Source organism: Alistipes sp. HGB5 (assembly GCF_000183485.2).
GTDB classification, from domain to species: Bacteria; Bacteroidota; Bacteroidia; order Bacteroidales; family Rikenellaceae; genus Alistipes; species Alistipes finegoldii.
This window is the reverse complement of the sequence record NZ_AENZ01000052.1, coordinates 1-57671: the sequence shown is the minus strand read 5'-3', so window position 1 is coordinate 57671 and position 57671 is coordinate 1. Positions and strand designations below refer to the sequence as shown.

44 protein-coding genes and 1 tRNA gene (1 of these 45 running past the window's edge) are annotated in these 57671 nt (G+C 60.0%); 22 read left to right on the top strand and 23 right to left on the bottom strand.

From position 1 onward, the window contains the following. The 11 genes from HMPREF9720_RS08905 to HMPREF9720_RS08855 form a co-directional block, all read right to left on the bottom strand. Window positions 1-670 carry the 5' portion of a lysophospholipid acyltransferase family protein gene (locus HMPREF9720_RS08905; protein WP_009597948.1) on the bottom strand. 251 nt of this gene lie to the left of the window's left edge, so the window shows 670 of its 921 coding nt (coding positions 1-670); it begins with the start codon at window positions 668-670; its stop codon lies off the left edge, out of view. An 11-nt stretch (window positions 671-681) separates the two neighbouring features. Beyond that, window positions 682-2061, bottom strand: coding sequence for a DUF389 domain-containing protein (locus HMPREF9720_RS08900; protein WP_039940287.1), 1380 nt, complete (start codon window positions 2059-2061; stop codon window positions 682-684). Window positions 2062-2083: 22 nt separating this feature from the next. Then, window positions 2084-2791, bottom strand: a complete 708-nt coding sequence (gene rsmI, locus HMPREF9720_RS08895) for a 16S rRNA (cytidine(1402)-2'-O)-methyltransferase (RefSeq protein ID WP_009598062.1) — start codon at window positions 2789-2791, stop codon at window positions 2084-2086. Window positions 2792-2795: 4 nt separating this feature from the next. Beyond that, window positions 2796-4808, bottom strand: a complete 2013-nt coding sequence (locus HMPREF9720_RS08890) for a hypothetical protein (RefSeq protein ID WP_009598000.1) — start codon at window positions 4806-4808, stop codon at window positions 2796-2798. Between the two features lie 155 nt (window positions 4809-4963). Further along, a complete protein-coding gene (locus HMPREF9720_RS08885) occupies window positions 4964-6607 on the bottom strand; it encodes a beta-N-acetylhexosaminidase (protein ID WP_009597998.1) in 1644 nt (547 codons plus the stop codon). Between the two features lie 82 nt (window positions 6608-6689). After that, entirely contained in the window at window positions 6690-7511 is an 822-nt protein-coding gene (locus tag HMPREF9720_RS08880) for an ROK family protein (protein ID WP_009598085.1), read from the bottom strand. 10 nt (window positions 7512-7521) lie between these two features. Beyond that, on the bottom strand, window positions 7522-8526 hold the full coding sequence (locus HMPREF9720_RS08875) for a metallophosphoesterase family protein (protein WP_039940285.1): 1005 nt from the start codon (window positions 8524-8526) through the stop codon (window positions 7522-7524). A gap of 16 nt (window positions 8527-8542) precedes the next feature. Next, the gene (locus HMPREF9720_RS08870) at window positions 8543-10156 is read right to left on the bottom strand and encodes an MGH1-like glycoside hydrolase domain-containing protein (protein ID WP_009597899.1); all 1614 of its coding nucleotides are present in this window, start codon (window positions 10154-10156) and stop codon (window positions 8543-8545) included. 10 nt (window positions 10157-10166) lie between these two features. Further along, window positions 10167-12098: an alkaline phosphatase gene (locus HMPREF9720_RS08865; RefSeq protein WP_039940337.1), complete on the bottom strand. Its 1932-nt coding sequence runs from the start codon at window positions 12096-12098 to the stop codon at window positions 10167-10169. An 8-nt stretch (window positions 12099-12106) separates the two neighbouring features. Further along, a complete protein-coding gene (locus tag HMPREF9720_RS08860) occupies window positions 12107-12946 on the bottom strand; it encodes an endonuclease/exonuclease/phosphatase family protein (RefSeq protein ID WP_009598084.1) in 840 nt (279 codons plus the stop codon). 36 nt (window positions 12947-12982) lie between these two features. Then, window positions 12983-15874, bottom strand: coding sequence for a GH92 family glycosyl hydrolase (locus HMPREF9720_RS08855; RefSeq protein ID WP_009598099.1), 2892 nt, complete (start codon window positions 15872-15874; stop codon window positions 12983-12985). Between the two features lie 305 nt (window positions 15875-16179). On the opposite strand from HMPREF9720_RS08855, the gene HMPREF9720_RS08850 reads away from it, so the two are divergent. Together HMPREF9720_RS08850 and HMPREF9720_RS15890 are read left to right on the top strand one after the other, a co-directional pair. Then, window positions 16180-16956: a substrate-binding domain-containing protein gene (locus tag HMPREF9720_RS08850; RefSeq protein WP_009597901.1), complete on the top strand. Its 777-nt coding sequence runs from the start codon at window positions 16180-16182 to the stop codon at window positions 16954-16956. After that, the gene (locus tag HMPREF9720_RS15890; protein WP_254654381.1) at window positions 16853-17359 is read left to right on the top strand and encodes a helix-turn-helix domain-containing protein; all 507 of its coding nucleotides are present in this window, start codon (window positions 16853-16855) and stop codon (window positions 17357-17359) included. The genes HMPREF9720_RS08850 and HMPREF9720_RS15890 overlap by 104 nt, the downstream gene beginning before the upstream one ends. A gap of 188 nt (window positions 17360-17547) precedes the next feature. Here HMPREF9720_RS15890 and HMPREF9720_RS08845 read toward each other — a convergent pair whose 3' ends face one another. Next, window positions 17548-20022: a beta-glucosidase gene (locus HMPREF9720_RS08845; protein WP_009598036.1), complete on the bottom strand. Its 2475-nt coding sequence runs from the start codon at window positions 20020-20022 to the stop codon at window positions 17548-17550. A gap of 466 nt (window positions 20023-20488) precedes the next feature. Here HMPREF9720_RS08845 and ychF point away from each other — a divergent pair, with 466 nt between their 5' ends. The 9 genes from ychF (at window position 20489) to pnuC (ending at window position 33435) form a co-directional block, all read left to right on the top strand. Further along, window positions 20489-21589 carry a redox-regulated ATPase YchF gene (gene ychF, locus HMPREF9720_RS08840; RefSeq protein ID WP_009598048.1) on the top strand — a complete coding sequence of 367 codons (1101 nt, stop codon included), beginning with the start codon at window positions 20489-20491 and terminating at the stop codon, window positions 21587-21589. A 47-nt stretch (window positions 21590-21636) separates the two neighbouring features. Further along, on the top strand, window positions 21637-23169 hold the full coding sequence (gltX, locus tag HMPREF9720_RS08835; RefSeq protein WP_009597959.1) for a glutamate--tRNA ligase: 1533 nt from the start codon (window positions 21637-21639) through the stop codon (window positions 23167-23169). Beyond that, on the top strand, window positions 23169-24227 hold the full coding sequence (locus HMPREF9720_RS08830; protein WP_009598103.1) for an aldose epimerase family protein: 1059 nt from the start codon (window positions 23169-23171) through the stop codon (window positions 24225-24227). The genes gltX and HMPREF9720_RS08830 overlap by 1 nt, the downstream gene beginning before the upstream one ends. 311 nt (window positions 24228-24538) lie before the next feature. Further along, window positions 24539-25285, top strand: a complete 747-nt coding sequence (locus tag HMPREF9720_RS08825) for an NUDIX hydrolase (protein ID WP_009597979.1) — start codon at window positions 24539-24541, stop codon at window positions 25283-25285. Between the two features lie 20 nt (window positions 25286-25305). Further along, on the top strand, window positions 25306-26790 hold the full coding sequence (locus HMPREF9720_RS08820) for a xylulokinase (protein WP_009598067.1): 1485 nt from the start codon (window positions 25306-25308) through the stop codon (window positions 26788-26790). 23 nt (window positions 26791-26813) lie between these two features. Then, entirely contained in the window at window positions 26814-28127 is a 1314-nt protein-coding gene (gene xylA, locus HMPREF9720_RS08815) for a xylose isomerase (protein WP_009598042.1), read from the top strand. Between the two features lie 4 nt (window positions 28128-28131). Further along, window positions 28132-29556: a D-xylose transporter XylE gene (gene xylE / locus HMPREF9720_RS08810; RefSeq protein ID WP_009597936.1), complete on the top strand. Its 1425-nt coding sequence runs from the start codon at window positions 28132-28134 to the stop codon at window positions 29554-29556. A gap of 567 nt (window positions 29557-30123) precedes the next feature. Continuing rightward, window positions 30124-32622, top strand: coding sequence for a TonB-dependent receptor domain-containing protein (locus tag HMPREF9720_RS08805; protein ID WP_009598093.1), 2499 nt, complete (start codon window positions 30124-30126; stop codon window positions 32620-32622). Window positions 32623-32679: 57 nt separating this feature from the next. Beyond that, a complete protein-coding gene (gene pnuC, locus HMPREF9720_RS08800; protein ID WP_009598054.1) occupies window positions 32680-33435 on the top strand; it encodes a nicotinamide riboside transporter PnuC in 756 nt (251 codons plus the stop codon). A 273-nt stretch (window positions 33436-33708) separates the two neighbouring features. Here pnuC and HMPREF9720_RS08795 read toward each other — a convergent pair whose 3' ends face one another. Then, entirely contained in the window at window positions 33709-34092 is a 384-nt protein-coding gene (locus HMPREF9720_RS08795) for an MmcQ/YjbR family DNA-binding protein (protein WP_009598023.1), read from the bottom strand. A gap of 150 nt (window positions 34093-34242) precedes the next feature. On the opposite strand from HMPREF9720_RS08795, the gene HMPREF9720_RS08790 reads away from it, so the two are divergent. Then, a complete protein-coding gene (locus HMPREF9720_RS08790) occupies window positions 34243-34818 on the top strand; it encodes a hypothetical protein (protein WP_009597926.1) in 576 nt (191 codons plus the stop codon). A 170-nt stretch (window positions 34819-34988) separates the two neighbouring features. Here HMPREF9720_RS08790 and HMPREF9720_RS08785 read toward each other — a convergent pair whose 3' ends face one another. From HMPREF9720_RS08785 to HMPREF9720_RS08760, 6 genes are all read right to left on the bottom strand, one after another. Further along, window positions 34989-35342 (bottom strand): nuclear transport factor 2 family protein, encoded by a 354-nt coding sequence (locus tag HMPREF9720_RS08785; protein ID WP_022044100.1) that lies wholly within the window; start codon window positions 35340-35342, stop codon window positions 34989-34991. Between the two features lie 166 nt (window positions 35343-35508). Then, window positions 35509-36495, bottom strand: a complete 987-nt coding sequence (locus HMPREF9720_RS08780; RefSeq protein ID WP_009597971.1) for a diacylglycerol/lipid kinase family protein — start codon at window positions 36493-36495, stop codon at window positions 35509-35511. A 6-nt stretch (window positions 36496-36501) separates the two neighbouring features. Continuing rightward, a complete protein-coding gene (locus HMPREF9720_RS08775) occupies window positions 36502-37971 on the bottom strand; it encodes an aminoacyl-histidine dipeptidase (protein WP_009597900.1) in 1470 nt (489 codons plus the stop codon). 200 nt (window positions 37972-38171) lie between these two features. Then, window positions 38172-39143: a PhoH family protein gene (locus HMPREF9720_RS08770; RefSeq protein WP_009597905.1), complete on the bottom strand. Its 972-nt coding sequence runs from the start codon at window positions 39141-39143 to the stop codon at window positions 38172-38174. A gap of 3 nt (window positions 39144-39146) precedes the next feature. Next, window positions 39147-39743 carry a porin family protein gene (locus HMPREF9720_RS08765; protein WP_009598037.1) on the bottom strand — a complete coding sequence of 199 codons (597 nt, stop codon included), beginning with the start codon at window positions 39741-39743 and terminating at the stop codon, window positions 39147-39149. Window positions 39744-39755: 12 nt separating this feature from the next. Next, window positions 39756-40907, bottom strand: a complete 1152-nt coding sequence (locus HMPREF9720_RS08760) for an MFS transporter (protein WP_014776126.1) — start codon at window positions 40905-40907, stop codon at window positions 39756-39758. A gap of 119 nt (window positions 40908-41026) precedes the next feature. On the opposite strand from HMPREF9720_RS08760, the gene HMPREF9720_RS08755 reads away from it, so the two are divergent. The 3 genes from HMPREF9720_RS08755 (at window position 41027) to der (ending at window position 45476) form a co-directional block, all read left to right on the top strand. Next, window positions 41027-41872 (top strand): hypothetical protein, encoded by an 846-nt coding sequence (locus HMPREF9720_RS08755; RefSeq protein ID WP_009598031.1) that lies wholly within the window; start codon window positions 41027-41029, stop codon window positions 41870-41872. A gap of 44 nt (window positions 41873-41916) precedes the next feature. Continuing rightward, window positions 41917-43980, top strand: a complete 2064-nt coding sequence (locus tag HMPREF9720_RS08750; RefSeq protein WP_039940332.1) for a cation:proton antiporter — start codon at window positions 41917-41919, stop codon at window positions 43978-43980. Between the two features lie 191 nt (window positions 43981-44171). Then, window positions 44172-45476, top strand: coding sequence for a ribosome biogenesis GTPase Der (gene der, locus HMPREF9720_RS08745; RefSeq protein WP_009598014.1), 1305 nt, complete (start codon window positions 44172-44174; stop codon window positions 45474-45476). A gap of 220 nt (window positions 45477-45696) precedes the next feature. Here der and HMPREF9720_RS08740 read toward each other — a convergent pair whose 3' ends face one another. From HMPREF9720_RS08740 to HMPREF9720_RS08730, 3 genes are read right to left on the bottom strand one after another with little or no spacing between them, the layout of a single operon-like run. Then, window positions 45697-47205, bottom strand: a complete 1509-nt coding sequence (locus HMPREF9720_RS08740; protein ID WP_009597902.1) for a DEAD/DEAH box helicase — start codon at window positions 47203-47205, stop codon at window positions 45697-45699. Between the two features lie 16 nt (window positions 47206-47221). Continuing rightward, window positions 47222-48610, bottom strand: a complete 1389-nt coding sequence (gene miaB, locus HMPREF9720_RS08735) for a tRNA (N6-isopentenyl adenosine(37)-C2)-methylthiotransferase MiaB (RefSeq protein ID WP_175282406.1) — start codon at window positions 48608-48610, stop codon at window positions 47222-47224. After that, window positions 48600-49589: a YitT family protein gene (locus HMPREF9720_RS08730; RefSeq protein ID WP_039940282.1), complete on the bottom strand. Its 990-nt coding sequence runs from the start codon at window positions 49587-49589 to the stop codon at window positions 48600-48602. The genes miaB and HMPREF9720_RS08730 overlap by 11 nt, the downstream gene beginning before the upstream one ends. Window positions 49590-49724: 135 nt before the next feature. Here HMPREF9720_RS08730 and plsY point away from each other — a divergent pair, with 135 nt between their 5' ends. The 4 genes from plsY (at window position 49725) to HMPREF9720_RS08710 (ending at window position 54233) form a co-directional block, all read left to right on the top strand. Beyond that, window positions 49725-50423, top strand: a complete 699-nt coding sequence (gene plsY, locus HMPREF9720_RS08725; protein WP_009598022.1) for a glycerol-3-phosphate 1-O-acyltransferase PlsY — start codon at window positions 49725-49727, stop codon at window positions 50421-50423. 129 nt (window positions 50424-50552) lie between these two features. Continuing rightward, window positions 50553-52253: an AMP-binding protein gene (locus tag HMPREF9720_RS08720; RefSeq protein ID WP_009597970.1), complete on the top strand. Its 1701-nt coding sequence runs from the start codon at window positions 50553-50555 to the stop codon at window positions 52251-52253. Window positions 52254-52420: 167 nt separating this feature from the next. After that, the gene (locus tag HMPREF9720_RS08715; protein WP_009597939.1) at window positions 52421-53494 is read left to right on the top strand and encodes a sensor histidine kinase; all 1074 of its coding nucleotides are present in this window, start codon (window positions 52421-52423) and stop codon (window positions 53492-53494) included. Further along, entirely contained in the window at window positions 53487-54233 is a 747-nt protein-coding gene (locus HMPREF9720_RS08710; protein WP_009597974.1) for a LytR/AlgR family response regulator transcription factor, read from the top strand. Before HMPREF9720_RS08715 ends, HMPREF9720_RS08710 begins: the two co-directional genes overlap by 8 nt. Here HMPREF9720_RS08710 and HMPREF9720_RS08705 read toward each other — a convergent pair. Next, window positions 54228-54680 (bottom strand): type I restriction enzyme HsdR N-terminal domain-containing protein, encoded by a 453-nt coding sequence (locus HMPREF9720_RS08705; RefSeq protein WP_009598102.1) that lies wholly within the window; start codon window positions 54678-54680, stop codon window positions 54228-54230. The two genes, HMPREF9720_RS08710 and HMPREF9720_RS08705, sit on opposite strands and share 6 nt — an antisense overlap. A gap of 125 nt (window positions 54681-54805) precedes the next feature. Here HMPREF9720_RS08705 and HMPREF9720_RS08700 point away from each other — a divergent pair, with 125 nt between their 5' ends. The 3 genes from HMPREF9720_RS08700 to HMPREF9720_RS08690 form a co-directional block, all read left to right on the top strand. Beyond that, entirely contained in the window at window positions 54806-56110 is a 1305-nt protein-coding gene (locus HMPREF9720_RS08700) for a glycoside hydrolase family 2 TIM barrel-domain containing protein (RefSeq protein WP_009598025.1), read from the top strand. Window positions 56111-56248: 138 nt separating this feature from the next. After that, window positions 56249-56321: transfer RNA gene (locus tag HMPREF9720_RS08695), tRNA-Lys, on the top strand. Window positions 56322-56489: 168 nt separating this feature from the next. Beyond that, the coding region (locus HMPREF9720_RS08690; RefSeq protein WP_009597908.1) for a site-specific integrase at window positions 56490-57671 on the top strand (1182 nt) is incomplete at its 3' end.

Below are 57671 nucleotides of genomic sequence, written 5' to 3'. Positions count from 1 at the left end.
AAATCGTATCCTGATTGAGGAAGCGGAACCAGTGGCTGTCGGGACGGCGCGGCGGATTCTGGTCGGCGATAAGCCCCATGACGAGGTTTTTGCCGTCCACGCCGCATTCCCGGTTGCGCAGGTAGAAGCGCAGCGAATCCTTCATGGCCACGGTCATCGAATTTTCGTAGTTGCGCAAACGCTGGTAAAGCCGCTCCATGACCTTGCTGCGCAGGGGATGATACACCGCCACCAACATCTGCGAGCGTTCGTAAAGCCCCCAGTAGGAACAATACTCCCAACAGCCGAAATGGGCCGTCATAGCGATCCAGTCGCGGCCGTGCACGGCCTTGTAATGTTCGTCGAATCCCTTCACTGTCAGCACCGTGCGGGCCTTTTCTTCGCCCATATGGGCCATATTGACCGTATCGACGAATATCTCGGCCAGCGTCCGGTAGAAATTGCGGCGGATGACGGCCAGCTCCCCGACGCTCTTTTCCGGGAACGAATTGCGCAGGTTTTCGTTCACGACCTTCATGCGGTAACGCAGGCAGTAGTAGAGTATGAAAAAGAGCAGGTTCTCGACGACGTAATATTTGAACCAGTACGGCAGCACGGCAAAGAAACGGGCGCCGAGCCACAAAGACTCCAGCCATACCTTCTGCGCAAAATTCAGCTCAGCTCGTTTCATCCGGCAAGGCGTTAGGGTTCGACAAAAAGTTTCACGTTATCCACCTTGGTGCGTATCCTCAGCCAACTGGCCAGCGTCGTCCGGTCGATCGAATCGGCGGGCGCCTTGGGCGTAACGACGCAAACGAGGGTCGTATCGAGCGGCGTGCCCGCGACATCGAACGTAATGCCCTTCATCAGCGATATGGCCTTGATATTCTCCATCATGACGCCCACTTCGCGCGAAATGTCGTCCACTTCGACGTTCGTAACCCGGTAGCGTTTCAGCTGAGCCGTCATTTCGCCGATGCGCCGGTTCTTCTCCTCCAGCAGTTCGAGGTAGCTCTGCTGCAGCGACGCCACGTTTATCTCGTCGGTCTTGTTGGCCTGACGCACCACCAGTTCGGCCTTCTCCAGTCCGAAGTTGCGCATCTGCGCACGGGCATTCTCGATAATTTCGTCGCCGATGGGTTCTCCCACCAGCAGCAACTCGATCTGCGACGGGTCTTTGCCGTGCGCATAATGCTTGTTGCACTCGATCACGCGCGTATGCGGAAACCTGAAGACCTGCGCGACGTATTTGTCGGCCACGGCTTCGAACAGCGAGACGCGGACCATATGGAAACCGATGACGACGCTCGGAATGAAAGTCACGAGCGTAATAACCATCATCAGCCGCTTGACGTTGCGTTCGCGCACCTTGTCGATGAAGGCGTTCTTCTCGTACTTCAGGAAACGGACCATGAGGTAAGTCGCCAGCGCGATGAAGACCGAGTTGATGAAAAAGAGGTAAAAGGCCCCGACGAAGAATTTTATCTGCCCCGTCGCCAGACCGAAGCCCGCCGTGCAGAGGGGCGGTATCAGCGCCGTGGCGATCGCCACACCGGGGATAACGGTCGAGGTGCGGTCCTGCCGCGTCTGCGCCACGATACCGGCCAGACCGCCGAACAGGGCGATCAGCACATCGTAGGTCGTCGGCACCGTGCGGGCCAGCAACTCGCTGCTGTTCGACGAGAGGGGCGACACGAGGAAATAGACCGTCGAGGTGATAATCGCCACGATGAACATCAGCGCATAGTTGCGCAGCGCCTTTTTGAGCAGCTCGAAATCGTTGATGCCCAGCGAAAGGCCGATGCCCATAATAGGACCCATGATCGGCGAAATGAGCATGGCGCCGATAATTACGGCCGCCGAATTGACGTTCAGACCGAGCGACGCGATCATCGTCGCAAAAATCAGCACCCAAAGGTTCACCCCGCGGAACACCACGCCCTTGCTGATGGCCGCCACGACCTCGTCGCGCTGCGCCTTGTCTTCGTCGAGGCTGAAGTGCCCCCGCAGGAATTCACGCATCTCCCCCACCCAGAGCGAGAAAGAGCGTTTTACATTATGCGTATCGTTCGTATTTTCCATTTCAACATGCACTATCTTTCATTTATTCCTCTTCGTCCGCCGCCGTCTCCCGCTTCGGTTTGGGTTTTCCGGCCAGCACGATCACGAACTCCCCCTTGGGGTCCGTAGTGCGGAAGTGTTCCAGCACCTCGGCGACCGTACCGCGAACGGTCTGTTCGAATTTCTTGGTCAGCTCGCGCGACACCGAAACCCTGCGTTCCGGCCCGAACACCCCGGCGAACTGTTCGAGACACTTCACCACGCGGTAGGGAGACTCGTAGAATATCATCGTGCGCTCCTCCGCGGCAAGCGACTGCAACTGTTTGGCCCGACCCTTCTTCTGGGGCAGGAAACCCTCGAAACAGAACCGGTCGCACGGAAATCCGCTCTGCACCAGCGCCGGAATCAGCGCCGTGGCTCCGGGCAGGGTCTCGACCTCGATCCCCGCTTCGACGCAGGTCCGCACCAGCAGAAAACCGGGATCGGAGATGCCGGGCGTACCCGCATCCGACACCAGCGCCGCATTGCGTCCGGCCGCGATCGACTCGGCGACCATCTTCACCGTGGCGTGTTCGTTGAATTTATGATGGGAATAGAGTTTCTTCTCGATGCCGAGATGTTTCAGCAGAAACGAGGTCGTCCGCGTATCCTCGGCGAGTATGAAATCCACGTCGCGCAGGACATTGACCGCACGCAGCGTAATGTCGTCGAGATTGCCGATCGGGGTGGGAACGATATAAAGCTTTGCCATGCAGCTATGCGAATTTACGTTCCAGCAGTTCCATCAGGAATTTGGCCCCGTCGGAATTGGCGTTCCACGCATAATTCTCGGCGATATAAATCATGCACTCGTCGAAATCGTCGAAACCGTTGAGCGTTCCGATCGCCGCCTCGTAAGCCGCTGCATCGCCGCCGAACAAGTCGCGGATCATCAGGAACTTGTCGTTGATGCCGATGGCGCGGCGCAGGTCGGTAACGTGTTCGCTGCGACGCAGTTCGGACGCCACGTCGCGCGGCGGCGCGATCGTGTCGGCCAGTGTCTGCACATTGTGGTTGATCACCTCGCCCAATACGGCGCCGGAGGTGTTTTTCGCTTCGAGCGTGATCTCTTCGAAATCAGGCTCGTCGTCATCCCCGGCATTGTCGGGCGCAGTCGTTTCGGCCGCTTTCGGCTGCGGAGCGGCAACCGGAGTCCGCGATGCCAAAGCGTCCGGTCCGGATGCAGAGCTTGTCGCGGAGCCGACGGAAGTTGTCGCGGATGCTGCGGGTTCCGTCACGGGCGCCGTAAATGGAGTTGCAGAAAGGGCGGACCCGGCAGTTGCATCGGCGGAAACGGAGACTCCGGCGGCGGCAGTTCCGGCCGATACAGAATCGGACGCTGCGGAACCGGATGACGCGGAACCGGGCACCGCCGGTTGTGCGAACGGCGCTTCGGCCGCAGGGTTCCCTCCCGCAACAGGTTTTGCGGTAGGCTCAGGGGCCGGAACGGATGCAGGCTTCGGGGCAGGCGCAGGCTTCGGGGCAGGCGCCGCAGGCTCCGTATTATATAGCGACATGATGACGCGCTGTTTATGGCGGTGACGGACAGTCTCATCTTCCAGTTCGAACAGTGTCGGAGCTATGGGTTGAGTTCCCGGCGCGGAATGCGCTTCGGCTTTGGCAGGAGCTTCCTGCGCCGGAGCCTGTTCCGCATCGACGGACGGCGCAGGTGCGGCGGCTGATTCGGCGGCAGGCTCTGCAACCGATTCGGAATGCGACCCGAAGACGGACTCGGCAGCGGATTCTGAGACGGGGTCGGCTGGAAACTCGACGACGGACTCCGCAACGGACTCGACAACCGACTCGGCAGCGGGTTCTGAGACGGACTCCGCAACGGATTCGGAAAGCGACTCTGCGAAAGATTCGGTCGCGGATTCGACGACGGGTTCAGCAATGAATTCGGGCTTTTCGGACGCTCCCTCCGATTCTCGGACAGTTTCCGCCAGCGGCACTGACTGCTCGGCGGCAGGTTCCGCGGCATTTCCGGCAACGGGCTCTGCCGGAGCCGTCTCCTCAATGGAAAACTCGGATTCAGGCTCAGAAGCGACCGGTCCGGATTCGGTCACGGGTTCAGCGGCAGAGATTTCCGGTTCTGAAATCGGGTTCGTCCCGCCGTCGGAATCGGACTGCGAAACAAATGCTTCGGCAGAATCGGCAACAACTTCAGGTTCGGCAGCTAGTTCTTCGGCAGGTTCGGAATGCCCTGCGAAATTTACGCCCGGTTCGACGGCCTGTTCGGACCCGAACTCAGGCTTCGATTCCGGCACCGTCTCCGGTTCCGGCTCGGAAACAGATTCCGGCTCGGAAACGGATTCCGACTCGGAGACCGCACCAGCTTCGGCGACTGACTCCGACTCAAAGGACGCCCCCACCTCGGCAAAAGATTCGGACTCAAAAGCCGCACCCGCTTCGCCAACAGCGTCCCGTTTGGCGGCAGCATCCGGTTCGGCCTGCGCCTCAACCGCGAACGGGTCGAGCGGAAGTATTTCGCCGAGGTCGATGCTGACCGGAATTTCGGTCGGAGCCGTCTCAGATGCGGCCTCTTCCGCCGCATTTCCACTGCCCGCCGCAAGATCCGCATCCGCGCCGAAACGCACGGCATCGTATAACTTCCGCAGTTTTTCGAGCACCAGATCCCGTTCGAGGGTCGCAGTCTCCTGCGGGGTGTTCCAATTGTCTATGATTTCAGAGAGCTTCTGCAATTCGCTCCGCACGTATTTCAAATCCATGATCCGTACACTTTTTGCCCTCAAAGATAGGAAAAATTTACGAACTGCCCAGCGGAATCGCCCATATAATATCGCAGCCCCTCCCCGTTGCCGCCGGGAAACGGAAAAGGGGACGGCATACGCATCGTCCCCCTATTCCGTCTGCGGAAAACATGTCACTTCCCGAAGATATGTTTCGCATAATTATATCCGCAGGCGTCGTAAATCTTCGCCAGCCGGCGTACGCGGCGCAGGTAGTCGCCGTAATCCTTCCGGTCGAGACTCCACCCCACTTCGGCCAGCGCGCTCAGGCGCGGCAGCAGCATGTATTCGGCATGGGGCCACGTGGCGATGTACTCGGTCCAGAGGTTGGCCTGCACGCCCAGTATACAGCGCTGTTCGTCAGCCGTCAGCATCTCGAAAGGATCGAGCGAATAGACCTTCTCCACAGGCAGATAACCGCCGATGGCGAGCGGTTCCCCAGCCGTATCGCGCGTCTGGTAATAGTCCAGATAGCAGTGCGTCGTCGGAGCCATGATGGCGTGGTTGCCCATCTTCGCAGCCTTGATGCCGCCTTCGGCGCCCCGCCACGACATGATCGTGGCCGTCGGCGTCACTTCGCCCTCCAGTATCTCGTCCCAACCGATCAGCCTGCGTCCGTGGGCGTTGAGGAATTTCTCGACGCGGGCCGTGGCATAGTTCTGCAACCGGCGCGGCCGCTTCAGCCGCTCGGCCTTCATGCGCGCTTTGCAATGCGGGCATTTCTTCCACATCACCGTCGGGCACTCGTCGCCGCCGATATGGATATACTCCGAAGGAAACAGCTCCAACACCTCTTCGAGCACCCCCTCGATGAATTCGAACGTCGTCTCCTTGCCGATGCAGAAAACCCGGTCGTCGATGTCCCACGTCTGGCGCACTTCGTACTGCTCGCCCGTACAGCCCAGCCACGGATAGGAGGCCAGCGCCCCGACGGCATGCCCCGGAAATTCGATTTCGGGAATCACCGTGATGAAACGCTCCGCAGCGTAATTCACCACGTCGCGGATCTCATCCTGCGTATAGTAACCGCCGTAAGGCGTTTCGTCGAATTTGCAGTTCTCGTCGTACGTGCCGCCCGGATCGCGGCCGATCAGCGTACGGCTGCGTACGGAACCTATTTCGGTGAGTTTCGGATATTTCCTGATTTCGATGCGCCACCCCTGATCGTCGGTCAGATGCCAGTGGAAGACGTTGAGTTTGTGCAGGGCCATGATGTCGAGCGCCTCCTTCACCTCATCGACCGTGAAGAAGTGACGGCCGACATCGAGCATCATGCCCCGGTAACCCAGACACGGTTTGTCCTCGATCGTGACGACGGGCAGTTCGACGGCCCGCACGTCGTCGGCTTCGTACGCTGCCGCCGGAAGCAGCTGGCGCAGCGTCTGCACGGCATAGAACGCCCCCTGCGCTCCTCCGGCGACGATGTCGATCCGGCAGGGAGTTACGAAAAGGCGGTAGGCCTCCGCAGGCATCGTCTCGTCGCGGGTGACGTTCACCGCATGGTCCGCGGCCTTGTCGGCATGCCTTACCCGCGGGCCGCGGCCGAACAGCGGCATCAGCACCTTGTTCAGCGCGGCAGTCACGCCGGACAGACGCTCGTCGTCGAACAGCAGGACCACCTCGGCGTCGGAGGTCAGGCGGAAGGTGCCCTGCCCCTCCACGATATGCTCCGGGAGCGGCACGACAGCCACTTCGCCGTCGGTCGGAATCACCCTGCCGCAACTGCAACAGCCGCACAATACGGCGAACAATGCCAAAACAGGTAAAAGTCTCTTCATATCGGATCGTTTTCGTGGGTTTCGGTGCAACTTACCCGGTAAATATAACAAAAAAACGGATTTCGCCAAAGCACCGCGTCATTTATTCGCAGGCCGAAGCTCCCAGCAGTCCTACGTGGTCGATATTCGAACAGCAGATATGCAGTCCCTCGACGGTCTTGGCATAGGGGAACCGTTTCAGCTGTTCGTACATCGCTTCACGGAAAAAGCCGAATGCATGGGCGATGCTGCCGCCGAAGACGATCGCTTCGGGGTCGTACGTATAGAGCACCAGCATCACCAGCTGGCCGACATGCCCCCCGAACTCGCGCCAGAGCGCCAACGCTTCGGGATCGCCCGCCGCGGCGCGCTCGTAAGCCTCCTTGCCCGTCGTGCCGCGGCCCACGAAGAAGCGGCTGCTGCAATAGTATTCGTAATCCCGGTCCAGATACGGGATGCTTCCGATCTCCCCCGCCCCGGTGTCCCGGCCGCAGTAGAGTTTCCCGCCGATCACGACTCCCGCGCCGACGCCCGTGCCGAGCGCCACGCACACCACGTCGCTGAACGCGCTCGCCTCGCCGAAGCGGCAGACGCCCAGCGCAAAACAGTTGCAGTCGTTGTTGACATGCACCGGCACGCTGAAACGCTTTTCGAGCAGGTCTTTGAGGTAAACCTCGCGCCACGAAGGGATGCCCACCACATTATATACGATTCCCCGCGCGGCGTCCACCACCGACGGCACGCCGATACCGATCCGCGACACCTCAGGTCGCATAAGCTCCCCGATAAGCGATGCGATATGATCCACCACCTCCCCTTCGGGACGGTCGGCTTTGCAGGGTTCGGAAAGCAGCCGCACGATATGTCCGTCTTTCACAAGGCCGGCGCGCACGTTCGTGCCGCCCAAATCCACGCCTATTCTCATCTCTTGTCTGTTAATTGCTGTTCTTGACTTTGCTGATCCTGCCGTCGCGGAACTCCACGTGATCGACGATCCGTCCGTCGCGCTCGTGAATCCACGTCTCGAAGCCCCGTTCGCCTTCGGTCAGCACCAGCAGACGCACGCCGGGGCGCAAGTTGTTGTAGGTCGTATCGTCGCCCGAAAAACGTCCGTATCCGAGCGCTATACCCTTCTCGGCAACGACGTAGTCGATGTCGTGGTCATGCCCCACGAACACCCCCGTCACGTCGCCGCTCTCGACCATTGCCGCGAACATGCCGGGATTCAGCTCGCCCGGACACTCGTCCTCGGCGGCGCGGCCGATATGCGTATTGTCGGGATTGCGCCACGCCGCGACGTATTCGGGCAGGGCGATATGGAAAAAGGCCAGCGCCGGCAACGGTTTCCCGCCGTTGGCCCCGGTATAGGCGGCGCTCCGGTCGCGGTACCAGCGTATCTGATCCTGCGTGAACCAGCCGTAACCGTCGATACCCTCGACAGTCGAATAGTCGTGCGAATCGAGGCAGTAAAGCAACGCCGCAGGCGATTTCTTCCCGGCGATCTCCAGCACCACGTCGGCCAGTTCGCCGTCGGCGTTCAGCGTGTTGAGCGTCCCGGCATACGAAGTGACGATGCGGCCGATTCCGGCGCGCGGAATATCCTGTTCGGCGTCGTGGTTGCCCAGCACCACGCAGAACGGCAGGTTACGCTCCGCAACGGGCGCCAGCACGCGCTTCCACCCTTCGGCGGCAGGTTTTCCCGTCACCACGTCGCCCGTGAAGACGACCAGATCGGGCCGCTCCGCATCGAGGATATAACGCATCTGAGCGATCGTCTTCTCCGCCTGCGCCTGCCGGTAGGGATTCCCCAGATCGAGGTGCACGTCGGTGAACTGCGCGATCTTGAATTTCCCCTCCCCGTTGAATTCCAGAGCGGGCCTCTGCGCCTGCGCCGAACACCACAAGGCAACGGCGCACATAAGTGTCGTTATCTTTTTCATAAGCAGGTTGGGTTGCTCAGTTCAGTTTCACGCTGCCGCTCTTCTCCACGCGGACCGTACGGCTCCGGCCGTCGCCCCACGTCACCGTCAGGTCGAAGGGCACGTTGGTCTCAACGCTCACGGAGGGCGTCTCGCCGGCCGAAGCGCGCCGTTTGACCTTCAGCCCCACGACGCCGTCCGGCCCGTAGGGATAGCGTTCGATGCCGTGGGCCTCGGTATGCTCGATGTCCCACACGATGCGGCCTTCGGAGTAATCCGACTTCACGCCGAGGATATACTCGATGAAGACGGCGATGGGCGGAAGTCCGGTCCAGCCCACGAAGTCCTTGCGTGCCATGAATCCGGGTTCGATCTTCTCCGGGGCGTAGTACTCCCAGAAGGTGCCGGTATTCTTCCACACCTCGAAGACTGCGGCGTAATGGTTCGCGGCGATCTCCCGCGCAAGGTCGTGATAGCCCTTACGGTAAAGGCCGTCGATGGTCATGTAATTCGTACCGGGCCATACGCCGCCCTGCCAGTAGCGGCCCAGCGGATTGTATTTCGGATGGTCGGCCGAGAGCGACGGCACGCGGTGCGGACGGTCGAACTCGGTCGTATCGCTCAGATGCGCCACCATGCGGTCGAGCCGCTCCTTGTCCAGCGCATCGGCCTGCAAAGCCCAGAATGCGCCGATTCCCTTGGTCGTGCAGAGCATTCCGTCGCCGTAGCGGTCGTACAGGAAAGCCGTCCGCTCGTCCCAGAGATGTTCGTTCACATAGGCGCGCAACCGCTTCATCTCGTCCTCCATATCCTCGATCTCCTGCCAGCGCTCGATATAAAAACCGATGTTCAGCAGCGATTCGTCTACCAGCATCTGCTGCAGGTTGGTATCGAGCCAGACCATATGTCCGTGCGAAAAGATCGGGTTGTATTCGGGCTTCACGCGGGGCATGTTGTCCATGCCCGTTCCCCAGCCGCTCGACCAGTAGGTGCCGTCGGGCCACGTGCGGTTGAGCCGCCACCATTTGGCGTAGGCGCACAGCGCGGGGAAGACCTTGTGCAGGCGGTCGATATCGCCGAACTGGCGGTAGTACATCAGCTCGACCCACGGCAGCAGGTTCGGGCCGGTCGAAGTCGGATCGTAACGCTCGAAACAGTCGGAACCGTCGGCCCGGATTTCGCGGCAGATGAAGCCGTCGGGATGCTGCTTCGCATAGAAATTGTCCAGCGAACGCTGGAACGGGAAGAAGCGGTAGCCATAGCGGGCGAACATCATCATGAACGAGGCGTCCCACATGAAAATATTGCCGTTGTAGGCGATATCCAGATACGGCGAGACGAATCCCGATCCCTCCTGCGGCTGGCGGATGTTGCCCACGGCGATCCGCCAAGCATGCCAGTACATCTCGATCTCTTTGTCGTGCCCCTCCCACACGGGTGCGGGCAGGATCTTGCGGGCCTCGGCGAACGAACGGGGCTTGATGGTTTCGGGCTTGGCGGTCCGGAATTCGTTTTCGGCCACGAAGACCTCTTTTACATAGGTATTCTTGTAAGGCAGCTCGTAAGGACCCGATTTAAGGCCCTGCGCTCCGGCCGCTCCCGCTGCGAAGACCAGCGGCAGAAGCGCCGCGATTTGTTTGCGTAGCGTCATAATATGCGGTTTATTTTATCAGCGATTTGATCCTGCGGGCGATCTCCGTATTCATATACGTACCGCAGAACTTGTCGGCTCCGGGACCGTATGCGAATACGGGAAGCATCGCGGGGGTATGGTCGTCGGAGACATAGACGCCCATCACGCGGCCCGTCCGCTCGTCGCCGTCCACCAGCACCAGTCCGCCCGTCTCGTGGTCGGCGGTGACCACGACGAGCGTCTCGCCGTTTCGGTCGGCGAATTTCAGCGCTTCGGCCACGGCGAGGTCGAAGCTCAGCATCTCGATAATCGAGCCGGGCAGGCAGCGCGAATGGCCGGCATAGTCGATCTTGGCGCCCTCGACCATCAGGAAGAAGCCTTTGCCGCCCCGCTCCTGCAGTTTGGCGATCGAAGCCCTCGTGGCGTCGGCCAGCAAGGTGAGGTTGGCCTGCTCGGCGGCATCGTCCATCGTCTCGTCGATGCAGATCACCTTGCCTTTCCGGGCGGTGATCTCATCAACCGAACGCACGAAGTCATACTGTTTTTCCAGCTCGGAGATCAGCTCCACGCCGTCGCTGCGGCGGGTGAATTCGCGGATGCCGCTGCCGCAGAGCAGGTCCACGCGGCCGTCCATCAGGCAGCGGGTCAGCTCGTCGGCGTTGTCGCGTTCGACCGAATGTCCGTAAAAGGCCGTCGGCGTAGCGTCGGCGACATTGCCGAGCGTCAGCACGCCCACCGGCATCCCCTTGTCATGGAAAAAGTCGCTCAGCGAAGGATACGGCTCACCTTCGGAACTCATCGAAATATGGCGGTTGTCGTGACGTTCGCCCGTCGCCAGCGCACTGCCGCCCGCAGCCGAGTCGGTCGTGAAGGCATCCAGCGCATTGTTCTGCTGCAGGCCCATATACTTCATCTGCAGCGTCGTAAGGCCCTTGTTGGCATAAAACGCTGCCACGATCTGCGAAAGGCCCATGCCGTCGCCGATCAGGTAGATTACGTTTCTGACTTTTCCCTTGCCGCCGTCGTTTCGATAGGTCGGCGTGTAAACGTCGATACCCTCGGTGAGCTGCAGTTTATCGTTCTGAAATCCCCTGAAATCGCGCGTGGTCTTGTCCAGACGCTTCGTGCCGGTCACGCCACCGACGGACGTACGGCGCTGGCCGATCTGGAAATTCTTGTTGCCGAAATCGTCGAAGAATCCGGCGCAGACCTCCGGACGGTCGGTGTTGATGTAGTCGATCCCCATGTCGTAGAACGTATAATAGACCGTCGTTCCTTCGGGAGCGCCCCAGAAACGCACGGGCTTGCCCCAGCCGTGGGCGCGGTCGATGATCTTTTCCAACTTCACACGCTCGGCGGGAATGATCGAACCTTTGCCGTTCCACTGCGAATAGTTCCTGAAGTTTACGCTTACGAGGGCGATGCGCTCCAGCTGGTCCGGGGTATAATCGGTCTCCCAATTACCGTCGAAACGGACATAGGCGGGATATTTGCCGAAATCCTCAGGCGCGGGAACCCGTCCCGTGACGGCGATACGCACGGCTTCGGGATTCACGGCCGGATCGAAGACTTCGGGATAACGGCCCAGCAGCGCCGTAACGGCCTGCAGCGTCGGTTCGGTCGCCGATTTGAGTTCGACCATCAGTTGCAGACGTTCGTCCGAATCTTTCCATGCGCGGCCGCCGTTGCGCCCAAAAAGCGTCACGATCGGCTCGACGTAGAGCGACTCGAAAGTCATGTCGGGCGAAAGGTCCTCGACATCGTGCCCCACCAGCAGCCGGCCGTCGTGCAGGAACACATCGGCTTCGATCGAGTAGACCCCCTGCGCATAAGCCTGCCAGAAGGGAGCGCGGCGGCAATAGTCGTTGTGCGAATGGATCAGCACGGGGCGTTCGGCCGCAGCCGTTACGCAGAAGCACAATGCCGCAGCCAGCAGCCAGCTTTTCAGTATCTTTTTCATCGTCGGAGTCATTTAGCGATTTTGACAACGGCCATCACCGGAGCGTGGTCGGAAACATAGCCGCCGTCGAAGGTGTCGGGCAGCACTTCATAGCGGACGGCTTCGATGTCGCCGCTCACGAAGATATAATCCAGCAGGGGCCGCTCGGCTTCGGGAATCTGTCCGAAATCGGAGAAGCTCCAATCGGTTCCCGACCGCTGCGCCGCGATCGCCTTCGCGTCGCGCAGCACGCCGTCCTTCTGCACATGGGCCACCACCGACGATCCGGGTTCCGAGTTGAAGTCGCCCGTCAGGATCACGGGACGTCCTCCGCTCAGGGTTTCGATGCGCTTCATCAGCAGGCTCACGCCCTCGTCGCGCGCCACCTGCCCGACATGGTCGAGATGGGTGTCGATGAAGAAGAATTCCCGGCCGTCCCTGTCGCGCAACACGACCCATGTGGCGATTCGCTCGCAGGCGCCGTCCCAGCCCAGCGACCCCACCACTTCGGGGGTCTCACTCAGCCAGAACGTTCCCGAATCGAGCAGCGTGAAGCGGTCCTTCCTGAAGAACACGGCGCAGTATTCGCCCGACTCGACGCCGTCCAGCCGTCCGACGCCCACTCCTTGATACCCGGTCAGCAGACCGCTCAGATCATTGAACTGGTTGGAAAGCAGCTCCTGCGTGCCGAGCACATCGACCTCCTGCGCCTTAATCACCCCGGCGACCCGTTCGCGGCGGAAACGCCAGTTGTTCTGCCCGTCTTCGGGATTGTCGTAACGCATGTTGAAGGTCATCACGCTGAGCGAAGTCGCCGAGCCGCAGGCGGTGAACGCAACCGCCGCAAGAAGATAGATCAATCGTTTCATAGTCCCCTGTTTTTTTATGTAAATACAATATTTCCGTCAATTCGTCAGCCGCAGATTCGCTTCGGGGATCGCTTCGAAGCCCTCCGCTCCGGGCGCTTTCCAGCCCCACGCGAGGTCCTGTCCTTCGTAATCCTCGAAATAGAGCAGCGTGTAAGGGTGCAGTCCCGCTTCGAGCGCCACGCGTCCGGTCGCCATGACCGAAGCGTGGGACCCGTCGTTGTCCACCACCCTACGGTCGCCGATCATCAGCACGCTGCCGTCGTCGCTCTTGGTCATGAACTCCCAAATGCCCCGCTCCGGAATGAGGATCAATCCCGTAAAGACATAGGCGAAGTGGTCCTCCTGCGGAGCTTGGGCGATCGAAGGCGCAGGCATCGTGCCGGACGACACGTATTTTCCCTTCCGGATGTCGTTCACACACGAGAAAACGCCTTCGTAATGGCTGTAAGCGACGCCGGGACGCGTGGCGGTCTCTGCGGGCATACCCCGGTGGAACACCGCTTTCTCGGCTTCGAGCGTCAGCGTACGACTAGGCGCAGCGCCGGGTTTGAATCCTTTGGCCTTGAGCGTCAGCGAACGGTCCACCGGCACGGGAGCGGCGTAGAGCGCCGACGTTTCGGTGGGTTCCGAGCCGTCGAGCGTATAGCGGATTTCCGCTCCGGAGGTCGTCGTCGCCAGAGCGACGGCGAGCGGCTCGGTGAACAGGCTCACGTTCTGCGTGGTATAGGGAATCGAAACCACCTCGCCGCGGGTCAGCGAATGGGGCGCGGCCGCATCGTCCGTCCCGCGTTCGTAATCGGGGCGCGGCCGGAGCGCATAGTGCAGCTCGCCGCCCTGCATCAGTTCGTCGTAGGTGATGTAGTTCCGGTCGATCGGCTTCCCGTCGAGCGTCACCGAAGCGATATAGACGTTGCGGCGCGGATTGTCGGCCGTAACGGTCAGCGTACGGCCGTTGGCCAGCCGCACGACGGCTTTCGGGAACTGGGGCGCGGTCAGCGCGAATTCGTTCGAGCCGGGACACACGGGATTGAATCCCAGACTGGAGAAGACGTACCATGCCGACATCTGGCCGCAGTCCTCGTTGCCGATGATGCCTTCGGGCGTCGGGGCGTACATCTCGTGCAGCAGGCGGCGCGTCAGCTCCTGCGTCTTCCACGGCTGTCCCACATAATTATAAAGGTAAGCCATATGGTGGCTCGGCTCGTTGCCGTGGGCGTACTGCCCCATCAGGCCCGTCACGTCACTCACGTCGAGCTGCATTTCGTCCGATTCGAGCGTGAAGAGCCGGTCCATTTCGCGGACGAACGCCTCGCGGCTGCCGAAAAGCTGGATCAGGCCGTTCACGTCGTGCGGCACGAAGAAGCGGTAGTGCCACGGCGTGGCCTCGGTATAGTCGCGGCCCGTGGCGAACTCTTCGAACGGCGCGGACCAGTTGCCGTCGGACTGACGGCCGCGGAAAAAGCAGGTCGAGCCGTCGAAAACATTCACATAGTTGAGCGCACGCCGCGCATATTCCCCGAACACGTCGTCGCGGCCCATGGCCTGCGCCATGCGGGCGATCGCCCAGTCGTCGTAGGCGTATTCCAGCGTACAGGAGACCGATTCGCGCTTGATATTGGAGGGGATATATCCCTGCGCCGTATAATAATCCGAACCTTTCTTATTGATGTTCGACGAACGGATCATCGCCTCCAGCGCCTTGTCGGCGTCATAGCCGCGAATTCCCTTCAGATAGGCGTCGGCGATGACCGACACGGCATGGTAGCCGATCATCGTGCCCGTCTCGCCCGAAGCCAGCGGCCAGATCGGGAGTTCGCCCGTTGAATCGTACATGTCGAGCATGCTGCGGATCATGTCGTTCACCAGCGCGGTATCGACCAGCGTCTGGAGCGGGTTCCACGCCCGGAAAGTATCCCACAGCGAGAACGTCGAGTAGTAGGACTTCCCTTCGGGCATCCGCGCGACGGTCTGGTCGTGGCGGCGGTACTCGCCGTTCACGTCGCTCATCAGATTGGGCGTCAGTTTCGTATGGTACTGCGCCGTATAGAAGTTGGTCATCTCGTCGCGCGAGCCGCCTTCGACGACGATGTCGCCCAGCGCTTTGCGCCACTGCCCGACGGCGCGGGCATGCACGGCGTCGAAATCCAGTTCGGGAACCTCCGCAAGCGAATTCATACGGGCGTTTTCGACGCTGACGGACGACAGTCCCACGGCGATCGTGAGCGTCCGCACGTCGGGCGCGAAGGTCAGCACGGCCTGCTTGTCCCCCAACAGCTGCACGTCGGCGAACGGCTCCGAGAAGCGGGCCGCGAAGAATACATACTGATCGGGCACCCACCCCTGCGTGCGACGCATGCCGGCCAGCTCGTAGGGAGCCGTCCGGCGGAGTTCGCACAGGTCGATCTTCTCCTCGGTGACCGTATGCAGCAGATCGACGATCACCCGCCGGGGACCTTTGCCCGCAAAGGTATAGCGGTGTACGCCCGTACGGGGCGCGGCGGTCAGTTCGACCCCGATATTCACGTCGGGCAGCGTCACGGCGTAGTAGCCGCACGAAGCCCGCTCGTCGTCATGCGAAAAGAAATAGGGCTGCAAGACACACTCGCCGTCGTGGATCACGATTTCGCGCGTGGTCGGATGGAACAGAATGTCCGCAAGGTCGGCGCATCCCGTACCGCTCAGGTGCGTATGCGAAAAGCCGTCGATCGTCGTGTCGCTGTAATGGTAGCCGGCGCAGGCGTCCCAGTTGCCGGCACGGGTGTCGGGACTCAGCTGCACCATGCCGAAAGGCGTGGTGGCGCCCGGATAGGTATGACCGTGGAATCCGGTGCCGATGAACGGGTTCACATAATCGACGGGATCGGCGGACCGCGGCGAACAGCCAAGGGCCGCGAGGGCCAGCAGCAGAATGGTAAGTTTTTTGGTCATAACAGTAGTCGGTAGTGCGAACCGTCCGGAAAATGCAAATCAAAGGTACGGATTCCGGAGCGATATTGCAACTCCGCGCCCTTCTCTCTTCGTCTGTCCGAAGCCGGTCGCAGTTTAGGTCATACAAATATAGAGAAGCGATTGCACCCTGCCGTGGCTATTTGCGCTTTTACTTCCTCAAATCGCGCAGAACCGTCATTTCCCGCCCCCCGAAACGTCCCGATCTGCCGCCGAAAAATCGCAGAAACCGCCCGGATTTCCGAAAAAAAAGCTACCTTTACCGTCGAACGGACACTACCCGAACGATGGCACGCGTAATTTTCCTGACCGACTTTTCCGAAGCGTACGCACGAGAACTGCTCCTCGGCATGGCGCGCTATGCGCACGACACGGCGCAGGCATGGAGCCTGTGCCGCCTGCCGCTGTCGATACGCGACAAATTCGGCATCGAAGCCGTCGTGGAGTGGGCGCTGCGCATGAAGGCCGACGCCGTGATCGGCCAGTTCTACAACACCGACAACGTCGAACTGTTCCGCAAAAACGGGATCATAGCCATCGCGCAGGACTTCAAGAAACGCTTCACCACCATCCCCAACATCACCGGACCGCACTATTCGGCGGGCAGGATGGCCGCCGAGTACTTTCTGCAAAAGGGCTTCCGCAACTTCGCCTTCTACGGCACGCGGGGCATCGACTTCTCGGACGAACGCTGTCAGGGCTTCCGCGAAACGATCGAGGCGGCGAATCCCGAATTCACCTTTTCGTCGCTGCGCAGCAGCGCCCAGAACGATTTGTGGTACTACGACTCGACGCAACTCATCACGTGGCTGCAGTCGCTGCCCAAGCCGGTGGCGATCATGGCGTGCGACGACAACCAAGCATATCATATCACCGAGGCGTGCCTGCAGATCGAGGGGGGGGGGAAATTCCCGCATCCCGAACGACATCGCCATTCTGGGCGTGGACAACGACGAGACGATCTGCAAGCTCTCCACCCCCAACCTTTCGTCGCTCAATCAGGGCGTCGAGCAGGGCGGTTACGACGTGGCGCGCCTGATCGACCGGCTGATCCGCAACCCTGAAGCGGAGTGGGAGGACGTCATGGTGATGCCGACCCACATCGTCACGCGGCAATCGACCGACATCTACGCCAACAACGATCCGCACATCGCCGAAGTGCTGCGGTACATCCATGAGAACATCAGCCAGAAAATCACGGTCAACGAACTCGTGAAACTGGTCCCCCTGTCGCGCCGCCTGCTCGAAACCCGTTTCAAGAAGAGCATGGGCACCTCCATCTACGACTATATCATACAGGTCCGCATCGAAAAGATGATGCAGCTGCTCTGCGAAGGCCAGAGCGTCTCCGAAGCGGCCGCCGAGCTGGGGTTCTCCGACATCAAGAACGTCTCGCGCACCTTCCGCCAGCTCAAGGGCATCACCCCCTCGGAATACCGCGAACAGTTCGCGCCCAAAAGACGGTGATCCGCCCGGCGGGCCGTTCCCAATATCCGGGCGCCCGAACTCCCAATGCCTCCCCTTCTGTCTTTTCCGCCGGTTTCATTAATTATACGGCCAACTGTCATACACGACAACCAATCCGCAAATCCATGCACAAAAAAAGCAGCGACCCCTCAAAGGCCGCCGCTTAGTCCCGTTCGACCGTCCTGCGGTCAGAGCGTCACACCGCCCCGCAGGCGGATATCCTCGCACGACGATCCCACGAAGATGTTGAAGTCGCCCGGCTCGGTCACGAACCCGTGCGAGAAGATATCGTAGAAGCGGAAGGCTTCGTCGGTCAGCGTCACTTCGACGCGCTTTTGTTCGCCTTTCTTCAGGAAGATTTTCTCATAACCTTTCAACTCCTTGGCAGGACGCGGCACGCTGGCTTCGACGTCGCCCACATAGACCTGCGCCACCTCGGCTGCGTCCATACCGCCCGTGTTCTTCACGGCGAACGACACGACTACCCCGCCGTCGCGCTTCTCGACCTTCAGGTCCGAATACTCGAACGTCGAATAGCTCAGTCCGTAACCGAAGGGATAGAGCGGCTTCACCCCACTGCGCTCGTAACCGCGGTAGCCGACAAACACGCCTTCATTATAAGTAACGCGCTTCTGCAGGGTGTTCTTGCGGTGGGTGCGCGCCACATTCTCGTAATAGCTGCCCAGCGTCGGATTGTCCTCGGCGCGGCGCTCGACGGAGATCGGCAGGCGGCCGCTGGGCGAGATCCGCCCCGTCACGATCTCGGCGATCGCCTGACCGCCCTGCTGTCCGGGATACCACGCCATCAGAATCGCTTTGGCCTTGTCGCCGAACGTCGAAAAATCGACACCGCCGCCGCTGTTGACGACCACGATCAGATTCTCGTTGAGCGCCGCGAGCCGGGCGATCTCTTCGGACTGCCCTTCGGGCAGCGCAAAGGTCCGGTCGGAATTCTCCTTTTCGTTGGAGCTGTCGAATCCGGCGCAGTAGATCACGGCGTCGGCCCGGACGATCCGGGCATCCTCGGCGCGGGGATCGGCGGTCATATAGCCGAACGACACCTCGGCCGACGAGGCGTTGTCGAAATATTCCAACCGCAGCGCGTATTTCCGGCCGGCTTTCATTTCGACGCTCCCTTTGCGGGTCGTCGCGCTGTGGTTGCCCCAGTCGGCGAGCACCTCTTCGCCGTCCACGAAGAGCCGGTAACCGTCGTCGCCGCGCATGACCAGCGAAGCCGTGCAGTCGGATTCGGGAACGAACACGCCGGTCCAGCGGATCGAGAAGCCGTCGGCGGGAAGCCCTTCGGCCGGCGCCTTATCCTTCCAGTTGAAGCCGATTCTCGTATCGACGCGCGTCAGCGCGGGAGTTCCCTCGAAACGCTTGTTGGCGAAGTACTCGCCCCTGAGTCCCGGCGTTTTGCAGTCGGCCGAGGTGTAGACCATGCCCTGAGCGGCCATATCGCTCGCCGAAGGGAGATTGCCCAAAACCGTCACCCTGTATTTCTTGCCCATCATCTGCATGCCCTCGCCGACCGAAACCGTCGAGAAGGGATGCACGAAACCGCTGCCGCCGCCCGTCGGGATATTGCCCGAATTGGGTCCCAGCACCACGATATCGCGCTGTTTGGTCAGCGGCAGGAAAGCCCCGTCGTTCTTGAGCAGCACCACACCCCCGCGCGCCACGTCGAGCGCCGCAGCGTCCGAGAAGGGATTGCATTCGGGAATAGCGGGGTCGAGCTGTTGGCGGTCCAAAAATCCGAACGCGATGAGCGTCTGGAGGATATGCTGACATTTCAGGTCGATCGTACGTTCCGACACCACGCCCGATTCGATGAGCGGACGCAGGTTGCGGGCGTTCATAAACCGGGCGCTCGGCATCTCCAGATCGAGTCCCCGGTTGGCGGCGCCCTCGGCCGAATAGGTGGCGTTCCAGTCGGACATGAAGATTCCTTCGAAGCCCCACATCCCGCGCAGAATATCGACCGCAAGCTGCTCGTTCTCGGTCGCATGCTGGCCGTTGACGAGGTTGTAACTCGACATCACGGCGCCCACGCCGGCCTGCTCGACCGCCTTGCGGAAGGCCGGGAGATAAATTTCATGGAGCGTACGCTCGTCGATATCGGAACTCACCTGATGACGGTCCCACTCCTGATTGTTGCCCGCAAAGTGTTTGATCGTCGCCATAACTCCTTCGGACTGCATGCCCTCGATATACTGCACGGCGGTCTCCGACGCCAGATAGGGGTCCTCGCCGAAGTACTCGAAGTTACGGCCGCACAGGGGCGAACGGTAGATATTGACGCCGGGTCCCAGCATGATATGCACGCCGCGGGCGCGGGCGTCCTGCCCCAGACCGCGTCCCATATCGCGCACCAGCGCCCGGTCCCAAGTCGCCGCGGCGGCCACGCCGCAGGGGAACATCGTACTGCGGGTATTGTTGCGTACGCCCTGCGGACCGTCGGCCATCCGGATTTCGGGAATGCCCAGACGCGGAACGGCCCTGATATAGAATTCGTTGTAACCGCCGATATAATCGATTTTTTCATCGAGAGTCATCTGTCCGACCAGTTCGGCGGCGCGCTCTTTGGCCTGCGGCGGGATAGGCTGCGCGGCGGCGGACGATACGAACGCGACCGCCAGCACGGCAACAAGAGTTTTTTTCATCGGGTTGAAGTTTTAATGGTTTATGCAAAGAAAGTAAAAATATTCCGAAAAGCATCGGATCGGAAATAAAAACTTCCGAACCGAAACCAGCGGCCGGCCGGACCGTTCACGATAATACACACCCGCGCCACAGACAGCCCCTAAGCCGGAGCAATATTTTTCATCATCGGAGAGCGAGCCAATACATATATGAAAAGAAATTAGTATCTTTGCGCTTCGGCCCGCAGGAGAGTTCCCGCCGGATGCTGCCGGGCAGCATCGCCGACGTCCGCGCAGGACGCGCAGCGGATGCTGAACGCACGCAAACCTCCGTCCGCACACGCTTAATGCGCAGGACACGCAGCAACCGTCGCCCGCACCGCCTGCGGTGCAGGATGCGCGGAAGATGCCGGACACGCGACAACCGCCGTCCGTACGGAACGCTCCGGGCCGCAGACAACCGATTCGAAACAAACAAGATAATTCAATGGCTTTACAGTGTGGCATCGTGGGTCTTCCGAACGTCGGCAAATCGACCCTTTTCAACTGCCTGTCCAACGCGAAGGCGCAGGCGGCGAACTTTCCCTTTTGCACCATCGAACCCAACGTGGGCGTAATCACCGTCCCCGACCGGCGGCTCGTCCGGCTGGCCGAGATCGACAAACCCAAGCGGGTGATTCCGACCACCATCGAAATCGTCGATATCGCCGGACTGGTCAAAGGCGCGTCGAAAGGCGAAGGACTGGGCAACAAGTTCCTCGCCAACATCCGCAACACGCACGCCATCATCCACGTACTGCGCTGCTTCGACAACGGCAACATCACCCATGTGGACGGCTCGATCGACCCCGTGCGCGACAAGGGCATCATCGACACCGAGCTGCAGCTCAAGGACCTCGAAACGATCGAAAACCGGCTGGGCAAGACCCAGAAGCAGGCGGCCGTGGGCGGCGACAAGAACGCCAAACGTCAGGTCGAACTGCTGCTGCAATACAAATCGGTGCTGGAACAGGGCCGCAGCGCCCGCACGGTCGAACTGGAGAAGGAGGACCGCAAACTGGTCGCCGACCTCAACCTGCTGACCGACAAACCGGTGCTGTACGTCTGCAACGTCGATGAGAAGAGCGCCGCCACGGGCAACGCCTACACCGAGGCGGTCCGTGCGGCCATCGCCGACGAAAAAGCCGAAATGCTCATCGTCGCCGCCGCCACCGAAGCCGACATCGCCGAGCTGGAGAGCTACGAGGAGCGGCAGATGTTCCTCGAAGACCTCGGCCTCGAAGAGTCGGGCGTCGAGCGCCTGATCAAATCGGCCTACAAACTGCTCAACCTCGAAACGTTCTTCACCACCGGCGCCGACGAGTCGCGCGCATGGACCTACGTCCGCGGCATGAAGGCCCCGCAGACGGCCGGCGTCATCCACACCGATTTCGAGAAGGGATTCATCCGCGCCGAAGTGATCAAATACGACGACTACGTGACGCTGGGTTCGGAAAAAGCCTGCCGCGACGCGGGCAAGATCGGCGTCGAAGGCAAGGAGTACGTCGTGCAGGACGGCGACATCATGCACTTCCTGTTCAACGTCTGACCCGAAGAGAGACCAAACACGGAACAATATATAAACAGCATATCATTATGTCCAGACCCGTAAGAGTGCGCTTTGCACCCAGCCCCACGGGGCCGCTCCACATCGGCGGCGTCCGCACGGCCCTCTACAACTACCTTTTCGCCCGTCAGCACGGCGGGGTGATGATCCTCCGCATCGAGGACACCGACTCGCAGCGTTTCGTGCCGGGCGCCGAAGAGTATATCCTCGAATCGCTCAAATGGTGCGGCATCGAGATCGACGAAGGCGTCGGCGCGGGAGGTCCCCACGCCCCCTACCGCCAGAGCGAACGCCGCGAAATCTACCTCAAATACGCCCTCCAGCTCGTCGATGCGGGCTGGGCCTACTACGCTTTCGACACCGCCGAAGAGCTGGACGCCCTGCGCCGCGAAGCCGAGGAGCGCGGCGAAGCGTTCGCCTACAATTATGCCGTGCGCGAAAAGCTGGCCACGTCGCTGGCGCTGCCGGCCGACGAAGTGAAGGCCCGCATCGAACGCGGCGACCAGTGGGTGATCCGCTTCCGGATGCCCGAAAACCAGACCGTCGAAATGGACGACCTGATCCGCGGCCATGTAGAGGTGAACACCTCGACGCTCGACGACAAGGTGCTTTACAAATCGGCCGACGCACTGCCCACCTACCACCTCGCCAACATCGTGGACGACTATCTGATGGAAGTCTCGCACGTCATCCGCGGCGAGGAGTGGCTGCCTTCGCTGCCGCTGCACTACCTGCTCTACCGGGCCTTCGGCTGGCAGGAGCGTCAGCCCCGCTTCGCCCACCTGCCCCTGCTCCTCAAACCCACGGGCGGCGGCAAACTCTCGAAGCGCGACGGCGACAAGATGGGCTTCCCCGTATTCCCGCTCTTCTGGACCTCCCCGACGGGCGAAACGGCCCGCGGCTACCGCGAGGACGGCTATTTCCCCGAAGCGTTCATCAACATGCTGGCGCTGCTGGGCTGGAACCCCGGCACCGAGCAGGAGATCTTCTCGATGCAGGAGCTGATCGACAGCTTCTCGCTGGAGCGTGTCTCGAAATCGGGCGCACGCTTCCAGCCCGACAAAGCCAAATGGTTCAACGCCCAGTACATGCACCACAAGAGCGACGCCGAGCTGGCTGCGCTGTTCCAGCCCATCCTGCGCGACCACGGCATCGAAGTCGCGGACGAGGTCGCAGGCCGGGCCGCAGGCATCATGAAGGAGCGCGCCACGTTCATCACCGACCTCTGGGACCTCACGTCGTTCTTCTTCACGGCGCCGGCCGAATACGAGGAGAAACAGACCCGGAAGTACTGGAAGGGCCAAAACCCCGAAATCCTGCGCGAGCTGCGCGGCGTACTGGCCTCGATCGACGACTTCTCGAAAGAGAACACCGAACAAATCGTCCACGGCTGGATCGAAGAGAAGGGATACGGCATGGGGCAGGTGATGAATACGCTGCGGCTGGCGCTCGTAGGCGCGGGCAAAGGTCCCGGCATGTACGACGTCACGGCGTTCATCGGCCGCGAGGAGACCCTGCGCCGCATCGACCATATCCTCGCAACCTTAAAACCCGCAGAATAATGGTACAGATCGAACAACACGTATGGGGCATGACGCCGGAGGGCGAAGCCATCATCCTCTACACGATGCGCAACGACAAGGGCGCCGAAGTGAAAATCACGAATTTCGGCGCGGCGATCGTCTCCGTCACGATGCCCGACCGCGAGGGCCGCATGGCCGACGTGGTGCTGGGTTACAAGCATCCCGAAGGCTACTTCTTCGACGGAGCCGCGTCGGGCAAAAGCGTGGGCCGCTGCGCCAACCGCATCGCTTTCGGCCGCATGACCGTCGAGGGAAAGGAGTACGCGCTCGAAGTGAACAACGGCCCCAACCACCTGCACGGCGGCACGAAGAACTTCGCCAACCGCATCTGGGAGAGCCGTGTGGAGACCAACCGCGTGGTCATGTCGCTCCTTTCGGAGGACGGCGACCAGAATTACCCCGGCGAACTGAACGTCGAGGCCGCGTTCGATTTCGATGACGAAAACTCGCTCGAAATAACCTATCTGGCCCGGACGGACAAAACGACGGTGGTGAACCTCACCAACCATGTCTATTTCAACCTTGCGGGCGAAGGCAGCGGGTCGGTCCTCGACCACCAGCTGCGCCTGAACAGCTCGCAGGTGCTCGAAATGAACGACAAGCAGATTCCCACAGGCCGGCTGCTCGACGTAGCGGGCACGCCGCAGGACTTCCGCGAATTCCGTCCGTTCCGCCCCGGCATCGACTCGGAGTTCAACCACATCCGCGATTTCAAGGGATACGACCACCCGTTCGTCATCGACGGCTGGAAGCCCAACATTCTGGGCGAGGTCGGCTGTCTGCGTGAACAGACTTCGGGCCGCTGCGTGACGGTGCTTTCGTCGCAGCCCAGCGTGATGATCTACACCGGCAACTGGCTCGCGGGCGGATGCCCCGAAACCAAGTCGGACGGCCGTTACAACGACTACGACGGCGTGGCAATCGAGTGTCAGAACTACCCCGACGCCGTCAACCACCCCGAATTCCCGTCGCCGCTGCTCAGACCCGGCGAAACCTACTGCCAGAAGATCGTATTCCGGTTCGGGACTTTCGCATAGGCGGCGGAGAACCGCGGCGCAACCAAAACAAACTCCCGGCACCGGCCGAACACGGGCAGATACGCTGCTCGGCAATAACGCATTAACGCGGGCATACGCCCGCGTTAATGCGTTATCCGCGTTATTTATGATCCGCCGTGCAGCCGGAAATGACTTAGCGTAAAAAAGCGACTATTGTCCGACGCCCGTAATCGGACGCTCACCGGGCCGAGGGGCGCATACGCGCCGAACAATTAGCGTAAAAACGGCCGTAAGTTTGTTTTTCATCCGCCGAATGGATAATTTTACGTCTGCAACCTAAAACCAGCCCCATGTCCATCCAGATGAACCAATCGCTGTCGGTAGACTGCGCCGTGTTCGGTTTCAACGGCAAGTCGCTCAAAGTGCTGCTGATCGAGCGGCGCTACTATGCCCCCGACACCCGTCTCGACAAGCTCAAACTGCCGGGCGCCATGATTCTCGACAACGAGACGCTGCCGCAGGCCGCCTACCGTGTGCTCGAAGAGGCCACCGGACTGCGGGACGTATACCTCAAACAGATGGATATATTCTCCGATCCCAACCGGGTGAGCGGTGAGGAGCTGGAGTGGATCAACCGCTATCACGGCATACGGACCGAACGCGTGGTGACGGTGGGATATTACGCGCTGGTGAAGCTCGACACCCGTACCGTCGCCTACACCACGGCCAAGGGCGCACAATGGGTCGATGTCGATTCGATCCAGCGGCTGGCGATGGACCACAAGCAGATACTTTCGGCGGCGCTGGCGGTTCTCTGCCGCGAGATGCTGCAATCGCCCGTGGCTTTCGAACTGCTGCCCCGCAAATTCACCATCCGCGCGCTCCAGAACCTCTACAGCGCAGTGCTGGGCATCGAAATCGACAACCGCAACTTCCGCAAGAAGATACTCGCGTCGGGGTTTCTGACCCCGACCGCAGAACGGGAACAGGGCGTAGCCCACAAGCCGGCGCAATATTATACCTTTAATAAAAACGCCTACAAAAAGGCGCTCAAAGCGAAGCTGAAGCTGGGATTCATCAACAACTGGAGGTATTGATCCATAACAACAGATAACATATGAAAAGTTTAGGCATAGACATAGGCTCCTCGTCGGTCAAAGTATCGCTGCTGGACATCGCGTCGGGCGAGTGCGCGGCCTCGTCCGCCAACCCCGCGACCGAAATGCCCATCGGATCGCCGCAGAGCGGTTGGGCCGAGCAGGACCCCGAAATGTGGTGGCATTACGTCTGCGAAGGCATTCGGACCATTGCGGCGCAGGGCTTTGCAATGAGCGACGTGGTGTCGGTGGGCATCACCTACCAGATGCACGGACTGGTCTGTCTCGACAAGCAGGGCCGTCCGCTGCGCCCCTCGATCATCTGGTGCGACTCGCGCGCCGTGGAGATCGGGGCCGAAGCGCTGGAAGGCATCGGACGGGAGTTCTGTCTCGCGCACACCCTCAACTCACCGGGCAACTTCACTGCGTCGAAACTGGCGTGGGTAAGGCGCAACGAACCCGGCATATTCGCGCAGATATACAAATTCATGCTCCCCGGCGACTACATCGCCTACCGCCTTTCGGGACGCATGTCCACCTCCGTCAGCGGCCTTTCGGAGCAGATACTCTGGGACTTCGAAGAGGAGCGGCGGGCCGATTTCGTGGCCGGATGGTACGGCATTCCGCAGGAGACGATCCCCGAAGCCGGCGTCTCGATCGGCACGGAGGCCCGCACGGACGAAGCGGCCGAACGGCTGCTGGGCATCCCCGCAGGCACTCCGATCTCCTACCGCGCCGGGGACCAGCCCAACAACGCCTTTTCGCTCAACGTCATGGAGTCGGGCGAAGTCGCCGCGACGGGCGGCACGAGCGGCGTGGTATACGGCGTCACGGACAAACGCCAAGCCGACCCGCAGTCGCGCGTGAACACCTTCGTCCACGTCAATCACACGGCCAGCAATCCCCGTTACGGCATTCTGCTCTGCATCAACGGCACGGGCATCATGAACTCGTGGATACGCCGCAACGTCACGCAGGAGACGCTCGACTATGCGGAGATGAACCGGCTGGCCGCAAGCGTCCCGGCAGGTTCCGAAGGGCTGTCGGTCGTACCCTTCGGCAACGGAGCCGAACGTATGCTCTGCAACCGCTGCCCCGGAGCCGGAATCATCGGACTGGATCTCAACCGCCACACCACGGCCCACATCCTGCGTGCGACGCAGGAGGGCATCGCCTACTCTTTCCGCTACGGCATCGACATCATGCGCGGGCTGGGAGTGCGCCCCGACGTCATCCGCGCAGGCGCAGCAAACTTGTTCCTCTCGCCGCTTTTCCGGCAGACGCTCTCGACGCTCACGGGCGCCCGCATCGAACTGTTCAATACCGACGGCGCGCTGGGCGCAGCCCGCGGCGCGGCGCTGGGCGCCGGCTACTACAAGACGCGCGGCGAAGCGTTCGCCGCGTTGCGCAGGCTGGAGGTCGTGGAACCCGCCGAAGCTGACAGAGAGACGCTGGAAGAAGGTTACCGGGCATGGGTCCGGGAAGTAGAGAAAAGAATGGAATAACAACCTGAAAATCATTCAATATCATGGCATCAAAACAGTATTTCCCCACCGTGGGACAGATCGAATTCGAAGGCCTGGAGTCGAAGAACCCGATGGCTTTCCGTTACTACGACCCCGAAAAAATCGTGAAAGGCCGCAAGATGAAGGATTGGTTCCGTTTCTCGATGGCGTGGTGGCACACCCTCTGCGCCGAAGGCGGCGACCAGTTCGGCGGCGGCACCAAAACCTTCCCGTGGAACGAGTCCGCATGCCCGATCGAGCGCGCGAAAGCCAAGATGGACGCGGGTTTCGAATTCATGCGGAAGATCGGCATCGAGTACTATTGTTTCCACGACGTAGACCTCGTGGACGAAGCCGCGACGCCCGAAGAGTACGAAAAGAACCTCCGCCAGATCGTAGCCTACGCCAAGCAGAAGCAGGACGAAACCGGCATCAAACTGCTATGGGGCACGGCCAACGTCTTCGGCCACGCCCGCTACATGAACGGCGCCGCGACCAACCCCGACTTCGACGCCGCGGCCCGCGCCATGCTGCAGATCAAGAACGCCATCGACGCCACGATCTTTCTGGGCGGCGAGAACTACGTCTTCTGGGGCGGACGCGAAGGCTACATGTCGCTGCTCAATACCGACATGAAGCGCGAAAAGGAGCACATGGCCACCATGCTGCGCATGGCCCGCGACTACGCCCGTTCGAAGGGGTTCAAGGGCAACTTCCTGATCGAGCCCAAACCGATGGAGCCGATGAAGCACCAGTACGACGCCGACACGGAGACCGTCATCGGGTTCCTGCGGGCGCACGGGCTGGACAAGGATTTCAAGGTCAATATCGAGGTCAATCACGCCACGCTTGCCGGACACACCTTCGAGCACGAGTTGCAGTGCGCCGTCGATGCCGGGATGCTCGGCTCGATCGACGCCAACCGCGGCGACTACCAGAACGGCTGGGACACCGACCAGTTCCCGATCGACCTCTACGAAATGGTGCAAGCGATGATGGTCATCGTCCGCGGCGGCGGCCTGCAGGGCGGCGGCACGAACTTCGACGCCAAGACGCGCCGCAATTCGACCGACCCCGAAGACATCTTCATCGCCCACATCGCCGCGATGGACGTCATGGCCCGCGCGTTGCTCATCGCCGCCGACATTCTCGACAACTCGCCCTACGAAAAGATGCTCGCCGAACGTTACGCCTCCTACGACTCAGGCGAAGGCCGGCTCTTCGAAGAGGGCAAGCTCACGCTGGAGCAGGTCGCCGACTACGCCCGCCGGCACGAACCCGTCCAGCGCAGCGGCAAACAGGAGCTGTTCGAAGCGATCGTGAACATGTATATCTGACCTTATGACTAAAACCCAAGAAACCGGGAGCCGCGCCTATCTGCTTTCGATCGTGCTGGTGGCCATCATCGGCGGCCTGCTGTTCGGTTACGACACGGCCGTGGTGTCGGGAGCCGAGCAGGCCCTAGACCAGTTCTTCCGCAGTGCGGCGGACTTCACCTACACGCCGTGGATGCACGGCTTCACCGCATCGAGCGCGCTGGTGGGCTGCGTCATCGGCGGTGCACTGTCGGGCCTGCTGGCCTCGCGTCTGGGACGCAAACGCTCGCTCGTCGCGGCGGCCGTGCTCTTCTTCGTCTCGGCCGTCGGCTCGTGGCGGCCCGAAAGCGGCATCCTGCCTTACGGCGAAGCGTCGCTGCCGCTGCTGGCGTCGTTCAACATCTACCGCATTCTGGGCGGTATCGGCGTGGGACTTGCCTCGGCCGTGTGTCCGATGTACATTGCCGAAATCTCGCCCGCGAAGATCCGCGGCACGCTCGTCTCGTGCAACCAGTTCGCCATCATCTTCGGCATGCTGGTCGTCTACTTCGTGAACTATCTGATCCGCAACCAGCTGGGCGACACGGGCGAAGCCATTCAGGCCGCCATGGTCTCCGTCGGCTGGCGCAGGATGTTCCTCAGCGAAGCGTTCCCCGCGGCGACATTTCTGCTGCTGATCCTCTTCGTGCCCGAAACCCCGCGTTACCTGACCCTCACCGGCCGCGATCAGAAGGCATTGCAGGTGCTCACGCGCATCAACGGCGCGGCCGAGGCCCGCACGATTCACACCGAAATCCGCCGGACGGTACACGCCAAGACCGAGCGGCTCTTCGCCTACGGCGCAGCGGTGATCCTGATCGGCATCCTGCTCTCGTTTTTCCAGCAGGCCATCGGCATCAACGTCGTGCTCTACTACGCCCCGCGCATCTTCGCCGGAATGGGCGCGTCGGGCGACGCTTCGATGCTCCAGACCGTGGTGATGGGCGTGGTCAACATCCTCTTTACGGTCGTGGCGATCTTCACCGTGGACCGCGTGGGCCGCAAACCGCTGCTCATCGTCGGTTCGGCGGGTATGATGATCGGCATGGCCGCCCTTGCGGCGCTTTCGTTCACCGGGTCGATCGGCATTGCGGCGCTGGTCTTCATCATCATCTACACCGCATCGTTCATGATGTCGTGGGGCCCGATCTGCTGGGTGCTGATCTCCGAAATCTTCCCCAACACGATCCGCTCGCAGGCCGTGGCCGTAGCCGTGGCTGCGCAGTGGATCTCGAATTTCCTCGTCTCGGCGACCTTCCCGTCGCTGAGTGCATGGAGCGTCGGTGGCACCTACTGCATCTATGCCCTGATGGCGCTCGCATCGGCACTCTTCGTCTGGAAATGGGTACCCGAAACCAAGGGCAGAACCCTCGAAGAGATGTCGAAACTCTGGCGGAAAAACGGCGACTGAGCCGCGGCAAAAACCGGACGTCGCAACAACGGGCAACCGGACCGGGCGGACCTTGAGACCGGGCATTGCCGGTAACAGAGCGTCCCGGCCGGGAGACTCAGGCACCCGGCCATCTCCGACAGCAAGGACCCCGGAGGCGCAATCCGAAAGCCGGGAGCATCGCAGGTTGCCGGCGGGGCAGGCGGATACGCAGGCGTAACCGGGCAACGCAGGCAGCAGAACAACGGACCAAAAGAGCCGAAAGAGCAGTCCGAACCCGATTCGCAAGGAAAAGTCATCGGCCGCAGTGCAACGACGCGGGCACATGCCCGCGTCGTTGCATTATCGTCACGAAACCATCGGACAACCGTTCCTGCTTGCACCTGCTGAGTTTTTCAGAAATTCTTCGCATCCCGCTCCCGATTTCCCGAATCTTTTATTACCTTTGCCGTCGATATTTCGAAGGGGTGCCTTACTATCAGGCTGAGATTATACCCATTGAACCGGATACGGGTAATGCCGAAACCGGGATGCATAATCTTTCAACGCATACCCCTTTTCAGTTCATTAACTTTTAAAAGTTCAGACATGAAAAGGTTTCTACTTCCCATCGCGGCCGTCGCGCTCTGCGTCGCCGCAAACACGGCGAGCGCCGAGAATCCGGCAAACGCCGTAATTACCGCTGCGGCCGAAACTCCGGCTGCCGTCTCCCTCACCGCAGGCGTAACGAACGCCGCAACCGCCGCAGACGCGACACGATCCGCGGCGTTTGTCACGGCAGCTGCCGTTCCCCCTGCAAAGACAAGCGAAGCGATCACGGCAGCCGCCGGGCCGGCCCGGCCCGAAGACTCCGTGCGCATGTACCGCCTGCAGGAGATCGAGGTGACCGCCACGCGCGCATCGGGCAGCACGCCGGTCGCCTATACCGACCTTTCGCACGAGGTGATCGCCCGCAACAGCTACGGATTCGACATTCCGTCGGTGCTGGCGCTGACTCCCTCGATGATCGCCACCAACGAAACCGGCATCGGCATCGGCGGCACGTCGATGCGCCTGCGCGGAACCGACGCCACGCGGCTCAACGTCACCATCAACGGCGTCTCGATGAACAACCCCGACTCGCACTCGATGTACTGGTACGACACCCCCGACCTCATCTCGTCGGTCGGCACGATGCAGATCCAGCGCGGCGCGGGCATCTCGACCAACGGCACGGGCGCCTTCGGCGGCGCGGTCAATATGTCCACGGCCCCGCTCGAAACCGAGTTCGGCGGCGACGTCTCGCTCTCGTACGGATCGTACAACACCAACAAACAGGCCGTGCACGTCTCGTCGGGGCTGATGGGCGGCCATTGGACTGTGGACGCACGCCTGACGCGCCTCTCCTCGGACGGCTACATCCGCCGCGGAGGGACCTCCCTCACCTCCTACATGTTCCAAGGCGGCTATTACAACGGCAACACGATGCTCAAGCTGGTTTCGTTCGGCGGCAAGGCCAAGACCAACCTCAGCTACAACGGCGCCACGCGCGACGAGATGCGTCTCAATGGCCGCCGTTACAACAGCAGCGGCATGTACTCCACCTCGGACGCCTACTCCCACCGCATCTGGAACAGCGAGGACGGGGAGTGGCAGCAGGTGAACTTCTACGACGACGAGACCGACAACTACCTGCAGATCAACAACCAGCTGATCCTCAGCCAGCGCTTGAGCGACCGATGGACGCTGAGCGCCACGGCCTTCTACACCTACGGTTACGGCTACTACAAGCAGTATAAGGACAACGCCAAACTCTTCGAATACCTCTTCCCCGACCATTTGGCCTACCAGACCGACGACCAAGGCAATTTCGTGACGGACGGCGACGGCGAACGCATCGCCGTGCGCAGGGACCTGATCCGCGAAAAACTCATGCGCAACCACTTGGGCGGCCTGAACGCTGCGGCGGCCTACGCCGCGGACAACCTCGACCTCGCCTTCGGCGGTTCGTGGAGCTATTACAGCTGTCCCCACTGGGGCGAGCTGGACTGGATGCAGGAGACCGATCCCGCCGACTACCGCAGCAAACGCTGGTACGACAACGACGTGGACAAGCAGGACGCCAACCTCTTCGCACGCGCCAACTGGACCGTAGCCCGCGGACTTAACCTCTTCGCCGACATGCAGTACCGCTACGTTCACTACAAGGCATGGGGCGTGAACGACAACTACGACGAAGCGAGCGGGGGCATGCAGCCCATCGACGTGGACGAGACATACCACTTCTTCAACCCCCGCGCCGGCGTCAGCTACACGCTCGCCAAGCGTCACAACTTCTACTTCTCGTTCGCCGTGGCGCAGAAGGAGCCGACGCGCAGCGACTTCACGGACCGCTACATGTTCTCCGGCGACGACTCGTACCCCTCGTCCGAGAAACTCTACGACTACGAACTGGGCTATGACTACTCGTCGCCCCGTTTCAGCGCGGGCGTGAACCTATACTACATGAAGTACAAGGACCAGCTGGTGCATACGGGCATGGTCAACGACAGTTCCGACGCACTGAACGTCAACGTGCCCGACAGCTACCGCCGCGGCATCGAGCTGACGGCTTCGTGGCGCGTGACCGGATGGTTCACCGCCGGCGCCAACGCCACCTTCAGCCAGAACCGGATCGAGAACTATGTGGACGCACTCTCGAACAGCCCCACCTACGGGCAGAATCTGGGCGAGCGGACCATCTCCTACTCGCCGTCGGCCATGGGATCGCTGTTTCTGGACTTCCATTACCGGGGCTTCGAAGCCGTGCTGCACACGCAGGCCGTAGGCAAACAGTATTTTACCAACGACGAGAACGAGACGCTCTCGCTCGGCCGCTACTGCGTCACCAACCTCAATCTGGGCTACACGTTCCGCACCCGCGCCGCCCGGAGCGTGCGGCTGGGTCTGCAGGTCAACAACCTCTTCAACGCCGAGTACGAAAGCAACGGCTACGGCTATTCGTACATGGACACGTGGAGCAACCCGACGCCCCAGCGCATCGACATGGCCTACTACTTCGCGCAGGCGCCCCTGAACGTGCTGGCCAACGTCACGGTAAAGTTCTGACGGGCAAATTCCGTCCCCCCGGAACCTGATCCGGAGGGACGCAACGCAGATAAAACGATGGATTGGAAACTTATCCTGCAGATCGCCGGCGTGGTGCTGGGGCTGCTCTATCTCTGGCTCGAATACCGCGCCGACATCCGGCTGTGGATCGTGGGACTCGTCATGCCGCTGGTCCACGGCGCGCTCTACTACAAGGCGGGGCTGTACGCCGACTGTTCGATGCAGGTCTACTACGTGCTGGCAGGACTCTACGGCTGGCTCGTATGGCGCAACGCCCCGCGCAAAAAGGCCAAGACGGCCCGGAACGCGGCAGCGGCAGGACCGACCGATCAAACGGCCCGGAGCGCAGAACCCGCAGCGGCCCGAACAGCCCGGAACACAACGGCGGGACATAGCGACCAAACGGCCTGCAATGCAGGACCCGAAGCGGCCCAAACAGCCCGGAGCGCAGAACCCGCCGCCGTCCGGATCGGGCATACGCCCCTGCGCTATGCAGCAGGACTGATCGCAGTCTACGCCGCGGCGCACGCCGGAATCTATTTCCTGCTCTCCCGGTTCACCAACAGCACCGTGCCCTTCTGGGACGCGATGACCACGGCGGCGAGCATCGTGGCGATGTGGATGCTCTCGCGCAAATACATCGAACAGTGGCTCGTCTGGCTGGCCGTCGATCTGATAACGATCGGGCTGTATCTCTACAAGGGAATCCCCCTCACCGCGGGACTCTACGCCCTCTACTCGGCGCTGGCCGTGGCCGGATACCTGCGCTGGCGCAAGCTCGCGGCACAAGAAACGACCGGCGCCGCAAAGTAACGCAGGCGAAGAATCACTACGGCGCAAACCACCGCCGACGCTGAGCAACACAACGCGAGTGAGACACAGCAGAGCCGCACAACGCGGAACGGCGCCGGCACTGGGCCGCCGAAACTCGGCGACCATTACGAATAACGCAGTAACGCAGGGTACGCCCCACGTTACTGCGTTATTGCATCCGGTTCTTGTTCGCTGAGAAAGACGACACTCCGGCACATCGGAGTCCCTGCCCGGCAAAGAGCGAAGCCTGCCCCGAAAATCTTCTCCGCGTCCCTATTCCGGCAACCCATGCTCCCCGACATAGGCGAGGATCTCCTCGCGCAGCGCCTTGGGCGTCACGCTGCACCGCAGCACCAGCAGGTAGGAGTTGCGAATCTGCTCGCGGATAAAGCCGTCGGGCAGGTCGCCCGTGGTGCGGACGGCGTTCCAGTGGCGTTTGTTGAAGTGCCACGCCGCACTCACCTCGTCGTACTGCTCGCGCAGCAGCACGGCTTCGGCCGGATCGCATTTCACGGCGACCCATTCGAATTCGGCCATGTCGGCGCAGGCGAACATCTTGCCCCCGACCTTGTAGACAAGGGTCGTTTCGTCGAAGGGCGTAGTCTCTTCGGCCATCGGCAGCGACAGACAGTAGTCGCGGAAAGTCAGTACATCCATAATCGATCGTTTTTTCGTTCCGGTCCGGCACAATTCCGTCGCAGCGGTGCATTCCCACGGCCGGCCGGAATTACTCGCAGCCCAAAGATATATAATTTTTGGCACACGTATTGCGTCCTGCTCCCAAGTAAAATCAAAATCAAGGAAACGATGAAAAAAATTCTCCTCTGTATCTGCCTGCTGTCGACATTCGCAGCGGGTCTGGTCGGCTGCTCGCAGCAGCGGCAATGGAATCACGAACAGCGCAAGGCGATGCGCGAAGCCCTGCGCAGCTACCGTCAGATGGTCTATCTCGACGACCTTTCGGACGATGAATTCGTGCTCTTTACCGACGAGGTGGCCGGTGATCTGGAAGGGGCCTACCCCGTCTATACGACCTTCGTCGAAATGCCGGGCGTGACCGACACGGTCGACATGGTCGTCGTCACGACCATCGTGGACGAGCTGAACGCCGACGCGCACAACATGCGCCATATCTATCCGTACAACTATCTGGTGGCGCAGGGCGTGCTTCCCGCCGGGCTGGACCACCAGCAGCAGAAGGCTTTCTACAACTGCTTCGCAGGCAAGGTGAACGCTGCCTACAGCACCATGTCGCAGTTCTTCAACGCCATACTGGCCGACACGACCGACATGTCGCAGATTCGTCAGATGGAAGCCGGATGCGCCAACGACCTCTTCGACTGGGTGATTACCGAAGTGGAGGTGACCGAGACCGCCGACTGACAGAACCGGGACCCACGTAACCGGGACAACCGGAATCGCACGGCAAACGACGCGCAGCCGCACGGTCCGCGCACAAAAAAGGCAGGCTTTTGCAAAAGCCTGCCTTTTTTGTTTCAGATTCTCATCGGTTCACATACCCGTCAAAAAACAGCAGCGACGAATTCACAGCATTATTCAATAGGAAGATTGTGCTGTTTCAAAAACGAGAGTTTATCCCAATACCCTCTCTGAAAGACGATTTTATCGTTTTTCACATGAAAAAATCCACATCCGCGAAGTCCGAGCTGATCTTTCCATTCCATTATCGCCCATTCTCCATCTTCAAAAATATTCTCTACGATACAAACCATTTCAGCCGTTGCAAATTCATTTGCAAACATTTCATGGATCGCCGTTTTACCTACCACCGGTTTATTCGCAACCTGATGGTTTACCGCATCTTCGGCATACAGCTCCGTAAGACGAACCGCATCGGCGGCATTAAAGCGGTCTATCCACTTTTCCAAAACTTCTTTAGGCGTCATAATCATGCTTGATTTATAGTTCGGATTTACCTTCCAAGCGGCTTCCGAGTGTTATACATCGTTTTTAAAGAGACTAACGTATTATTTTCCGCTTCTTCCCGGAAACGCCGCCCGACACGACCGCTTGCCGCACGCCGTTTTCCGGCGCAGATTCCGGCCGCGGCCGCTACTTTCCCTCGCACGGACACTCGCCGCGCTCCTGCCGGTCGTAGAACTCCCGGCCCACGACGATACGGACCGCCTTGTGGAGAATCGAGAATTCGAGCGGCGTCTCGCCCAGCAGCTCACCGTCCACCTCGACCGAAATTTCGGGCGACGACTCGATGCGGATACAGCTCCCCCTCTCCTGCAGGATATGCCGGATGCGGTAGATGCCGCCGTTGAACAGGTAGTGGAAGCGGAACAGCAGGTGCCAGAAATGCACGGGACGCACCAGCGACACGTCGAGCATACCGTCGTCGGCCACGGCGTCGGGCAGCTGCTGCATGCCGCCGACGTTGTACTTACAGATGCCGATGGCGATGCTGAACAGCAGGTTGTTGTAAACCAGCCGGTCGTCGACCCACACCTTCACGCCCGTCGACTTGTAGCGGAAGAAGTTCTTGACCAGACACCACGTGGAGCGCCAGCGGCTTTTGCGGTCCTTTTTCTTGAGGTGCGAAAGCTTGCGCACCATCCGCGCGTCGAAACCCGCGCCCGCTACGTTGGCCATATAGCGGCTCTGGCGGTAGTGCGACTCCTCGTACGACACCACGCCCACGTCCTGCAGGAACGAGTAGCCCTCGCCGATGGCCTTCACGGCATCCTGATAGCGGTTCGAAATACCGAACGTGCGGACCCAGTCGTTGCCCGTTCCCACGGCGATCACCGCCAGCAGCACCTCGTCGGGACAGACCTCCTGCTGGATGAAAAGTCCGTTCACCACCTCGTGCAGCGTGCCGTCGCCGCCCACGACGATGATATTGCGGTAACCCTCCTTGACGGCCGACACGGTAAGTTCCGTGGCGTGGAACTTATGCTCCGTGAAGACCGGTTCGCAGACGATATGGGCGTCGCGCAGGAGCTTCGATATCTGCGGAAAATGGTCAAGCCCGCGGCCGCCTCCGGCCACGGGATTGACAATGACGAACCATTTGACCTTGTCGGCTTCCAAAGCGCACTACTTTTTGGGAATATTGCGCAGCGTATCGACCATGAAGTCGTAGAACTTGCCCACCGACGCGATCTCCACCTTCTCGTCGGGCGAGTGGGGATAGCAGATCGTAGGTCCGAACGAAATCATGTCCATCTTGGGATATTTGCTGCCGATGATGCCGCATTCGAGTCCGGCGTGAATCGCCGTCACGGCGGGTTCCTTGCCGTAGAGGGCCTTGTAGGAAGCAGTCATGGCCTTGAGGATCGGCGACTCCATGTTCGGATTCCAGCCGTCGTAGCTGCCCGTGAGCTGTACCTTGGCCCCGGCCAGAGAGAATACCGCGGCGATCGCTTCGCCCAGCGCGGCCTTCTCCGAGTTCACCGAGCTGCGCAGCAGGCACTGCAGTTTGACGCTCTTGCCGTCGGAGACCACGCGCGCGAGGTTGCTCGAAGTCTGCACCAGTCCGGGCATCGACACCGACATGCGCTGCACGCCGTCGGGACATCCCACAACGGCTTTGGTCAGCTGGGCGGCCACGTCGGCGGCGATCCGCTCCTTCGGGGCTTCGCACTCCTTCAGTTTGATCGACACGGCGTCCTCAATACCGGCATATTCGGCCTTAATGACCTTTTCATAGGCTTTCAGCTCCTTGGCGAAAGCTTCGTACTCCTTGGTTTTGACCATCACGACCGCCTCGGCTTCGCGGGGAATGGCGTTGCGCAGGCCGCCGCCGTCCACCGAACAGAGCACCAGATCGCGCGACGCCGACGCGGCGTTCAGGAAACGGAACAGCACCTTGTTGGCGTTGGCGCGCTGGCAGACGATCTGAATGCCCGAATGGCCGCCCTTGAGTCCCTTGACCGTGATCCGGGCCGCGGTGTAGTTGCGCGCGGGCGTCGGCTCGGCGGCATATTTGAAGACGATGTTCGCGTCCAACCCTCCGGCGCAGCCCACGTACAGCTCGCCCTCGGTCTCCGAGTCGAGATTCAGCAGGATGTCACCGTGCAGCAGCCCCTTTTTCAGCCCGAAAGCGCCGTCCATCCCCGTCTCCTCGGTGGCCGTGAAGAGCGCTTCCAGCGGACCGTGTACCAGCGAATCGTCCTCCAGCACGGCCAGAATGGCCGCCGCGCCGATGCCGTTGTCCGCACCGAGCGTCGTGCCGTCGGCCGTCACCCACTCGCCGTCGACATAGGCGTCGATCGCATCTTTCGTGAAGTCGAACTTCTTGTCGTTGTTCTTCTGGGGCACCATGTCGAGGTGGGCCTGCAGGACCACGCCCTTGCGGTCCTCCATGCCTTTCGAGGCGGGTTTGCGGACATAGACGTTATGTGCGGCGTCCTCCTTGCATTCGAGTCCTTTCTCCCGTGCGAAATCCATGACGTATTTGCGGATCTTCTCCTCGTGCGACGAGGGGCGCGGAATGCGTACGATCTGAGCGAAATGCTTCCAGACCAGCGCCGGCTTCAGGGCCGCGAGATTGCGTGTGTCGTTCATAAAAGTAGGTTTTAATGATATGTTATCGTTTTGCGTATTCTTTCATTCTCGTTCAGCCCTGCCGTCGTTGCCGCCGCCTTTGGCGTCGTTTGCAGGTCTGCTTCTCCCCTAGCCTGCCGCTTCGGCGACGCGCCGTAATTTCCTCCCCGGAGGGGACTTTCGCAGACGGCCGGAAGGCCCGTCCCGGAGCGGCCCCGTCCTTACTTTTCAGCTTTGGACAGGTCCGTCCCGCACTTGTCGAACGCCTCGACGATATGCTTCACCAACGGGTGGCGCACGATATCGCGCACGTCGAATTCGACGATGCCGATGCCCTCCACCTCGCGCAGAATCTCCATCGTGCGCACCAGCCCGCTGTCGCTTTTGCGCGGCAGGTCGATCTGCGTCACGTCGCCCGTGACGATGAACTTGGCGTTGCGGCCCATGCGCGTCAGGAACATCTTGATCTGCGAGAGCGTCGTGTTCTGCGCCTCGTCCAGAATGACGAAGGCGTTGTCGAGCGTGCGGCCGCGCATGTAGGCCAGCGGCGCGATCTGCACCGTGCCCTCCTCCAGATACTTCGCCAGCTTGGCAGGCGGAATCATGTCGTTCAGCGCATCGTACAGCGGCTGCAGGTAGGGGTCCAGCTTCTCCTTCATGTCGCCGGGCAGGAAACCCAGCTTCTCGCCCGCTTCGACCGCCGGGCGCGTGAGGATGATGCGCCGCACCTGCTTCTCCTTCAGGGCGCGCACGGCCAGCGCAATGGCCGTATAGGTCTTGCCCGACCCGGCGGGTCCCACGGCGAAGAGCAGATCGTTCCTGTCATAAAGTTTCACCAGCCTGAGCTGGTTGACCGTGCGGGCGCGGACGATGTTGCCGTTGTTGCCGTAGACGATCACGTCCTTGTCCACCGGAGCCTCCTGCGCAGCGATGCCACCCGCGAAGCACTGGTCGATGACCTGCGACGAGATGTGTCCGTATTTGAGATAATAGGCCACCAGCCCCTCCATGCGTTCCTCGAAACGCCGCGTCTCGGCTTCGGAACCGAGGACTTTGAGCGAAGAGCCCCGCGCGACGATCCTGAGCTGGGGGTGAAGCGATTTCAGCTGGTCGAGGTAGACATTCCGGGGTCCGTACAACTCGCGGGGGTCTGCACCCTCGATGAGTATCTCTTTTCCGACTGCGTCTGTCATAGGCTAAAAAAGGTATCCGAAGTTAAGCGCCACGTTATACGTGCGGAGTTTGTCGAGCTTGCCGCCGTCGGGAAGCACCACGTCCTTCTTGCTTTTGAACTGGCCGTTGTAGCGCAGGTCCACCAGCAGGTGGCCCAGCAGCTTGACGCCCGCACCCACCGTGTAGGACATCGTGGGACGCACGCGGCCGAAATCGAGCAGGTCGCCGCCCGACTTCTGCTTGCAGTCGTTCATCACCGTAAAGACGGGACCGGCATAGATCCGCACGGGACGCAGCAGGCGGAACGACAACAGCACCGGCACGTCGATCGAATTGGACTTGAGGTTGATCTCCTTCTGCCCTTCGGGGCGGATGCGGAGTCCCTGACGCACATAGAGTATCTGCGGTTCGACGGCGAAAGCCCCCAGATTGACCGCCGTGGTGATACCGGCCTGCCAGCCCAGTTTGTTCTTGACGTCGGTGCCCGACATGTTGGTCGTATAGTCGGGGATGTTGATGCCGCCCAATACGCCCCATTCGATCCGGGCGCGGGGCCGCTGCGCCGCGGCAGAGAGCGCGCAAACGACCAGCAAAGAGGTTACTACGATCTTACGAATCATCGTTTTCAGTTTTTATTGCTTTATTTTCAGTTTGAAGCTCGCCCAGAGCATGTAGCCCACGCACAGGGCGACGAACAGCATGCCCCAGTGCGCATCGCCGCTCCAACGGACAATGGCCCCGCAGACGGGTCCCGAAACGGCTCCCGCCGAGATGGCCAGAATCATCAGTCCCGCCACTTCGTTGGCCTTTTCGGGCACGGCCTTGGTCGCCACGGCGTAGAACGTCGCGAAAACGCAGGCCATGGCGAATCCCGTCAGCCCCACGGCGGCGTAGACCGCCGTTTCGCCGCGCACCAGCAGCAGCACGGCGCAGAGCGCCAAAGCCCCCGCCATGTTCCAGCGCAGGTATTTCACGTCCGACACCCGCACCAGCACCCACGCCCCGACGAGCGTGCCGACGATGCGGCAGGCGTAGAAGCCCGTGGTGGTGAGTATCGAATCGGGGTTGTCGATCAGCCGCACCGAGAGGAATCCGATCCCCACGTCGCCCGCGATGAAACACGCCACGCCCAGCGTGCAGAGCAGCACCGTCGGGTTTCCCAGCAGCCGGAAGCAGTCGGCCATGCCCGCGGCGCGGTCGCTGCGCGGCGGTTCGGCTACCGAAGTCGCCTGCAGCCAGATGCCGCCCAGCACCGTAAGGCCCGCATAGATCGGCAGCAGCAGACGCCACGATCCGGTGAGCGCCACGAGTGCGGTGACGATCGGCGCCAGCAGCAGGAGCGAGGTGTTGCGGAAGATCTGGCCCACGGTGAGGTAGCTGGTCATCCGCTCGCCCGGTACGATGGTGGCCAGCAGGGGGTTGATCGCCACCTGAATCGCCGTATTGCCCACGCCCAGCAGTCCGAAGCCGGCGAAATACCACCCCAGCGCGCACCCTTCGCCCGCAACGTAGGGGACCATCAGACCGACGACCGTAAAGGCGTAGCCGATCAGCGCGGTTGCCTTGCGGCCTATGCGGTTCATCAGCGCGGCCAGCGGCGTGGAGAGCACCAGAAACCACAGGAAAACCATCGTGGGCAGGAAACTCACGGCCGCCTGCCGCGACGCGGGAAACTCCAGTGCGATACGTCCCGTGATCGGGGCCACCATATCGCAGAAACCCATTATGAAGAAGCCCATCAGCACGGGGCCGAGCACTCGTTTATCTACTTTACCGACACGCATGAGCGACGAAATTTCAGGTATACAATTTTTCAAAGTTACATTTTTTTCCATAAAAACCGATTCCCGGAGAGCGATTATTTCACAATTCTTTATCTTTGCGGCGCAATTACCGAATCCCGATGGACAAAAAACGTGCGAGATATGCAGCTTCGCTGGGGTTGGTCGCGGCCATGGTCGCCGCCGCCGAACTGCTGGGCGAACAGGAAGTCGTTTTTCCCGAAATCGCCGCACTGGCAGCAGGCATGTGGGTAATCGACAAACAAGTCTGGCGCATCGGCCGCAGGCAGGCCGTCTGGCTGATGACCCTCGCGGCGGCGGCCGGTTGGCTGATCGCCCGGATTCCGGGACTGCCCCCGCCGGGCGGCATCGCCCTCGGGTTCCTCTTCGCGGCAGGCTGTCAGGTCCTTACCCGCACCTCGCTGGCGCCGATGCTCTCGGCCTGCCTGCTCCCCGTCGCGCTCGGAGCCGACAGCCCGGTCTATCCGGTCGCGGTTTTCCTGCTCACGCTCACGCTCTCGGGCGGCCAGCTGTGGATGGAACGCCGCAAACTGCGCACGCCGCTGCCCCCGGTATTCCACCTTCCGCGGCGGCGGGACGAATGCCTGGTCTGGCTCCGGATGTTCGCCGTGCTGATGCTGATCGCCGCCGGAGCAGCGCTGGGTGCGGGATTCCGCAGGCTGCTCTGCGTCGAGCTGGGAATGCCGCAGGCCGCCGCGGCCCTCGCCGCCTGCGCCTGCCTTTTCGCGCTCTTCGAACGCTACGGCCGCATCTTCGCCCCGGCAGGCGCCGTGGCGCTGATCCCGCTGCTGATCCCCGCCCGGGACCTCTCCGTCTACCCGCTGCAGGTCGCCGCAGGCGCCGCCGTCCTGATCGCCGCAGGCATGCTCCTCGGACGCCGGAAACGGTCCGCAGGATCGGCCGTTCGGACTCCGCAGCAGCAAAATGCGGCGGGCGCTTGTTTTTAGCCGCAGATTTTTATATATTTGTAGGAAAGCCAAATGATCGCATGATGTTTCAATTCGCCCATATAGCACCGATAACACTGCCGCTTGAAGACCCGATCCTGAAGTTTCTGCTGATTCTGATCATCATTCTGGCGGCGCCGCTGCTCCTGAACAAGCTGAAGATCCCCTATCTTTTGGGGCTGATAATCGCCGGCGCGGTTATCGGCCCTCACGGACTCAACCTCGTGCTGCGCGACAGCAGCATCATTCTTTCGGGGACCGCCGGCCTGCTCTACATCATGTTTCTTTCGGGACTGGACATGGATACGTCCGACTTCAAAAAAAGCGGCTGGCGCAGTCTCGTCTTCGGACTCTACACCTTCTGCGTACCGCTCGCGCTCGGCATTCTGGCAGGTTATTACATTATGGGATTCTCCATCTACTCCTCGATCCTGCTTGCCGGACTCTTCGCCTCCCAGACCCTTATAGCCTATCCCATCGTCAGCAAGCTCGGCATCTCGCGCGACAAGGCCGTCACGATCGCCGTCGGCGGCACGGTCATCACCGACACGCTGGCCCTGCTGCTGCTCACGGTGATCGTCGGCATGGCCACAGGCAACGTGGATGAAAGCTTCTGGTGGAGGCTCAGCGCCTCGGTGCTGTTGTGCATCGGCATCATCCTGTTCCTCTTTCCGCTGCTGGCGCACTGGTTCTTCAAACAGTGCAGCGACAACGTATCCCAGTATATCTTCGTGCTGGCGATGGTCTTCCTCGGCGCCTACCTCGCACAGCTCGCGGGGCTGGAACCGATCATCGGCGCCTTCCTCTCCGGTCTGGCCCTCAACCGGCTCATACCCCGCACCTCGCCGCTGATGAACCGCATCGAGTTCGTGGGCAACGCCATCTTCATCCCCTTCTTCCTCATAGGCGTGGGCATGCTCATCGACTACCGGGCCTTCTTCCGCGACTGGGAGAGCATCGAAGTGGCGCTGATCATGATCGTCCTGATCACCGCCGCCAAATACATCGCCGCCTATCTCACGCAGAAGACATTCCGTCTCTCACCGGACCAGCGCACCGTGATCTTCGGACTGAGCAGCGCCCATGTCGCGGCGACGCTCGCGGCGGTGATGGTCGGCTACAACGTCATACTGGGCCACACGCCCGACGGCGAGCCGATCCGCCTGTTGAGCGAAAGCGTGCTCAACGGCACGATCCTGATGATTCTGGCCACCTGCACGGTCTCGACCTTCGCCACGCAGCGGGGCGCGCACAACATCGCCATGCGCAATGCGCAGGACGACGACGAACAGCCCCAGCAGGAGGACCACATCCTCATTCCGGTCGCCAACGAGCAGACCGTGAGCGAGCTGGTAAGCCTGAGCACGACCCTCAAGAAAGCCAAATCCCGCAACGGACTCTACGCCCTGAACGCCATCGACAACAAGGTCGAGGACCCCACGGTCGAAAAGCGGGGCCGCAAAATCCTCGACACGGCCGCCAAAGCCGCCGCCGCGTCGGACAACTACCTGCAGGCGCTGCTCCGCTACGACGTAAACATCGCCAACGCCATCGTCAGCGTGGTCAAGGAGCGCAGCATCACCGACATCGTGATGGGCATGCACCACGACCGCACGCCGGGCGGTTCGGGCATCGGCCGCATGGCCGCCGACGTGCTGGGCCAGAGCAATGTCACCACCTATCTCTACCACCCCGCGCAACCCCTGCCGACCATCAAGCGGCATCTGGTGGTCGTGCCGGAGAAGGCCGAAAAGGAGGCCGGATTCCAGATGTGGATTCAGAAACTGCGCAACATCGCCGACAATTCGGGCGCCCGGATCGTGTTCTACGCCCCGGAAAACACCATGCAGTACCTGTGCCCCACCCGCGGCAAACGCTCGGCCAAGGCCGAATACGTGGTCTCCAACCCGTGGGACGACCTCACGGCGCTCACTTACGAGACCAAACGCGACGACTGCCTGTGGGTCGTGATGAGCCGCCGCGAGCGGGTCTCCTACCACCCCGCCATGAGCAAGGTCCCCGCCTGCATGGAGCAATTCTTCGCCGACAACAGCTTCGTACTGGTCTACCCCGTACAGGCCGGCGACACGGAGAGCTGGTATATATAATAAGTATCCGGACGAGTATTCTCTGTCCTGCAGTTTTTACAGAGTGTGTTCCGCAAGAGTCCCGCGCATTTGGTTTTGCGCCCGACCTGCACTATCCGTGCAGCATACAGGCGGCGTACGGACAATGCTCAAATAAATTTGGCATTGCGCCCGACTTGCACTATCTTTGCCCTAAGAAAAAAGAAAAGAATATGAGCCTTGTAGCAATCGTGGGCCGTCCTAACGTCGGCAAAAGCACCCTCTTCAACCGTCTGGTGGGCCAGCGGAAGGCCATCGTCGATGCGACGGCCGGCACCACCCGCGACCGCCACTACGGCAAAACGGACTGGAACGGAAAGGAATTTTCGGTGATCGACACCGGCGGCTACACCGTCAATTCGGAGGATATTTTCGAAGACGAAATCCGCCGTCAGGTACTGCTGGCCATCGACGAGGCCGATGTGATCCTCTTTCTGGTGGAGGTTGCGACCGGCATCACCGACCTCGACCAGCTGATGGCCGATATCCTGCGCCGCACCTCGAAAAAGGTGATCCTCGTCTGCAACAAAGTGGACAACAACGACCAGATCTACTCCTCGCACGAGTTCTACGCCCTCGGTTTGGGCGATCCGTTCTGCATCAGTTCGATGAGCGGCAGCGGTACGGGCGACCTGATGGACGCCATCCTCGCGGCGCTGCCCGCGGAGACCGTCCCCGAAGAGGACGAGGACCTGCCCCATATCACCATCGTCGGCCGTCCCAACGTCGGCAAGTCGTCGATGACCAACGCGTTGCTGGGCGAGGAACGCAACATCGTGACCTCGATCGCCGGCACCACCCGCGACTCGATCCACACCCGCTACAACAAGTTCGGCATGGATTTCTACCTCGTGGACACGGCAGGCATGCGCAAGAAGGGCAAGGCGATGGAGGACCTCGAATTCTACTCGGTGATGCGCTCGATCCGCGCCATCGAGAATTCCGACGTCTGCATCCTGATGCTCGACGCCCAGCAGGGACTCGAATCGCAGGACCTCAACATCCACAACCTGATCGTCCGCAACCGCAAGGGTTGCGTGATCGTAGTCAACAAGTGGGACCTCATAGAGAAAGACAACAACACGATGAAGGAGTGGACGGAGTTCCTGAAAAAGAAACTCGCGCCGTTCAACGACATTCCGATCATCTTCACCTCGGTACTCAGCAAACAGCGCATATTCGACGTGCTCCAGACCGCGATCCGGGTCTACCAGTCGCGCAAACGCCGCATCTCGACCTCGGAGCTGAACGATTTCCTGCTGCCGCTGATCGAGAACTATCCGCCCCCCGCGACCAAGGGCAAATACATCAAGATCAAGTACGTGACCCAGCTCCCGACGCCCACGCCGCAGTTCGCGTTTTTCGTAAACCTGCCGCAGTACATCAAGGAGCCATACCGCCGGTTCCTCGAAAACAACATCCGCGACCACTGGGATTTCGCCGGGGTGCCGATGCAGATTTATTTCCGGCAGAAGTAAGACGACCGCAATACAAGGCTACCGGACCTTTTTCGCACGGCGAAATCCGGAAGCGATATTCCCGCCAAGTCCCCCTTTGACAAAGGGGGACTTTTTATACTCCGGAGTACCTGTGCAGGTCCATTCCCGGCGGAAGTAACCCGGCTTCAAACGGGAAGGAAAACAGAAAGACCGGACTCCGACTGAGTCCGGTCTCTATTATCTTGAAGTGTCCGCCGGTCTAATTCGCCAGCGGCGTAGCCCCGCCCTCCTGCGGATTTCCGCCGCGGTTGCGATTGCGGTTGCGGCTGCCGCGATGGCGTTTGCGGTCGCGTGTTCCGCGGTTGCCTTCGCCGCGGCCCGATGCGTGGTCATTATCCGCCGGCGCAGCCTGCGGAGTCCCGACGCCGTTTTCGGCCGGCGCCGCAGCCGCACGCTCTCTGTCGCCGCGACGATCGCGATTACGGTCGCCATCGCCCCTGCTTGAGCGTCCTCTGTCGCCTTTATCGCCGCGTCCACGGCCGCGGCCGGAACCTCCGCGTCCCGATCCCCCGTGGCCGCCCCTGCCGCCGCGGCCGAAACGTCCGCGGTTTTCGTCGGGTGCGTATTTCGGGCCTTCGCCCACGCTTGCGGGCAGTTCGGCTTTGCGGATATCCCGCTCGATAAACTTCTCGATGGCGTGGAATTTCCCCTGTTCCTCCTCGCTGACGAAGGTCACGGCAGCGCCGGTCGCCGCGGCACGCGCCGTACGGCCGATGCGGTGGATATAATCTTCGGGGTCGTGCGGCACGTCGTAATTGATGACCAGTCCGATGTCCTCGATGTCAATGCCGCGCGCCACGATGTCGGTGGCCACGAGGATCGAGACCTTGTTGTTCTTGAAGTCGAGCATCACCTCCTCGCGCTGGGCCTGCTCCAGATCGGAGTGCATGGCCGCCACGTTGAGTTTCATGCGTTTGAGCGTATGGGCCAGCTCCTTGACCTTCATCTTCGACGACGAGAAGATGATCGTCTTCGACTCGGTCGGCTCGGCGAACATCTCGCGGATGATGCCCAGCTTCTGGTTCTCATAGCAGACATAGGCCGACTGGTCGATAGCCTCGTTGGGTTTCGAAATGGCGATATTCACCTCGGCGGGATTGCGCAGAATGGTCTTGGCCAGTTCGCGGATCTTCGGGGGCAGCGTCGCCGAGAACATGATCGTCTGCCGCTCCTTTGGCATGTACGAGACGATCTTCATGATGTCCTCGCTGAAACCCATGTCGAGCATGCGGTCGGCTTCGTCGAGAATCAGGCATTCGACATGCGAGAGGTCGATGCCGCTGTTCTGGATATGCGAAATCATGCGGCCGGGAGTGGCGATGACCACGTCCGACCCCATCAGCATGCCCCGCTTCTGCACGTCCCAGCCCTTGCCGTCGCCGCCGCCGTAAACGACCGTGGTCGAGATGGGCAGGTAATAGGAAAAGCCCTGAAACTGCTGGTCAATCTGCTGCGCCAGTTCGCGCGTGGGCACGATGATCACCGATTTTATCACATTGTCTTCGTTGCCTTCGAGCAGCAGCCGGTTCAGCAACGGCAGCGTGTAGGCCGCCGTCTTGCCCGTTCCCGTCTGCGCGCATCCGATGATGTCGCGGCCTTCGAGAATCACCGGGATCGTGTGTTCCTGCACCGGAGTCATCTCCTGAAAATTCATATCGTAGAGTCCGTCGAGGATCTCATCCTCCAACTCAAGTTCGTCAAATCGCATTTTACGTATCTTAATTTTATCCTTCTGAAATTTCTTCTCCGAAAAGCGTCGCGGGAGTGCAGCCCGTGATGCGGACCCGCACATAGTCGCCGACGCCGTGGCCGCCGCGGTCGAAGACCACGACCTTGTTCTGCGAGGTACGGCCCGAAAGCTGGTTCTCGTCGCGCTTGGACGTTCCCTCGACCAGCACTTCGAATTCGCGCCCCACGTCGCGCAGGTTGCTCGCGCGGCTCAGTTCGTTCTGCAGGGCGATGATTTCGGCCAGCCGCGCCGACTTCACCTCTTCGGGCACGTCGTCGGGCAGGTGCTTGTGCGCGTAAGTGCCGGGGCGCTCCGAATATTTGAACATATAGGCGAACTCGTAGCCGACCTCGCGCATCAGCGAGAGCGTCGCGGCGTGCTCCTCCTCCGTCTCGCCCGAAAATCCGGCGATCAGGTCGGTCGTAACGGCGCAGTCGGGCAGGTAGCGGCGGATGGCCGCGACCCGGTCGAGGTACCATTCGCGGGTATATTTGCGGTTCATGCGCGCGAGCATCGACGAGGCACCCGACTGGGCGGGCAGATGGATCGCACGGCAGATATTGGGCATTTCGGCCATGACCTCCAGCAGGCTGTCGCTGATGTCCTTGGGATGCGACGTGGCGAAACGCACGCGCAGCAGCGGCGAGACGGAGGCCACGCGGCGCATCAGGCCGGGAAAGTCCACCTCGCCGAAGCGGTAGGAGTTGACGTTCTGGCCCAGCAGCGTCACCTCGCGGTAACCGTTCCCGAACAGCGTCCGGACCTCCGCGAGAATGGTTTCGGGATCGCGGCTGCGTTCGCGGCCGCGGGTATAGGGCACCACGCAGTATGAGCAGAAGTTGTTGCAGCCGCGCATGATGGCGACGAAGGCGCTTACGCCGTTGCGGTCGAGCCGCACGGGAGCGATCTCGGCATAGGTCTCCTCGGTCGAGAGCAGGACATTGACGCCCTTGCCGCCCGCTTCGGCTTCGCGCACAAGCCGGGGCAGGTCGCGGTAGACGTCAGGCCCGGCCACGACATCGACGCCGTGCGGTCCTTCGACCAGCTTCTCCTTCAGACGCTCGGCCATACAGCCGATGACGCCCACGACCAGTCCGGGGTTGGCCCGGCGGTAGCGTTTCATCTCGGCCAGACGGCCCCAGATGCGCTGTTCGGCATTGTCGCGGATCGAACAGGTGTTGATCAGGATAACGTCCGCCTCGTCGATCCGCTCGGTATATACGTACCCTTCGCGCTGCATCACGGAGACCACGATCTCGGTGTCGCCGACATTCATCTGGCAGCCGTAGGTTTCGACAAAAAGTTTGCGTCCGGCGCCCGACAGGGGGCGCAATGTATTCGTATCGAGTCTTAATTCCACGTTTTCGTTTCTGTTATTCGGCATGAATCTCGTTCTTGTCGGGGAACTGCTTGAAGCCCTCGCCGAAAGTCTCGTAGGCGTCGGTCACCACCACGAACGCCGAAGGGTCGATCTCCTTGATCTTGTGCTGCACGAGCCGCACCTCCTTGCGGCTGACCACCAAAAAGATCATGTCGCGCAGCGCGTCGGTGTACATGCCTTTCGACTTGATATAAGTGGCGCTGCGGTCGAGGTCTTCGATGATGAAGCGCTTGAGCTGCTCGTGGTGGTCGCTGATGATGAACAGCAGTTTGTCGTACGACGCGCCGTTCAGCAGATAGGCGATCACGCGCGAGGTGATGTAGATCGTGATGAGCGAATAGAGCGTCAGCATCCAGCCGTTGGAAGCAGCGTCGCCCGTACCCAGTCCGAAACCGATGACGGCCAGACCTGACAGCACGACGAAACCGTCGGCGAGCAGGATGCCGGTCGAGAACTTGATGCCGGCAAACTTCTGCAGCAGCATCGCCACGATGTCCGTGCCGCCCGTAGTCGCCTGCTGGCGCACGACGACGCCCTGCCCGATACCGATGACCACGGCGCCGATGATACACGTCAGCAGCAGGTCGTTCGACAGGTCGAGCCGTCCCCCCAGCAGCAACGCCGGATCGAGACTCTCGACGGCCGCGGCGTCGGGATAGACCAGCCGCGTCAGCATGTTCATGAAACCGGGCGTATAGAGCGCAGCCAGCACCGTGCGCGTACCGAACTGCCCGCCGAAAACCAGCATCGCGGTGAGCATCAGCGGCACGTCGAACATATAGCCGAACGTACCGACCTGAATCGACGGGAAGATGTTGTGGAGTACGATACCCATACCGTAGACGCCTCCCGGCACGAAATTGTAGGGATTGACGAACAGCACGAAACCCGCGCCCATGATCGAACAGCCGAGAAAAATCAGGAACCACGAGCGCCACCACGCCCACGACCCCATCGGCTCCAGCAAAGCCTTTGTATTCATAAAGGTATATTTTTTAGGCAAAGATAACGCAATTCTCCGAAAACCCGGCGTCCCTGCGCCGGATTTTTCATCCGGAAACTGCAAATACGATTTTTTTTATTATATTTGCATTATACAAACCCCGGAAAAGTCACTATGATTCTGACATATTACACCGCCACGACCCTGATTATCATCGCCTATCTGCTGGGTTCGATTCCGAGCGCCGTATGGATCGGCAAAAAATATTACGGCATCGACATCCGCGAACACGGCAGCAAAAACGCCGGCACGACCAACATGCTGCGCGTGCTGGGCAAACGCGCGGCCCTGCCCGTTTTCGGACTGGACGTGCTGAAGGGATTCGTCGCCGTGACGATCATCGACCTGATGAAATACGACAGCGTTTTCGCCGACGGCGCAAACGAAACGTGGTTCTACATCCTGCGCTTCATCGCCGTATTCGCCGCCGTTCTGGGGCATATCTTCCCGATCTTCGCCGGATTCCGCGGCGGCAAGGGCGTGGCGACGCTCGTCGGCGCCATCATGGGCGTAAACGCCCCGCTGGTGCTGCTCTGCTTCGGCGTCTGGTTCCTCGTGCTGATGATTACGCACTACGTATCGCTGGCCTCGATGGTCGCAGGGTGCAGCTTCCCCATTTTCACGCTCATTTCGCCGAAAGTGAACCATCTGGTTCCGTTTGTCGTGTTCTCGTTCATCATCGCCGTGCTGCTGATCTACACGCACCGCAAGAACATCGAAAGGCTCAAGGCGGGCACGGAATCGAAAATCTACATCTGGAAACCCCGCCACGTGAAACAGCAGCCCCCCAAGCCGGAAAAAAAGGAGGAATAAAAACGGCACAAAAAGCTCTGCGGCAGGGCCTATGGTTCAAAACATCGGCAATATGGGATAAAAAATGCCGCGATTTGGCGGTAAAATCGTTTTTTTAGCCTATCTTTGCTCAGCAATTAGGACGCGACCATGTTACAGGAGAATCTGATCAAAATATACGAAACCAGTTTCCGCGACAATCGTGAAATGCCCGCCCTGACCGATTATTTCAAGGGCGAAACTTTTTCGTATTACGAGATGGCCAAGGAGGTCGCCAAGCTGCACCTCCTCTTCAAAAAGGCCGGCATCAGGCAGGGCGACAAAATCGCCCTCATAGGCCGCAACAACCCCCGCTGGTGCATCACCTACATAGCCACGATCACATACGGAGCGGTCATCGTCCCGATCCTGCAGGATTTCACCCCCGCCGACATCATCCACATCATCAACCACTCGGAGAGCCGCATGCTCTTCTTGGGCGACAACTTCTGGGACAATATCGAAGAGGAGCAGATCCGGCAGATCGAAGCCGTCTTTTCGCTGACCGACTTCCATACCATTTACGAACGCGACGGCAAGGCGCTCACCAAGTTCCAGCGCGACATCCTGAAGAATTACCGCTCGAAATATCCGCGCGGATTCAGCATAAACGACATCAAATACCCCGAAATTCCCAACGATCAGGTGATCCTGCTCAATTACACGTCGGGAACCACGGGATACTCGAAGGGCGTCATGCTCACGGTGAACAACCTGACGGGCAACGTGATTTTCGCCCAGCGGATGATCAACACCCAGACCGGCACCTTCTATTTCCGCAAAGGCGGGCGCACGCTGTCGTTCCTGCCGCTGGCGCACGCCTACGGCTGCGCGTTCGACTTCCTTTCGCCGCTGGCCGTGGGCGGACACATCACCCTGCTGGGCAAGATTCCTTCGCCCAAGATTCTGCTCGAAGCCATGGGCGTCGTAAGACCGACGGTCATCTGCTGCGTGCCGATGATTCTCGAAAAGGTCTACCGCAAACAGGTGATGCCGATGCTCGAAAAAGGCCCCATGTCGATCGCCGTGAAGATTCCGCTGCTCAACACGGCCATCTACTCGGTGATCCGCAAAAAACTGCTGGAGGCCTTCGGCAACAACGTAGACATATTCATCGTCGGCGGCGCACCGATGAATCAGGAGACCGAAGCGTTCCTGATGAAGATCAAGTTCCCGATCACCATCGGCTACGGCATGACCGAGTGCGCGCCGCTCATCAGCTTCACGCCCGACAACGAGTTCAAGGCCGGATCGTGCGGGCGCTACCTGCACGAACTGCTCGAAGTGAAGATCGACTCGCCCGACCCGCAGCACGAAGCGGGCGAAATCATCGTCCGCGGCGAGCATGTGATGAAGGGATATTACAAGAACGAAAAGGACACCGAGAAGGTCCTCGAACCCGACGGGTGGCTTCATACGGGCGACATGGCCACGATGGACCCCGACGGCACGCTCTACATCCGGGGCCGTTCGAAGACGATGATCCTCTCCGGCAGCGGACAGAACATCTACCCGGAGGAGATCGAGGACAAGCTCAACAACATGTATCTCGTGCTGGAGTCGCTCATACTGGAAACCGAAAACGGGAAGCTCAAGGCGCTGGTCGTCCCCGATTACGAACAGGCCGAGCTGGAAGGCGTGGACAAGAACGACCTGCCGCAGATCATGCAGAACAACCTCACGGAGCTGAATACGCTGCTGGCGGCGTACGAACGGGTCTCGGAGCTGGCGATTTATCCGACAGAGTTCGAAAAAACACCAAAACGCAGTATCAAACGTTATCTATACAGTCCGTCGCTATTGACCAAATAAAACAAGTCTCAGCAGGTAACCGCATACTTTGGATTCTCTATCCCAAATTCTTCATAGTCACTGAATCCAATTCCAACAATGAGGCGTCACTAATAGTTCGGTTACCTGCTTTTTTACGAAAGTTACCCGCGAATATCCGGGTAACTTTTTTTTATTATCTTTACGGCATGAAAATCACCAAGAAACAGACGATCGGCGAAAACCTGCTCTATGTGATGGTCTGGTCGGCCATCATTCTGGTGCCGGTGCTCAACTCGCTGATGATGTCAGAGCTTCACGTCAGCTGGGAAAACGTATTGATCGCATGGCGCAAGATCGCGCCCTACCTCATCATATTCATCGTCCACAACAGCGTCATCGCGCCGCGGTTCATGCTCAAGCACAAGTATTGGAAGTATCTGATAACCAATCTGACGCTGATCATCGGCACGTTCTGGTTCGTGGACTTCTACGAACAGCACATCACCGACAGCCTGCTCTTCTCGGACCTCTCCGAAGACCAGTTCATCGAGCACCGCAAGGCGTCGTTCACCGATCTGGAAATGTACTGGAACGTGATTCTGGGATTTTTCATGTCGGGGGCCAATACGGGCATCAAGCTCATGTACCAGTCGATACGCGACGAACAGCAGATGGAGGAGCTCAAACAGCAGAACATGCAGGCCGAAATGGATTATCTGAAGTACCAGATCAATCCCCACTTCTTCATGAACACGCTCAACAACATCCATGCGCTGATCGACATCGACACGGAATATGCCAAAAACGCCGTGATCGAGCTTTCGAAGATGATGCGCTACGTGCTCTACGATTCGGGACGCGAAATCATCTCGCTCAACAAGGACATTCAGTTCATCCAGAATTACATCGGGCTGATGCGCATCCGCTACACCAACGACGTGGACATCCGGGTGGAGTATCCGCACGACCTGCCGACGCAGGTCTCCATTCCGCCGCTGCTGCTGATCGTCTTCGTGGAGAACGCATTCAAGCACGGCGTGAGCTACAACAACCCGTCGTTCATCCACATGCACGTCGATTACGCCGACGGCAAGGTCACCGGCACGATCAGCAACAGCCGCCACACGCAGAAAGGCGAAAGACACAGCGCCGGAATCGGACTGGACAATGTCCGCAAGCGTCTGGAACTGATCTACGGCCCCCGGAACTACGCGCTCGACATAGAAGAAAACCCTACGACATACACCGTAAAACTCGTAATACCGACCCTCAATGCTTAAGTGTATCGCCATTGACGACGAGCCGCTGGCTCTGCGTCAGATCGAAAGTTACATACGGAAGATTCCTTATCTGGAGCTTACCGCTTCGTGCAACAACGCACTCGAAGCCCAGCAGTTTCTCGCCGGACAGCATGCCGACCTGATCTTCGTAGATATCAACATGCCCGACCTGAGCGGCGTGGAGTTCGTCCGTTCGCTGGTCGAAAGGCCGATGGTGATCTTCACCACCGCCTACTCGGAATACGCCGTCGAAGGGTTCAAGCTCGACGCGGTGGATTACCTGCTCAAGCCGTTCAGCTTCGCCGACTTCAGTCGTTCGGCGGGCAAGGCCAACTCGCTCTACGAACTGCGCCACAACCAGCGACCGGCCGACGCATCGGAACCCGTTCCGGAGGCGCTGCCCAAAGACAAGGAGTATATCTCGGTGAAGGCGGACTACAAGGTATCGCTGGTGAAAATCAGCGACATCGTCTATCTCGAAAGCGAAGGCGAATACGTGCGCATGCATCTGGCCGACGGCTCGACGATCACCACCCTGTTCCGTCTCAAGAACATGGAGACGGCGCTCCCGTCGGAGATGTTCATGCGCGTACACCGCTCCTACATCGTGAATCTGCGCTGCATCAAAGGCTACGTCCGCGGCCGCGTGTTTCTGAGCGACACGGAGTACGTGCCCATCGGGGAGAATTACAAGGAGAGCTTTCAGCGTTATATCGACGCCAATTTCAAGAATCTATAAAGCCGCGAAGTCCGGGAATCCCGCCAGTTGGACATACCGGCCGTCGCGGTACTCGCAGCAATAGTGTCTCCGGCCGTTGGTCAGAATGACGAACTGCGCCCCCAGCACCGAATTGTAACGCACGGCCTGCGAAAGGGTCCGTTCGTCGATCCGTATCTCCGGGGCCTTGCATTCGGCCAGCACCAGCGGTTCGGCGCCGTCGCCGACCACAACGACGTCGGCGCGCTGCGGCTGTCCGTTGACCGGCACGGCATACTCCTGCACGATGCGTTTAGGCAGCACCCCGCAGTGCGACACGAGGTAGGCGATCAGATGACGCCGCACCCACTCTTCAGGCGTCAGCACGAGGTAAATTCCCCGCAGGTCGTCCCACACTTCAACCTGCTCACCGCGGCGGCGGGCACGCAGCCGGATGGCAGGAAAGTTGAGTTTGGGAAGTTCTGACATCTTTAGTTCCGGAAAATTTACTATCTTTGACCTGCACAAATATACGAACATTTTCGTTAAGCGGGAGCCGAGCAGAGAAACTCGTTTCGCCGGGCGGCGAAAATGAAGGTTAAAAAAGCGAATATATGAGGAGTATTCTTTCGATCATAGCACTCTTCTCGTGCTGCACGCTGGCGGCGCAGGAGTATATTCCGACCTACGGCCGCGAGTTGCCGCGCGGCGAAGTGATCGCCTACCCCACGGCGCAGGAAGCGGCCGCAGCCTTTGCGGGCGACACCCGTTACTTCACCCGTCTGGCGGACTGGACGCAAAAAGGCAACGTTTTCTCGACCGAGTTCACCGTGCCGTTCGCATGGGCCAACCGGCAGGTATTCTTCCATTTGGGATGGGCTTCGGCCGATTACGAAGTGCGCGTGAACGGCAAAGCCGTGGCCTATGACAGCGACTGCAGCGCTCCGGCGGAATTCAACCTCACGCGCCATGCGCAGGAGGGCCGCAACACGCTGGAAATCGTCGTCAGCGCTCCGTCGCAGGTGGCGCGTCTCGAAAGCTGGAAAAGCGATCCGGCCCCGGCAATAGGTCCTGCATGGGTCATGAGCCAGCCCACGCTGCGCGTACGCGACGTACTGACCAAATCGTGGCGCAGCAGCGAGGAGAACGACAAGGTCATGGCTGAAATCGCCCTCGTCGTTAAAACCGAGTCCCTCAATCCGCGCACTTCGCGCATCCACTATGAACTGCTCACTCCGGCAGGCTCCAATGCCGCCATCGGATACAAGGACGTCACACTCGACATGCGCCGCGAGGACACCGTGCGCTTTCTGGCCCGCATTCCAGACAGCATGTTGTGGAACCCCGGACGGCCGACGCAATACACGCTGCGCGTAAAAACCCAGCACGAAGGCCGCTACATGGAGTACATCGAACTGCCGCTCGGATTCCGCACCGTCGAACTGCGCAACGGGCAGCTGGCGGTAAACGGCAATCCCGTCGCACTCCGCACGCGCGAGGTTCCGCCCCAGTTCCCGGCGGAGGAGATAGCCAAGCTCCGTGAGCAGGGATTCAACACCCTCAGGCTCCTGCCGGGGCCCGTGTCGCCGGCGCTGTATGCTGTTTGCGACACGATGGGCATGTATGTGATCCCGCAGGCTCCGATCGACACCCGCAGCAGCGGCGAATCGCGTCGCATCGGGGGCAACCCGTCGAACGATCCCGCTTGGCAGAACGCCTACGTCGAACGGACCGAAGACAGCTATCACACTTCGAAGCGCCACCCGTCGGTAATCGCCTTCTCGCTGGCAACGAAATCGGCCAACGGCATCAATCTCTATGAGAGTTATCTGAATATGAAGAAGTTCAGCGAGACCCGGCCCTTCATTTATCCCGACGCTGCAGGCGAGTGGAACAGCGACGGTTTGAAACTGGAATAATCCGAAACGACCCGAAAACGCATCTGCATCAGGTCCGTCGGCGGATATGCGAAAAAAAATCCTGAAAATTTTTCAGGATTTTTTTGCAATAATAAAAATTATCACTAATTTTGCACTCGCAATCGGATAACGATTGATGCCTCTTTAGCTCAGTTGGTAGAGCACGACACTCTTAATGTTGGGGTCCAGGGTTCGAGCCCCTGAGGGGGTACAAAGCAAAAGACTGATAATCAATGATTATCGGTCTTTTTGTTTTTGTGTGCCTGCCTTGTCGTCGGGCATTTTCGGGCGGGAAAGAGGGCCTTTTCGGGGAAATGTTATACACTTTGTTATACACAAAATCGGTTGGTTAAACTTGTTTGCGCAACAATGCAAACAAATGAATATCAGCATTAACACTGTCTTTCGTAAAGACAGACTGAACAGCCAAAACGCCGCGCCCGTCCATCTGCGTTTAACACAAACTCGGAAAAACAAATTTATCAGTACGGGCGTAACACTAAACATTGACGATTGGGACTTTGAAAATCAACGCATTAAGACCGAAACTCCTGAATTGCAGGCGTTACAACTCCGCATCGACACCAAAATCGACGAACTCCGCCGCAAAATCAAACGTCTTGAAGCGTTAGAGGTCGATGTAACCCTCGACAATCTTTTAGAAACCAACGGGCGGAAAATCAACTGCACGGTCGGCGAATATCTGAAACAGACCATCGAACGGCTGGAAACACTCGGCAAATACGGCTCGGCATCCAAACATCGCTCGTTGTTATCCCGTTTGTCGCAATTTAGGTCGCTGAATATCCGATTTGACGAAATAGACCTTGCATATCTTCACGATTTTGAACTGTTCCTGCGTAAAGAGGGCAACACAAACAACAGCATAGCCACAAAATACGCCATCTTTAAGGCCGCCTATAACAAGGCACTCGCCGAGGGTTTATTCGTGCCTAAAACTACCCCATTCACCAAATACAAGGTCGGTAGCCTATGGACACGGACGAGGAAACGAGCCATCACGAAAGAGGATATACAGGAACTCGTTGCATTGGAGATAGCCCCCAATTATCGGACGAACTATGCCGAGTTTGCACGAGACATATTTCTGTTCTCCTACTACACGGCAGGCATTAATTTTACGGATATGGCTACCCTGCGTCACTGCGATATTGTGGACGGCAGGATTTACTACTCCCGCCATAAAACACAGAAATTATTATCCTTTCAACTTGTACCGAACGCCATGCGGATTATCGAAAAATACAGCAAGGCCAACCATGCACAGGAAGATTATATCTTCCCCATTCTCGACCGCTCGGAACACAAGACGGCACAGCAGATTTTCAACCGAACGCACAAGGTTCTGAGGAAAGTCAATCGAGAGTTGAAGATGCTGGGTGAACAGATAGGATTGGAAATGCCATTAACTACCTATGTCGCTCGGCACACGTTCGCCACCGTCTTAAAGAGGTCAGGTGTGAGCGTAGCACTCATATCTGAATCGCTGGGGCACTCTGACTTATCGACTACACAAATCTACCTCGATTCATTTGAAAAC

Coding starts and splice junctions, on each gene's coding strand:
- HMPREF9720_RS08900 (WP_039940287.1), bottom strand. CDS start 2,061: ATGGAAAATACGAACGATACGCATAATGTAAAACGCTCTTTCTCGCTC.
- HMPREF9720_RS08775 (WP_009597900.1), bottom strand. CDS start 37,971: ATGAACGACACACGCAATCTCGCGGCCCTGAAGCCGGCGCTGGTCTGG.
- HMPREF9720_RS08890 (WP_009598000.1), bottom strand. CDS start 4,808: ATGGATTTGAAATACGTGCGGAGCGAATTGCAGAAGCTCTCTGAAATC.
- HMPREF9720_RS08700 (WP_009598025.1), top strand. CDS start 54,806: ATGAGGAGTATTCTTTCGATCATAGCACTCTTCTCGTGCTGCACGCTG.
- HMPREF9720_RS08760 (WP_014776126.1), bottom strand. CDS start 40,907: ATGCGTGTCGGTAAAGTAGATAAACGAGTGCTCGGCCCCGTGCTGATG.
- HMPREF9720_RS08770 (WP_009597905.1), bottom strand. CDS start 39,143: ATGACAGACGCAGTCGGAAAAGAGATACTCATCGAGGGTGCAGACCCC.
- HMPREF9720_RS08785 (WP_022044100.1), bottom strand. CDS start 35,342: ATGACGCCTAAAGAAGTTTTGGAAAAGTGGATAGACCGCTTTAATGCC.
- der (WP_009598014.1), top strand. CDS start 44,172: ATGAGCCTTGTAGCAATCGTGGGCCGTCCTAACGTCGGCAAAAGCACC.
- HMPREF9720_RS08865 (WP_039940337.1), bottom strand. CDS start 12,098: ATGAAAAAGATACTGAAAAGCTGGCTGCTGGCTGCGGCATTGTGCTTC.
- HMPREF9720_RS08720 (WP_009597970.1), top strand. CDS start 50,553: ATGTTACAGGAGAATCTGATCAAAATATACGAAACCAGTTTCCGCGAC.
- xylE (WP_009597936.1), top strand. CDS start 28,132: ATGACTAAAACCCAAGAAACCGGGAGCCGCGCCTATCTGCTTTCGATC.
- miaB (WP_175282406.1), bottom strand. CDS start 48,610: ATGCCGAATAACAGAAACGAAAACGTGGAATTAAGACTCGATACGAAT.
- HMPREF9720_RS08875 (WP_039940285.1), bottom strand. CDS start 8,526: ATGAAAAAGATAACGACACTTATGTGCGCCGTTGCCTTGTGGTGTTCG.
- HMPREF9720_RS08860 (WP_009598084.1), bottom strand. CDS start 12,946: ATGAAACGATTGATCTATCTTCTTGCGGCGGTTGCGTTCACCGCCTGC.
- HMPREF9720_RS08715 (WP_009597939.1), top strand. CDS start 52,421: ATGAAAATCACCAAGAAACAGACGATCGGCGAAAACCTGCTCTATGTG.
- gltX (WP_009597959.1), top strand. CDS start 21,637: ATGTCCAGACCCGTAAGAGTGCGCTTTGCACCCAGCCCCACGGGGCCG.
- HMPREF9720_RS08820 (WP_009598067.1), top strand. CDS start 25,306: ATGAAAAGTTTAGGCATAGACATAGGCTCCTCGTCGGTCAAAGTATCG.
- HMPREF9720_RS08705 (WP_009598102.1), bottom strand. CDS start 54,680: ATGTCAGAACTTCCCAAACTCAACTTTCCTGCCATCCGGCTGCGTGCC.
- HMPREF9720_RS08755 (WP_009598031.1), top strand. CDS start 41,027: ATGGACAAAAAACGTGCGAGATATGCAGCTTCGCTGGGGTTGGTCGCG.
- ychF (WP_009598048.1), top strand. CDS start 20,489: ATGGCTTTACAGTGTGGCATCGTGGGTCTTCCGAACGTCGGCAAATCG.
- HMPREF9720_RS08880 (WP_009598085.1), bottom strand. CDS start 7,511: ATGAGAATAGGCGTGGATTTGGGCGGCACGAACGTGCGCGCCGGCCTT.
- HMPREF9720_RS08750 (WP_039940332.1), top strand. CDS start 41,917: ATGTTTCAATTCGCCCATATAGCACCGATAACACTGCCGCTTGAAGAC.
- HMPREF9720_RS08830 (WP_009598103.1), top strand. CDS start 23,169: ATGGTACAGATCGAACAACACGTATGGGGCATGACGCCGGAGGGCGAA.
- HMPREF9720_RS08805 (WP_009598093.1), top strand. CDS start 30,124: ATGAAAAGGTTTCTACTTCCCATCGCGGCCGTCGCGCTCTGCGTCGCC.
- plsY (WP_009598022.1), top strand. CDS start 49,725: ATGATTCTGACATATTACACCGCCACGACCCTGATTATCATCGCCTAT.
- HMPREF9720_RS08885 (WP_009597998.1), bottom strand. CDS start 6,607: ATGAAGAGACTTTTACCTGTTTTGGCATTGTTCGCCGTATTGTGCGGC.
- HMPREF9720_RS08870 (WP_009597899.1), bottom strand. CDS start 10,156: ATGACGCTACGCAAACAAATCGCGGCGCTTCTGCCGCTGGTCTTCGCA.
- HMPREF9720_RS08855 (WP_009598099.1), bottom strand. CDS start 15,874: ATGACCAAAAAACTTACCATTCTGCTGCTGGCCCTCGCGGCCCTTGGC.
- HMPREF9720_RS08710 (WP_009597974.1), top strand. CDS start 53,487: ATGCTTAAGTGTATCGCCATTGACGACGAGCCGCTGGCTCTGCGTCAG.
- HMPREF9720_RS08845 (WP_009598036.1), bottom strand. CDS start 20,022: ATGAAAAAAACTCTTGTTGCCGTGCTGGCGGTCGCGTTCGTATCGTCC.
- xylA (WP_009598042.1), top strand. CDS start 26,814: ATGGCATCAAAACAGTATTTCCCCACCGTGGGACAGATCGAATTCGAA.
- pnuC (WP_009598054.1), top strand. CDS start 32,680: ATGGATTGGAAACTTATCCTGCAGATCGCCGGCGTGGTGCTGGGGCTG.
- HMPREF9720_RS08790 (WP_009597926.1), top strand. CDS start 34,243: ATGAAAAAAATTCTCCTCTGTATCTGCCTGCTGTCGACATTCGCAGCG.
- HMPREF9720_RS08795 (WP_009598023.1), bottom strand. CDS start 34,092: ATGGATGTACTGACTTTCCGCGACTACTGTCTGTCGCTGCCGATGGCC.
- HMPREF9720_RS08730 (WP_039940282.1), bottom strand. CDS start 49,589: ATGAATACAAAGGCTTTGCTGGAGCCGATGGGGTCGTGGGCGTGGTGG.
- HMPREF9720_RS08825 (WP_009597979.1), top strand. CDS start 24,539: ATGTCCATCCAGATGAACCAATCGCTGTCGGTAGACTGCGCCGTGTTC.
- rsmI (WP_009598062.1), bottom strand. CDS start 2,791: ATGGCAAAGCTTTATATCGTTCCCACCCCGATCGGCAATCTCGACGAC.
- HMPREF9720_RS08765 (WP_009598037.1), bottom strand. CDS start 39,743: ATGATTCGTAAGATCGTAGTAACCTCTTTGCTGGTCGTTTGCGCGCTC.
- HMPREF9720_RS08850 (WP_009597901.1), top strand. CDS start 16,180: ATGGCACGCGTAATTTTCCTGACCGACTTTTCCGAAGCGTACGCACGA.
- HMPREF9720_RS08740 (WP_009597902.1), bottom strand. CDS start 47,205: ATGCGATTTGACGAACTTGAGTTGGAGGATGAGATCCTCGACGGACTC.